Source organism: Ruegeria sp. BF10, from assembly GCF_056538725.1.
The window spans coordinates 1231581-1288132 of record NZ_JBQFTR010000001.1 but is presented as its reverse complement, the minus strand read 5'-3'; the positions used below and the strand labels follow the sequence as shown (position 1 = coordinate 1288132).

Sequence of the window (56552 nt, the reverse complement as noted above, 5' to 3'; positions counted from 1 at the left end):
GCCTGAGCCGTCTGGCGAAAGTCCTTGGCGGTGTAGGTGTAAGTCCCGATGAATGTGATTTCCTGCAAGGTCATCCGGCGAATATCCAGACCACCGGCATCCTCTCCCAACCCCACATGCGCGATCACGCCCCCCGGTTCGGCCATGGCCGAGGCAACCGACCGCGTCGCGGCATAGCCCACGGCATCTATGACCAACGGGTAAGTCCCCTTGGCTGAACCCACCAGCGCAAAGCTTTCGATTTTCGCCAGGTAAGTCCGACGCAGCTCATTTGGTTCCGCGATTGTCACGTCATCGACGCCCATTGCCCGCAAGGCCAAGGCCGCCGCAAGGCCGATGGCCCCGCCGCCGATCACCAGTGCGCGACGGTCCATCGCCGGATGCAGCGCCTCGATCCCCAACCGGACCGTATGCCAGCTTACCGCCAGCGGTTCCGCCAGCGCGGCTTTGGCAAACGATATATCTTCCGGAACTTCGACAAGATTGCTGGCAGGCATGGTGACGTATTGCGCGAACGCCCCTTCGCGCGGCGGCATCGAGATGATCTGGCGATCCGGGCACAGGTTTTCCCGGCCGGCAAGGCAGGCCGCGCATTGACCGCAGCTGACCAGCGGGTTGATCGTCACACGATCACCGGCGCGTTTCCCATCAACAATCACACCGGCCGCCTCGTGCCCAAGGATCAGCGGTGCCGGACGACGCGCATCGTGTCCCAGATAGGCGTGCATGTCCGATCCACAGATGCCGACCGCCTCGATCCGGATCAAATGTTCGGATGGACCGGCCTCGGCATCCGGCACCTCACCGAACACCATCTGTTCCACACCTTGGTAAACCAGCGCCTTCATTTGGCCGTGAACCCTCCATCAACCATAAGAACCTGCCCCGTGACATAGCCGGACGCGTTCGAGCACAAAAACAGGATCGGTCCATCGATGTCCTGCATCTGTCCATTGCGCCCAATGCAGGTTTGAGCGGCGTTCCGCTCTGCGCGCTCGGGGTCGTCGAACACGGCCTGCGTCAGTTCAGTGGGAAAGAACCCCGGACCGATCGCGTTGGCGGTAATGCCAAAGGGCGACCAGGCCTCGGCCATCGCGCGGGTCAGTTGCCCGATCCCGGCCTTGGTGGCCCCATAGGCAATGCCGCCCGGAAACGCGCGCGTTGTTTGCAGCGAGGCGAAATTGACGATACGCCCCCACCCCTTCCTTTTCATTTCGGGCACCATGGCCTGACTGAGGAAAAACGGCGCGCTGAGGTTCAGTGCAAGCGTGGTATCCCATCCTTCAGGAGTAACATCGTCGGCAGCCTCGCGTGTGTTGACCCCAGCCGCATGTACAATGATGTCCGGTGCTCCAAACTTCGAATTGATCGTCTGCACCAGCTCGCCCATTCCGTCACGATCCGAAACATCGGCGACCACCGCTTCTGCGTTGTTGCCGATTTCGGCCTGCATCTGCGCCAACGCGTCGCTGCGCCGGGCCACGCCGACAACACGCGCGCCGGCTGCGGCAAGTGTCCGCGCCACCTGCCGCCCCAGCCCCGAACTGGCGCCGGTGATGCAGGCCACCCGGCCCGTCAGGTCAAACAATGCGCGCGGGTCATCCATCGGCGGTCAGGTCGAACGTTTCATCCGGGAAATACTTGGCAAGACGCACATCCGCTGCACGGGCGTGACCCTCCATTCCTTCCAGTCGGGAAATCCGGGCGGTTGCTTCGGCGATCGATTTGGAACCTTCACGCGTGGCCCGCTGCCAGGTGACGATCTTCATGTATTTGTGAACACTCAAACCGCCGGTATAGCTGGCCGCACCGGACGTTGGCAGAACATGGTTCGTCCCGGTCGCCTTGTCTCCATAGGACACGGTGGTTTCCTCACCCAGGAACAGTGAGCCATAACACGTCAGCCGATCCAGCCACCAATCCAGATCCTCGGCCTGAACCGTCAGGTGCTCGGGTGCATATTCATCGGAACAGGCGGCCATCTCTTCGCGGTCTGAACAGACGATGACTTCGGCATAGTCGCGCCACGCGGCCGAGGCGTTTTCGCGGTTCAGCTCTGGCAGATCGTCGATCAAAACCGGAACCAGCTCCATCACTTTCTGCGCAAGGTCGCGATCATCCGTTACCAGCCAGACGGGCGAATTGTACCCGTGCTCTGCCTGACTGACCAGATCGGTTGCCACCACATGGGCGTCCGCGGAACTGTCGGCAAGGATCAGGCTGTCGGTCGGACCCGCGATCATGTCGATGCCAACCTTGCCGTACAGGATGCGCTTGGCTTCGGCCACGAACTGGTTGCCCGGCCCCACAAGGATATTGGCGCGCGGCAAACCGAACAAACCATAGGTCATGGCAGCCACGCCCTGTACACCGCCCATGGCCAGAATGCTGTCGGCTCCGCAGATATGCGCGGCATAGACAATCGCGGGCGCAACACCTTCGCCCGGTCGCGGAGGAGAACAGGCGGTGATATGACGGCACCCGGCGACCTTGGCCGTTGTCACCGTCATGATCGCGCTGGCGATATGGCTGTAGCGCCCACCGGGAACATAGCATCCTGCCGCATCCACCGGGATCGCCTTTTGCCCCGCAACGAAACCGGGAACGATCTCCATCTGTACGTCCGACACGGTAGCCTTCTGCGTCTCGGCAAAGCGTCGGACGTTGTCATGGGCAAAGCGTATATCGGCCTTCAGTTTTTCCGGCACCAGCGCGATGGCAGCATCAATCTCGTCCTGCGTCATCAGGACGTTTCCTTCGAACTTGTCGAACTTGACGGCGTATTCCAGCGCCTTGGCATCGCCACCGGCCTCGATATCGGCAAGGATGGTCTTGACCGTATCATGCACCTCTGAGGCATGTGATTGAGCGGTTAAAGTCGCCTTTTTCAAATATTCACGAGGCATGTTCAGCAGGTCCTATTGGTAGATTTCAGGAAGCAGTGTGGTCGACACAGCAGGCACGTAGGCGATCAGGATCACCACGATCAGCATGGTCAGTACGAAAGGAATGGCCCGAGCGGCAATCTTCAGAATGGACTCACCGGTAATGCCAGATACGACGAACAGGTTCAGACCCAGCGGCGGCGTGATGAAGCCCACACCCAGCGCGGTGATCATCATGATGCAGAACTGGATTTCATTCATGCCGATATTGTCGGCCAGCGGTTTCAGGATCGGCGCCAGGATCACGATGTTCGGCGTTGTCTCCATGACGCAGCCCGCTGCGATCAGGATGCCGATCATCAGCAAGATCAACAGATACGGATCATCGGTAAGCGACGTGACCGAGGCCACGAAGCCCTGTGGCACGCCCATGATCGCCAGTGCTTCGGCCAAGGGTGCCGAGAAGGCGATGATCGGCAGGATGACTCCGTTCACCTTGGCCGAACTGACCAGCATCGATGGAAAGTCCGCCAGCGTCAGTGTGCGCAGGATGAAGCCCATGATGATGGTGACGACCACGGCGGTTGCGCCGGCTTCGGTCGGGGTCAGGCGACCTGAGAAGATGCCGTAGAAAATGATCCCCGGCACGATGAACGCGTACCAGCCCGATTTCAGCGCCTTGCCCAGATTGGCCAGCCATTCACTCATGGTCATCATGCCGCCGCCCTCATAGGTGTAAAGACGGTTCATGATGATGTTGGTGATCAGGATCGACACCAGGATGGCCAGACCCGGGATCAAGGCTGCTAGAAACAGGGTCGAGGCGGAAATACCCAGCACGAGGCCGATGATGATATAGGCGATCGAAGGCGGGATCAGGATGCCGGTACAGGCACCAGCCGCAACCAGAGCACAGGCATAGGGACGCGGATATCCGCTTTCCACCAGCCGGTTGATGGTCATCCGACCAACCGCCGCCGCCCCGGCAGCATCCGACCCTGAAATCGCGGCAAACATACCGCAGACCAGAACCGTGGCCGACCCGAACCCGCCTTTGGCGAAGCAGGTCAGCGCCTCGGCTACGTCCAGGAATTTGCGCGACAGACCGGTCCGCACCAGAACGTCACCGGTCAGGATGAACAAGGGTACCGCGGTCAGGGCAAATGCGTCGATACCTGTGAACAGGCTTTCTCCGACCAGGCTGAGAGGTAGATCACCGGACATGATCAGCATCACGATCGCCGCTGTTCCTATGGCGGCCCAAACGGGCACGGCCAAGGCGATCAGGCCTACGAACAGGATCACCGGCAGGTAAAAATCCCAGCCCAGTTCAACGGTTTGATTGAGGGAATTCCAAAGCATCCGTATTCTCCTCAGTCAAACAGCTTGTCGCCTTCGAAGACGGGGGTGCCGTCACGAAGTGATTTCAGGTCACGCAGGAAGGATTGGATCAGCCGCCATATCATCAGGGCAAATCCAGTGGGCACGGCCATAAGGAACCAGACTTTCGAGACCCGAAGCCCATCCGTGACCGAGCCGAACTTGGCCGAAACATGAACCGCCTCATACGACCAGTAGAGCGCGATGATCGCCACGCCGAACATCACCAGATCGCCAAAAATATAAAGCACCGCCTTGGGGCGCGGCCCGATGTAGTGCATGATCACATCGATCCGTATATGCGCCCGCTCTTTCACCGCAGCCGCGGCACCAATCCAGGCAAGGTAGATGAAGGAATACCGGACAATTTCCTCGCCCCAGATCGACGAATAGGCAAAAATCTCGCGCCGCAGCACCTCGATGGCCATGGTAATCACCAGCATCACGTAGAACACCAGCAGCAACCAGCGCTCTGCGTTCCGGTCTATGTTTTGAAGAATGGTCATCTGATCCTCCGGCGCAGATACAGCCTGACCCACGCCTAGCTTGGCGGGATGTTGTCGGGCTGACTGAATGTAAAGTTCGTGGACGCCTGTCAGGCGTCCACGGCTTGGGCCTTAGGCGTCGTGGACGTAATATTTGCCTTGAGTACCGGCGGCTTCGACCAGCTTTTCGAAGTTTTCCATCGATCCGGCCAGTTCCATCTTGAACGGATCCCAATCGGCGTTCTGATACCCGCCTGCATCCTGCCATTCCGCCAGTTGATCGTCACTGAGCGAATGGAACTGCACCCCGGCCTTGTTCAGCTCGGCCATGGCATAGGCGCGGGCCGACGGAACCTTGGACAGGTTCTGGTGGCTGGTCATTTCCGATCCCCACATGATGCCTTCCTGTACATCGGCAGGCATCGAGTTGAACCATTCCAGGTTACAGGAATAAACTTGGCTGTCCGGCACCGCCTGCGTGAAGGTCACATGGCTGAGGATATCCTTGAAACCGAAGACATAGAGCGCGCCAACCGAAGGATCGAGCGCATCCGCAACGCCCTGCTTGATGGCCGACGGGGTCTCGCCCCAGGCTACCGGCGTCGGGTTGGCGCCGACCATCCGGTAGTATTGTTGCAGCATCTTCGATCCCGGCACGCGGAACTTGATCCCGCTCATGTCACCGGGGGTGAGCACGGCATTGCCGCCCTGACGAACCGCAACCACGCGCGGGTCGATGTTTACATAGAACAGGGCCTTGAATCCTGCGGCCTCGACCTTGGGGTGAACCTCATTTTTCCACGTGTCCGAATGGACAAGGTTGGTGAAACGCTGGTTCGAGCCGCACAGGTACGGCATGTTGATCAGGTCGACTGTCGACGCGAACGGCGCGAAATTCGACAGCGAATGCTGCGCGGCCTGAATGGTGCCGCCCTGCACCTTCTGGACCAGTGCGCCACCCGCACCAAGCTGACCGCCGGGGGCCAGTTTGACATAGACCTTGCCGTTTGTGGCGTTCTGAATGTTTTCTTTCAGGTCCAACTGCATGATCGGATAGCTGCGCGACGCGCCAAGCACATAGGCCGTGGCCACGGTCATTACGTGATCTGCGGCCTTTTCACGCTCGCTCTCTTCCTTCGCGGTCTGCGCGGCGGCCTCGGAAGACCACAAAACGCCCCCTGCCCCAGCCACCATTGCGGCCGTGAACGCGCCACTGGCGCTCAGTTTCAGAAAATTGCGGCGCTCGGCCGATGCCAGTTCGGTCTTGTCGGTTTTCATCAATTGCCCTCCCAAGCAAAAGTTCAGCTGCCGTCTTGTGCGTTCCGGTCAGCTTCCTTTTTCAGAATTGCGACAACGAACAGGATCGAAGCCGCGAACAGAACCAACATCTCTCCAACGTCGCCAAGAAACGCGCTGCTCGCAAAAGCACCCAAAGCGACATTTGCGAAATAGATCGCAAAAACGATGACTGATGCAGCGAGATACATTTCCGGGACTCCCTTCAGAATCGGCTCAAATACCTTTGTAAGCGCTTACATCATAAATGCAAGCGCTTACATAAACGCTTTCATCCTTGGAAGAATGCGACTAACTTAGGCGAACCGGAATTGAGAGTTCGAGAATGTCAAAACATCGGTCCGCACCGACGCTGGATGACGTTGCCAAGGCAGCAGGCGTTTCCACTGCCACCGTGTCACGGTGCCTGAACACCCCGCAACAGGTGGTCGAGGCAACGCGGAAACGTGTTCTGTCTGCCGTGGACTCCCTGGGATACACGCCGAACTTTGCAGCACGCGTGATGGCTGCACGGCGTTCTTTCACGATTGGCGCGATAATCCCGACGATGGAAAATGCAATCTTCGCAAGGGGGTTGCAGGCGTTCCAAGAGGAGATTCACAAACAGGGCTACACCTTGCTGGTCTCCAGCTCGGCCTATCAACCGGCCGCAGAAGAAGAACAGATCCGAACGCTGGTTGCGCGGGGCGCCGACGGGCTGTTGCTGATCGGGCATGACCGTGACGCGCAAATCTACGACTATCTCGAAAGGCGTAAAGTGCCGGCCCTGGTCGCGTGGTCCTTCCTGCCAAACGAACCAATACCGTCCGTCGGGTTTGACAACAGACGGGCGATGGAGGCTTTGACAAGCAAGATCATCGAATTAGGCCATACGCGGTTGGCAACGATTTCAGGCATCAGCAAGGGCAACGACCGTGCGCGCCTGCGGATCCAGGGGATAAAAGACGCGATGTCCCGACATGACCTTTCGCAAGACGATCTGGTCGTGATCGAAACCTCGTACGAGATTGAAAACGGTGCCGAGGCATTCAAGCATCTCATGTCGAATGACAACCCGCCGACCGCGGTTTTGTGCGGCAACGACGTTCTGGCAGTTGGTGCGGTGCGGCAAGCTCAGCAGATGGGACTTCGGGTACCCGAAGATGTATCGATCACCGGATTTGATGATATCGAGCTTGCGCGCATCGTCGCCCCTGCCCTGACAACTGTCCATGTTCCTCATCGTGACATGGGACGCAAGGCTGCTTTGGCGTTGATACAGATGATCGAATCCAACGCACCGGGCAAATCTGTCGAACTGCCGACCCGCATCGTAGGCAGAGAGTCTCTGCTTGGCCTCAACAGGTAGCGCCGGCTTTATCAACCCGTTGAGCAGATCCACGGAAACATGCGCCGGTTAGATCCGTAAAGGTGGTGGAAAGCCACGCGGCGTCATCTTTTTGATTGATTAACAGCACTTTACAGATCGTTGCTGGAGCGGGTAGCGGGAATCGAACCCGCGCGTTCAGCTTGGGAAGCTGACAGGCTACCATTACATCATACCCGCCCTGTAAGATGAAATAGCACCAGAACAACCAGACGTTCAACCCGGATCGCAACCAACTTTTTTCGGTTTCTTACTCGGTTCGGGCCCGCAGGCTGTCGATCAGGGACTGGTCGACATCCAAGGCGGCGCCTGCTGCCTCCAAAGTTCGGCGATCGAGATGCTGGGGGTTCAGATCCACCCCTTTTGAAAACGCGTCAACAATGGCCTTCATGGCTGTGATCCGCGCATATTTCTTGTTGTTGGACGGGATCACGTGCCAAGGCGCAACTTCCGTCGACGTCCGTGCCAGCATTTCATCCACGGCCACTTCAGCGACATCCCATTTTTTGCGGTTTCTGAAATCTTCGTAAGTCAACTTCCAGCGTTTCATCGGATTGGTCAGACGCTCGGTAAAACGGCGCATCTGCTCTTCCTGTGAAATGTGGAAAAACAGTTTCACGATTCGAGTCCCGTCATCGACCAGCATTCGTTCGAAATCATTGATTTCCTGATAAGCGGCCCGCCAGCGTGTTTCCGGGGTCAGTTTTTCGATCCGCTCCACCAGAACCCGACCATACCAGCTGCGGTCGAAAGCGGAAATCGCTCCCGAAGGCGGCAGGCGTTCCCAGAACCGCAGCAGATAATGCCGGTTGAGATAGTAGTTCCGAGGCGCGCCGATGGGCCAGACCTTGAAGCTGCGCGGGTCCAGGGCCTGACTGATCCTGCGAATGGTTCCGCCTTTTCCGGCAGCGTCCCAACCTTCGAACACCAACACACCTTTGAGCCCATGAAACAGATAGGCTTGCTGAATTCTGGCCAATCTTGTCTGCAATTCGACCAACTGACCAAAGTAGGCTTTTTTGTCCAGTTTCCTGGTCAGATCCGCATCCGAGAGTTTTGGGGGGTGATGTTTACTCATGCTGCCACCTGATCGATGCATCCTGGATCAGGATATCCTGAAGCCTTCTGCAAATTCGACATTGATCAGGGTCAAATGAAAAGGCCGGGCGCTGTGCCCGGCCTTTGCTGTCCGTGTCCTTCAGATCAGGCGCGGCGGCGACGGCCACCACCGCGACGGCCACCGGCGGCACCGGCGGCGCCCGCCTCGTCCGGTGCTTTGTTGAACCGGATCCACTCACCGCCATGCGGGTCGTTGTTGGTCAGCAGGTTGGCGGCGCGAATGGCCTCCATTTCCTTACCGGCGCGCGGCTTGGTCGAGCCAAGACCGAACAGCTGGCAGAAGGTTTCATCATCCATGTCCGCAGGCAGAATGACACCCTTGGCTTCAATCTCGGCCTTTTTCTCTGCGATCTTCTTGGGCCCTACAGGCAACGCAACAGGGTTCATGATTGCCGAGGTCATGCCCGCACCCATCGCCATTGGAAGGAAAGCGTTGTTGATGCCGTGGCGATTTGGCAGGCCGAACGACACGTTGGACGCACCACAGGTGGTGTTTACGCCCAGCTCTTCGCGCAAGCGACGGACCAGAGCGAATACCTGCAGACCAGCAGTTGCCATCGCACCGATGGGCATGACCAGCGGGTCGACCACGATGTCATGCGCGGGAATGCCGAAATCAGCCGCGCGCTCGACAATCTTCTTGGCCACTTCGAAACGCACATCGGGATCTTCCGAAATACCCGTGTCGTCATTCGAGATCGCTACAACCGGCACGTTGTACTTCTTGACCAGCGGCAGAACCAGCTCCAGACGCTCTTCTTCGCCGGTGACCGAGTTCAGCAGAGGACGCCCTTCAGCCGCCTCAAGACCGGCCTCCAACGCACCCGGCACCGACGAGTCGATGCACAGCGGCACGTCAACCAGACCCTGAACCAGTTCGACGATCTGGCGCATCAGCGGCGGCTCGGTCTCGTTCGGGTTGGGATTCGAGTTGTAGACAACGCCCGCATTGATATCCAGTACGGTCGCGCCAGCTGCCACCTGAGCCAAGGCGTCCTTTTCAACGGTCGAAAAATCGCCCGCTTCCAGCTCGGCGGCCAGTTTCTTGCGGCCTGTCGGGTTGATCCGCTCACCGATCACGCAGAACGGTTCGTCAAAGCCCAGGACGGCTGTTTTTGTTTTTGATTCTACGACTGTTCGGGTCATGTCCGTTCCTTAGGAGTTTACAGGCTTTGCCGAAGCGCCGCCGTTATTGATCGCCCAGTTGGCGTTGGTCTTGATCCCGCCCAGCGGGAAGAAGTGTACGTTGGTGATGTTGAAATCCGGGTTGGCCGCCTTGTGGTTGGCCAGTTCGGTCACGACATCGGTCGGCTCGTAGGGCAGCAACAGCTTGGAGACATCCATGGCGCGCTTTTGCAGAACCTTCAGCGACGGGCCAACGCCACACGCGATGGCGAATTTGATCAGAGTTTGCAGCTTGGCCGGACCCGCGATTCCGATATGGATCGGCAGATCGATACCCGCTTCTTTCAGGCTGTCGGCCCAGGCGATGATCGGCTTGGCGTCAAAGGCGAACTGGGTTGCCAGCGCCATTTCGGCATCCGTGGTCTCGTTGAACTTCTGCTTCCAGCGCAACGCGTCATCGACATTCTTGGTCGAACCGTCCGGGTCGATGTCCTTGTTGCCTTCGGGGTGGCCCGCCACGTGCAGGCGCTTGAAGCCCGCCTTGTCGAACAGACCGGTTTCAAGCAGCTGCATCGAGCTGTCGAAATCGCCGTGCGGGTTGGCGACACCGCCGGCCAGCAACAACGCCTGTTCAACGCCTGCTTCGCCCTGGTACATGGCGATCCAGTTTTCCAACGTCGCCGCATCCTTGATGATCCGAGCCGGGAAGTGCGGCATGACAGGGTAACCTTCCGCCGCGATCCGCTTGGCGGTCTTGACCATGTCTTCGATCGGCGTGCCCTCGATATGGGCGATGTAAACGCGTGTCCCCTCGGGCAACAGCGCGCGGAAGTCATCGACCTTTTCGGCGGTACGCGGCATGACCTCGATCGAATAGCCTTGCAAAAAGGCTTCGACGGTCGGATTTACTGGGCCGTTTTCGACCGCATCACGTTTCTTGAAGTTCAGCAAAGCCATTTCGGCCTCCCATAAAGTCTGGGGCTCATGCCCAACCGTCATTGGCGATCAGCGCTTTGACGCGGTCCTGATCGTATTCCGTTTCCAGACGCACAGCTTCGGCTTCGGCAATCTCGGCAGGATCGCCTTCGACCGCGAAAGGTTCGGCTTTGCGCCATTCGGCCAGATAGGCATCACTGTCCTTGGCGTTCACCTTCATCGCGGCACGGTCGATGGCTTGTTCAAACCGTTCCTCCAACTGCCGCTTTGCGCCACGACGGCCTTTGCCGACGATGACCTGAGCGGGAATGTCGCGCCAATACACGATGGTGACGTCAGGCATTGCTGTGATTCCTCCTAACCCGATGGGCCGGTTCTAAACTTCAATGTAGGCCTGGGTCGGTCGGTTTTCGACACACGGCGCTTTTCCAGCGACGTTTTTGCCCACGGTGGTGTATCGGGCTTGTAACCAGTTTTCCGGCAAACGCGCATATCATAATTCTCATCGTCACTATGAAAGCGCTGCATGAAAAAGAAAAACCCCGGACGGGAAAAACCGCCCGAGGCAAGAAGTGATGGGTCAAATGGCCTTAGCCGACCAGACCGCCATCTTCGCGGGTAATGGCGACAATGGCCGAACGCGGCACCGAGTCACCGCCTTCAGGCCAGTGGCTGTTGCCTTTTTCGCCCGGGTGCTGAATGCCGACGAACATCGTACGACGGTCCGGCGACCAGCTGAGACCGGTGACCTCGCATCCATTCGGTCCAACCAGAAAGCGGCGGATTTCACCGGTGACAGGGTCACCTGCCAGCATCTGGTTGTTGCCCTGACCGGCAAAGTCACCTTCGTTGCCGTAATTGCCATCGGTCTGGATCCACAACAAGCCATTGCTGTCGAACTTCAAACCGTCGGGCGAGTTGAACATGTTGTCGGCGTTCACGTTCTCGGATCCGGCATAGGCGTCTTCGTGGACCGTGGGATTGCCTGCCAGCACGTACAGATCCCAGCCGAAGCCAGCCGCAGCATGATCGCCGCCATCCGGACGCCAGCGTAGGATCTGACCGTAATGGTTCTTGTCCCGCGGGTTCGGGCCGTTGGTCGAGGTATCGTCGCCCCCTGCATTCGGCTTGACGCCACGGTTCTTGTTGTTGGTCAGGCAACAGTAAACCTCGGGCGCGTTTGGATTGGCCGCGACCCACTCGGGACGATCCATGGTGGTTGCTCCAACCGCCGAACCAGCCTGACGGGTGTGGATGCAAACCTCGGCCTGCGATGCAAGCCCGGTGGTTTCAGGTGTCAGATCGAGCCACTCACCGGTTCCGTCGTCGTTGAACTTGGCAACCGAAAGTGTGCCTTTCTCCAACAGCGCGTTGGTATCCACACCAGCGGCATAAACCCCTTCCGAGACAAAGCGGTAAAGAAACTCGCCGCGTTCATCATCGCCCATGTAAACGATGACACGACCGTCGTTGTTCACTATGACTTCGGCGTTTTCGTGCTTGAAGCGTCCCAGTGCTGTCAGCTTGCGCGGTGTCGATGCCGGATCGGTCGGATCGATCTCGACGACATAACCGGCACGGTTCGGTTCGTTTGGGTTTTTCGAGACGTCGAAACGGTCGTCGATCTTGGCCCAGCCATAGCCCCAATCGCTGGCCGATACGCCATAGCGTTTCAGTTCCGGGCTTGTCTCGTGGTTTTCATCCTCAGCCGAGAAGTAACCATTGAAGTTCTCTTCACAGGCCAGATACGTGCCCCACGGTGTCATGCCGTTTCCGCAATTGTTCCATGTTCCCTTGCACGTCGTGCCGGACGGATCGGCGGCGGTTTTCATCAAGTCATGACCGGCGGCCGGACCCGTGATGGTCATTTCGGTCTGCGGTGTAACGCGGCGGTTATACGGGCTGTCCTTTACGATGCCCCACTTGCCATCGGTGTTCGCAATTTCCACGATCGTGACACCATGCGCCATCATGCCCTTTGCGATGTCGTCATCGGATGCTGGCTTGGCGTCCGGATTGTTGCCCCAAAGAATGCCGCGGTTGGTATATTCGTTGTTCACCACCAGCAGAACATGGCCGTCGTGGAAAAACACATCCTGGCCATCCGTGTTGTCACCAAATGCGCGTTCCTGACTGGCCGCCGTGCCTCGGGTGTCATGATCGAATTCCGGAACGTCCGACCACAGCGGATCACCCCAGCGCACCATGACCTCGGCCTTGTAGCCCGAAGGCACAGTCACTTCGTCCGCCGTCGAAACCGGAATCGCCTCGAACGAGAAACGGTCCGCCGCCGCGCGGGCACCTGTCGGCAGAACCGAGCCGCCAACGGCAGCGAAACTGCCCATCGCCAGAACGCCTCCCATAAACCCGCGACGCGACAACGCACGCTCGACAACGCGGTCAAAGTCACATTCTTCGGGTCGTGGGCTTATGATTTCATCGTATTCATCAAAAGAAAGGGTGTGATCGTCTTTCATGGCAATCTCCATACCTGGCTGTAAGCTCGTAAAGAATCCCGCTGAGGGTTCCGTGGATGCCCATCGCACCCCAGTATGAACGGCATGTGACACGCGCGTTAATTTCAAACTTGAAATCACTTGCACGTCGGCGATCCCCCGCCTAGGGTCGGGGTAACTCGAAAATCGGAGGGCGTAACGATGGCGCCCAAGCGTCCCAAAGGTGCGGGCGCGTTCCCGAAAGCGGTCGAAAGCCCCGCGCCGGCAAGACCCGATCCGGATGCTCTTTATGCGGCACTGGATCTGGGGACAAATAGTTGCCGCATGTTGATAGCCCAGCCCAAGGGAAGTGGGTTTCATGTGGTCGACAGCTTCTCCAAATCCGTGCAGTTGGGCGCGGGTCTGGAACGCACCGGACGACTGTCGCGGGCGTCGATGTCGCGCACCGTTCAGGCATTGCGAATCTGTCAGCAAAAGCTGAAACGCAACAAGGTCAAACGGATGCGTCTGATCGCAACCGAGGCGTGCCGCCGCGCCAAGAACTCGCGCGAATTCATCCGGCAGGTGAAGCGCGAAACCGGGCTCACGCTTGAGATCATTCAGCCCGAGGAAGAAGCCCGTCTGGCGGTGATTTCCTGTGCCCCGCTGGTTTCGACCAAGACCGAGCAGTTGTTGGTCGTCGACATTGGAGGCGGTTCGACCGAATTGGTCTGGATCGACATCTCGTCCGTTCCACGCCGCGACCGACCCGCGGCCATCATGCGGCTGCATCACGGGTTTCACACTGTCGACAGCCCTTTTCCCGCGGCCAAGGTCGTTGACTGGATCAGCGTACCGCTGGGCGTCGCCACGCTGCGGGACCAGTTCAATGATGTCGAGGATGACGCCGCCCGTTTCGCGTTGATGAGTTGGTTTTTCGAGGAGAACCTTGCCGATTTTGCGCCCTACAAGGACGAACAGACGCGCGAAGGGTTTCAGATCGTCGGCACCAGCGGCACGGTCACCACTGTGGCGGCCTCGCATCTGGGCCTCAAGCGGTATGACCGGACCAAAGTGGACGGGCTGCGCATGACCAGCGATCAGATTGACAAAGTCATACGCGGGTATTTAGAACTCGGCCCTCATGGGCGGCGCCGGGACCCTCGCATCGGTGAAGACCGGCAAGCCCTGATCATGTCCGGTTCGGCCATATTGCAGGCTTTGCTTCGTTGCTGGCCCACTGACCGCCTTTCGGTGGCGGACCGGGGGCTGCGCGAAGGTCTGCTTTATGCACAGATGAGCGCGGACGGTGTATTGGAAGACGGACCGTTCTGATGGCGAAGACACCAAGTGGAAAAAACAATTCAGGCCGCGGACAGCGCGACCTGAAGGTCAAGGTCAAGACAGCGCGCGGGCGCAAGCTCAGTTCGACCCGCTGGCTCGAGCGGCAGTTGAACGATCCTTATGTAAAACGCGCTCAGGCCGATGGATATCGTGGGCGAGCGGCATATAAAATTCTGGAACTGGACGACAAATTCCGCTTTCTGGTGCCCGGCGCGCGCGTGGTGGATCTGGGTTGCGCGCCCGGAGGCTGGTGTCAGGTCGCCGTCAAGCGGGTGAACGCGCTGGGCGAGAAATCAGGCAAACGGATCGGATCGGTGCTGGGCATTGACCTGCAAGAGGTCGAACCGGTCGCCGGCGCCGAGATCCATGTGCTGGACTTCATGGAAGATGACGCCGACCAGAAGGTCAAAGACTGGCTGGACGGCAAGGCAGACGTCGTGATGTCGGATATGGCCGCGGCATCATCTGGTCACAAGCAGACCGATCACCTGCGAATCATGGCGCTGTGCGAAGCCGCAGCTTATTTCGCGTTTGACGTTCTGGAAGAAGGCGGAACCTTCGTCGCCAAAGTTCTGGCCGGTGGTGCTGAAGGCGATCTGCAAAAACTGCTGAAGCAGAAGTTTCAGAAAGTTGCCAACGTCAAACCGCCTGCGTCACGCTCGGACAGTTCGGAAAAATTCGTTGTGGCAACAGGGTTTCGCGGCGATTCTTAATCATCCAACCGAATGCGATTTCCGCTCAGGCGTTGTTCGCGCAACGACGTGGCCGCCATGCCCTGCAACATCAATGTGTCACCATGGGTCAGGTATTCAGGTTCGCGGCTGCGCAACTCTTCAATACGTTGCGCCAACGAAATAGATCGTACACCCGTTGGTCTCTGCTTTGACACTTCAATGGACATCCTTCACCTCTGAACAGCACACCTGAAATGTTGTTAGCGGGGAATTTAGCCGCGAACATGGAGCAAATCGGGCACGTATATGCCGGTTCAGGGGCTGAGTTGTTGCGACAATTGCAGCAGGTTCGGATCATCCGGCAGCCTGTCCAGCGCCTCTTGCATCACTATGCGCGCAGCTTCCGGGCCACGATTGATCTGCGCCAGTTGTACCAGCATCGGCCACGCCTCGGCCCGCTGCGGGTCCAGCGTCACAACTTCGCGAAAGGCCTGTTCAGCCGCAGGAGCGTTGCGAAGCGTCAATGCCATGCCCCCCAGTACAAGGTGGGTTTCCGGGGCATCCAGCCTATTCGAAATCGACTGCTGCCATTCCGACATGCCCTGCCCAAGCTTGGTCCGTTGCTCGGCCGTCAAACCCTGCGGCGGTATGCTCAGGAACTCTTTGGCGGCAGCGATGCGCACGTTTCGCAGAGGATCAGACAGCAACGGCTCGAGCCTGCGCACCTGATCTGCCGGGCTGGCCTGACGTTGCAGCGCCGCTGCATTCGCTCGTATCAGCGGGTCATCTTCCTGCAAAAGCGACGCTGTGACAGCGGCTATCTCTGGCGAGCCAAACGGCTGCATAAGATATGCGGCGGTTGCTCTTACGATCCCGGGCTGCGACGCATCCATTGCGACGGCAAGCAAACCCTCGGGCGTGTCGAGCTGCCCTTCGGCCGCAGCTTTGAAAACTGTCCCGTAATGCGGGCGTCGATTTGGCGATTCCGGAAACCAGCCTTCAATCTGGCTTGCAGCCCAGGCCTGGTCCTGGTCTTGATGGCAGTCCGTGCAGGCATCAACGCCCAGCCCAAGATCCGGTCGGGGTATGCGAAAGCTGTGATCGCGTCGACCGTCGACACCCATGTAGGTCCGCTGGATCATATGGCAGCTTTTGCATTGGGCCCCTTCCCCGCCTTCCAGGTGATTGTGATGCGCAGGCGTGTCATAGTCCTTTGCGGCAAGGGTGGCGAATTCCGGATTTCCGGCAGGCGAATGGCACTGTGTGCAAACCCCGTTTCCTTCGGCTTTCAATTCTGCGCTGTGCGGCTCGTGGCAGTTCATGCATCCGACGCCCTGCGCGTACATCTTGGATTGCAGGAACGAGCCGTAGACGTAAACCTCATCCAGTATCTGCCCGTCGGGATGATAGGTCCCGGGGCGCAGCACAGCCAGATTATACGCATCATGGTACGGAGTTCCCGGAACCGGGTTTCCGTTGCCATGCGCTTCGCGCCGGGAATGACATCCGGCGCATTGCTGTATTTCTTCTTCGGTCCGCCCCTTGCCCCAACTCAACAGAAAGCCGGCATTGCCCAGGCCATCTGAAGACCCCTGTTCCCGGACCCAATCGATATGAGCGGACCCCGGCCCGTGGCAGGCCTCGCACCCGACCCCGATTTCGACCTGCTGAGACGTGTAGGATCTGGTTTGAGGATTGTAGTTCTTCTCAAAACCCGTGGCATGACATTCAGCGCAGCGCGCGTTCCAGTTCTTGTAAGGGCCTGTCCAATGCAACCCGTCATCAGGCGGCAGGTCCTGATCAGGGTACAGGTGATACCAGCGCTTTTGCTCTGTGTCCCAAACCACGTCGAAGCTTTGCAAACGGCCCGGTTCGGTCTCGAAAAGGTATTGCTGCAAGGGTACGATTCCAACGACGGAATGCACGTCATATTCCGTCGTCGCACCGTCTTTTTCCGCTACGCGGGCCGAGTACCTGCCTGCCTCACGTTTGAACTGGACGGACATACCGTCATGATCGAACCGAGTTCCGTCAAAATCGGCCGCAAGAGCGCCGTCAGTGGTATCTGTCCACGCCAGCGCATGATGTGACCCAGCCCAGGCTTCGGCTTCTTGCTGATGACAGTCGGTACACTGATCTGAGCCCACATATTCTGGGGTCTGCGCCTGAACTTCGCCAGCGATTGCAAGGCAGGCCAGTATCAGGGCAAATCTCATGCCGTATCTCCTTCTGAGGCATTTTGCAGATCAATCAATGCACCATTGTATTCGGCCCCCAGAATCAGGATCGCGGAATAGAGATACAGGAAAATCAATGCCGCCATGGCCCCCGCCAATCCTGCATAGGTGGCGCTGTAGGTGGCGAACTGACTGATATAAATTGAAAACGCCCATCCACCGGCCGCCCACAAGGCCAAAGTCAGCAGGACGCCGGGCAGAATTTGCATCAGGCTGTGCCTGCGGGTCGGCAGCACGAGATGTGCCAGAAGAACGGTGCCCGCAGGAACCGCCACCGTGAACGTCCAGCGCAGGCGATCCACGGAAAACCAGTTGGCCACGGCAACTTCTGTGTGTTCGGCCACCAGTTTCGTATAGACCGGCAAAACCACCTCGACGGCGGCGATGATCAGAATGGCCGACCCACCCAGAATGACCAGCACCAGGCAGAGCAGCCGGGTTTTCCAGAATGGCCAACTGTCTTCGTCATGGTAGGCCTGGTTCATGGCTGCACGTACGGCGGCAACGCCGTTGGAAGCAAAATAGATCGCCAGCAAACCACCCAAGGTGATGACACCCGAACCGGATCCGGCCAGAACGGCCCGCAGTTCGGCCACGATGGGATCTGCGACATCCTTGGGCCACGCTCCGAAAATCAGGTCAATCAACTCATCCGTGACATAGCCTTGCGACAACGCCCCTGCCAGCGCCACGGTGAACAGCACAAAAGGAAACAGCGCCATCATCAGCGACATGGCCACATGGCTGCTCATGACAAAGCCGTTCTTTCTGCTGAACCGACGGATCGACAGCCAAAGCGCCTGAACAGGTCGGCCAAACAGGGGATTCGCGGCAGTGGTCATGCGGCAACCCTAACCCGCCGAAATGGAACACAGAACCCGTCATGAATATCTATTTGGGGAATGAGGGCCAACAAACGCCTGAACGCATTGCATAAACAAGACCTCGCGTGCAGGATTGGGTCGCGCAGGACGGGAAATGCGCCAGACACAGGATACCGAATGACCCCGGATCAAAAAGACATTACGGTTAGTCCCAGGCTTCGACTGTCTGTTGTCCGGGATACATGCATCATCGCGACGCTGATCGTGCTGGGCCTCTATGCCGGGGCAAACTTCCTGATCCCGCTTGCCATGGCGCTGCTGGTCAATGTTCTGATCATCGCGCTGAGCGATCGCGTCGTCGCCCTGACCCGCGCTCCGGTCTGGCTGGCCAATATTGCCGGTGTGACCGTCGTTCTGGCGGGTTTGTTCATGATCATGTACGTGCTGGGCAGTCAGGCGACGCAGTTTGCACGCTCGATCAGCACCTATGAAAACCAGTTTGATGGTGCCGTCGAGCGAATAACGGGGCTGGTCGGCAACGACGTGACCACCTTCATTCGTGACAATCTGGTCAGTATCGACATGTCCTATGTCGCACGCGTATTGCTGGGCAGCGCCACCTCATTGTTGAACCAGTTCTTCCTGATCAGCCTTTATGTCGCCTTTCTGATGGCCGAACGACTGGCGTTTCGGAAAAAGATCCAACTGGCCGCCGGAGATCCTGTCGCCGCAGCCGAGTTTTCCGCCATGCTCGATGCGATTTCGGTCAGCTTGCAACGCTATGTCGGCGTCAAAACCCTGATCAGCCTGATAACGGCAACCATCAGCTATACGGTTTTCCGCTCGCTTGGTCTGGAATACGCGGAAACATGGGCCGTATTGACCTTTGCCCTGAACTTCATCCCCTCGATCGGTTCGATCATAGCGGTGTTTTTCCCGGCCATGATCGCGCTTGTTCAATTCGAAACGATCATCCCCTTCCTGGTCATCGTGCTGGGATGTGGAACGATCCAATTCCTGATCGGCAATTTCCTTGATCCGGCCATGCTTGGCCGATCCCTGAACATGTCGACCTTTCTTGTCATTCTGGCCCTGACCTTCTGGACAACGGTCTGGGGCCTGATCGGAGCGTTTCTGAGTGTGCCTCTGACCGTATGCATCCTGATCGTTTTCAGCCACATCCCGGCCCTTCGGCCGGTCGCCATACTGATGTCTCTGGATGGCAGATTGGGCGAGGACAACAGTCAGGCCGCAGCAAGCTAGGTCATGAAGCGTCCCCTGTTCATCGGATCCGATATCTACCGCAACTCGACCTACGGTTCAAAACACCCGCTGGCCATCCCGCGGGTTTCAACTGTCATCGATCTGTGTCGCGAACTGGGATGGTTGACCTCCGAGAGCTACCGCGTCAGCCCCTGCGCAAAGCCAAGTGTATTGGAAAGGTTTCATACGCCGGACTATATCGCCGCCCTGCAAAAGGCGGAAGCGGACCAGCATGTCACGGACGAAACACGGGATAAATACGGTTTGGGGACTCTGTCGAACCCGATCTTCGCCGAGATGTATCGCCGGCCGGCAACCGCCGCCGGTGGTTCCATGCTGGCCGCCGAACTGATCCGGGATGGAGGGATCGTTTTCAACCCTGCGGGCGGTACGCATCACGGCCTTGCGGACCGGGCGAACGGGTTTTGCTATCTGAACGATCCGGTTCTGGCGATACAGACCCTTTTGAACACTGGCTTGGATCGCGTGGTCTATGTCGACATCGACGCCCATCATTGCGATGGGGTTGAACTTGCGTTTCGCGGGTCGGACAGAGTCCGGATGATCTCGGTGCATGAAACGCGGCGGTGGCCGTTCACGGGCCAACTTGAGGAAGACGCCGGTGGCGCGGCCTTCAACCTGCCGGTTCCAAGGCATCTGAATGACGACGAGTTCACCGCCATTCTGGATCAATTGATCCTGCCAGCCACCGAAGCGTTCAAACCGCAAGCGATTGTCCTGCAATGCGGGGCCGACGCCGTGGCCGAAGACCCGCTTTCGCGTTTGACCCTGTCCAACAACGCACATTGGCGAACGGTCGCGGCGCTGAAACAGCTTTCGGCACGTTTTCTGGTTCTTGGCGGCGGAGGGTACAACCCCTGGTCCGTAGGGCGATTGTGGAGCGGCGTCTGGGCCACCCTGAATGACTTTGAAGTTCCTGACACACTTGACGACGCTCCACAGAAAATCCTGCGGGATCTGACCTGGAGCAGGGCCGCAGGACAGGCGCCTCAACCCCACTGGCTGAACAGTTTGCGAGACGCGCCAAACCCCGGCCCCATACGACAGGAAGTGAAGAACGATTTACGTCGCCTCACCGCCAGACATTGACAGTAGATCGGCCTTTCAAAGCCTGCTAACATTCCGACATTTCGGGATATTCCTGACCGACCCAACCCCTGTTCCGTCATCAATTCATTTCTTTCAGTTTGGCACCGATTGGACCACCACCTATGAATGCACTTAATCAGATACTTGATCTCAAGGCCCGCATGAGCCAGTCCATCATAGGGCAAACCGAGGTCATCGACCGACTGCTGATCGGGATGCTGGCCAACGGAAACCTTCTGATCGAAGGTCTGCCCGGATTGGCCAAAACACGTGCAGTCAAGGTGATGGCACGCAATCTGGACGCAGAGTTCAGCAGGATCCAGTTCACGCCTGATCTGCTGCCTTCAGACGTGACGGGAACCGAGGTGTTTCAACAAACTGATGAGGGCGGCACCTTTCGCTTTGAACCCGGGCCGATCTTTGCCAACATCGTCCTCGCTGACGAGATCAACAGGGCACCGGCAAAGGTGCAGGCCGCTTTGCTGGAAGCGATGGAAGAACGGCAGGTCACGGTTTCCGGAACCACCCACAAGATGGAACCATTGTTCATCGTGATGGCAACCCAGAACCCCATTGAACAAGAAGGCACCTATCCCCTGCCCGAAGCGCAGATGGACCGGTTCCTGATGCATGTTCAGATCACCTATCCGCCGGTCGAAGACGAGGTTGAAGTGATCCGGCTGGTACGGGGCGAAGAGATCGCCGCCGGGAAAGGCGCGTCAAGCGAGCCACCACCGACGATCCCGCAGGACGCCGTTTTTGTAGCGCGTTCGGAAATCGGGCAGATCCATGTTTCGGATGCTATGGACCGCTATATGGCCGATCTGGTTCAGGCGACCCGGACGCCTGCGGCGCTCAGCGCAGAACTGGCCAGCTGGATCGAAATCGGCGCCAGCCCGCGTGCCTCATTGGCATTGGACAAATGCGGTCGGGCGCATGCGTGGATGAACCAGCGTGATTATGTGGACCCTGCGGATATTCGAGCCATAGCACATGACGTGTTCCGTCACCGCATCACGCTGAGCTTCGAGGCGCAGGGGAACGCCAAAACGGCAGATGACGTGATCGCGGAAATCCTGCGTCTCGTCGCGCTGCCCTGACGGTTCGGGTTGGCCGGGTGCATCAATCCTCAGCATATCCCGATGATCCCCGCATTCACGTCACTGCGGATCACCTGTTGCGTCTGGAACTGCATTCCCGTGCCCTGAGCTTTTTGCCACGTCAGCCTGCCCGGTCGATCCTGAATGGAACACACGCATCACGCCTGCGCGGACGCGGCCTGAACTTCGAAGAATTGCGCAACTACCAACCGGGCGACGACATCCGCACCATTGACTGGAAAGTCACGGCGCGAACCGGTGAGCCCCATGTCAGGGTCTATACCGAGGAAAAAGACCGCCCTGCCCTGTTGCTGGTCGATCAACGCGTTTCGATGTTTTTCGGAACGGAGGTCTACATGAAATCGGTCATCGCCGCCGAAGCTGCCGCAATCACCGCGCATCGCGTTCTTGGCCAGGGCGATCGTGTCGGTGGTCTGGTCTTCAACGACACGAGCGTTGCGGAACACAGGCCGCAGCGCCGCGCTGCTGCGCTCATGCGGTTTCTGTCATCCATCGGGGCTGCCAATTCGGCCTTGCATGCTGCCTTGAACCCGCAACCAACCGTGGCTTTGAATGACATGTTGTCGGAAGCCGCGCGTATGTCCCAAACCAACGGGCTGGTTTGCCTGTTTTCCGATTGTGACGGGCTTAACGAAAGATCGGAATCCTTGCTGCGCCGCATTGCGGTCTCAAACGATCTGATCGTGTTCAATATTGCTGACAAAACAGCAAAGGGACTGACACCCAATCTGAAACTCACGGTCTCGGACGGCAGCGACCAGATCGAAATCGACAGCTCCGACCCCGAATTGTCCGGGAAAATTCGCAAGTCCATGGAGGACAGGTTGAACCACCTGCATTCATGGTCCCGGCGATACGGTTTTCCCGTTGTTCCTTTGACAACGACGGAACCCGCCCTGGATCAGTTGCTGTATCTGTTCGGGCATCGCAGGGGGCAGAAATGAGCATCGACACGACAGGGAAATCTCTGGTTGATCTGCTGAATATGCTCGAGCCGGCACCGGAACCCACGCCTATTTCGATGGTTCCACAGACATGGGGATGGTTGGCGCTGGCCGTCATACTGCTTGGGTTTGTTGGACTGGTCTGTGTTCTTTTCGTCCGGCGAAGGCGGGCGAACGCGTATCGACACCAAGCGCTGGCCGAGCTGGCAAACCCGGATATCACGTCGGCAAAGGTTGCCGAAATCCTTCGCCGCACCGCGTTGGTCGCATATCCGCGCAAGCAGGTTGCAGGGATTCACGGGGAAGATTGGTTGAGCTTCCTTTCGCAAACATCTGATGATTCCACATTTTTATCGAACACAGGACAATCACTGATCGAAGCGCCGTACAAGGACCTGCCGCCAAACCGCGCCTTGACACAACTTGCTCGGCATTGGGTCAAGTCCCATAAACCGCATCGGGGACCGTGATGTTTTCCTTCTCTGCGCCTTGGGTGTTTTTGCTCCTGCCGCTGCCGCTGCTGGTCTACGCCATTGCTCCGCCCCGGCGGGAATCAACCGCGTCCATTCGCATTCCGTTTTTCCGCCGCGTGGCCCAGGCGGCCGGTGTCGAGCCGCAATCCGGGTCAATGATCCGAACCCGAGCCCGGCTGCAAACAGCAAGCGCCACATTGATCTGGATTCTGTTGGTTCTGGCGCTGGCGCGTCCGGAGCGTCTGGGCGATCCCGTCGTGATGGAAAAGTCAGCCCGCGATGTGGTTTTGGCACTGGATATCTCCGGCTCGATGGATCAGCGCGACTTTCAGACCGGATCCGGTGCCCCGATGCAAAGGCTGGACGCGGTCAAAGAGGTTCTGAAGCAATTCATCTCTGAAAGAGATGGTGACAGGATGGCGCTGATCATCTTTGGAACACGCGCATTCATTCAAGCGCCTTTCACGGAAGATCTGAACAGTTTGAATGGGTTCCTGGACCAAACTCAAGTTGGCATGGCGGGTCCGAACACCGCTTTGGGCGATGCCATAGGACTTGGCATTCGAACCTTTGAATCCAGCGAGGTTGACCAGCGCCTGATGATTGTCCTCAGCGATGGCGCCGATACGTCCAGTCGCATGACTCCGGTCAACGCTTCGGCCATTGCTGCGGAAAAGAACGTGGTTGTCTATACGATTGGTGTCGGAGACCCGAATGCCACGGGCGAAGACCGCGTCGATCTTCAGGCATTGAAGGACATAGCCGATCGCACAGGCGGAGAGTATTTCTTTGCCGACGATGCAACGGCCCTTGAACAGACCTATGAACGCATTGATTCACTGAACCCCAGAATTGTGGAAACGCAAAGCTATCGCCCCAAACAAAGCCTTGCCCATATTCCGTTGCTATTCGCGCTGATCGTCATTTTGGTCAGCATGGCCGGGTTTCATTTCTCACAGCGACACCAGGGGGCCGTCTGACGATGGATCTGGCTGATTTCCATTTTATCCGAGGCTATTACCTGCTGCTTCTCATCCCCATCTTTGCGTTGTGGTGGCGGATCAGACCCAGACCGATGGCAGAAACCAAACGGCCGTCAGGGATCGCCCCGCATCTTGCCGAGGCCTTGCTGCTGGGCAAGGAAGAAAACCGGCGCGTCCAGCCCATTGACGTTGCGATGATCATTGCGGCGCTTGTCACATTGGCGGCCTCGGGCCCGACATGGTCGCGTGCGCCCAACCCGCTGATCGCGGATACGGCTCCGTTGGTGATCGCTCTCAAAGTCACCGACAGCATGGAAAGCTCGGACCTTGCGCCATCCCGGCTGGATCGGGCACGGTTCAAGATTTCCGACCTGATCAACGAACGCGCCGGTGCTCGAACCGCCCTGATCGCCTATGCAGGAACCCCGCATCGCGTTGCCCCTTTGACCGAAGATGCGAACATACTTCGTCCGTTGCTTGAGGGGTTGACGCCCGAGGTGATGCCGAAGGACGGCGATGCCGCAGCCGATGCGCTTGCGTTGGCTCTGTCCATTCTGGATGACAGCGACGGCCCGGGGGCTGTGTTGTTCGTGCTGGATGACCTCGATCCATCTCAGGTATCTGGGTTAAGCGCTTCGAATACTGATATTTTCTTTCTCACCATGCTGCCTGACGGTGGTCGTATTGCTCAGTTGGACAACCTCCAGAATGCATCAGTGGTGGCGTTTTCGAACGACGACCGGGACGTCACTCAACTGACGCGCCGTATCCAATCAGCCTATACTGCCGCCCTGGATGACGATGACCGCCTGGACTGGCAGGACAAAGGCTGGATTCTGGCCTGGCCTGCTGCACTGCTGTCCCTGCTATGGTTCCGGAAAGGCTGGGTGGTCCGATGGGCAATTCTGGCTTTGATTGTGTTGCCCACATCCGGAGCGCGCGCAGAAGGATGGAGAGACTGGTTTTTCACCCCTGACCAACAGGGCCAGATTGCGATGAACCAAAAACGGTTTGGCGACGCGGCCGAGATGTTCGAAGACCCATATCACAAGGGATATGCCTATCTCAGGGATGGTCAATACGAAAAGGCGTCGTCCGTGTTTTCCACGCTGGACACGCCGGAAGCTGCGTTTGCCGAAGGAATGGCCCGCATAAGGAACCGCGAGTATCGCCCAGCCATATCGGCGTTCGAAACCGCCTTGGAACGTCGCCCCGACTGGTCCGAAGCCCAGCATAATCTCGACGTATCCAAAGCCATCCTGGACTATGTCGAAACGACGCGCGAACAGTCCGATACCGGCGAAGAAGCTGGCATCGGTGCAGATGATACGGTGTTTGACAACGACGCAGCACGCGGCAGTGACACCACGGTTCAAGCCGCTGAGGACGGGCCGCAGTCACTGTCCGCCGACCAGTGGATCAGTATGATCGACACCGATATGCAGGATTTTCTGAAAAACCGTTTCCTGTTGGAAAATCAGGAGCAAACAGAATGAGATACCTTGTTGTCTTCATTCTGCTGATGCCGGTTTCCTTGTCCGCACAGGACAGTTCATCCTACCAACCGCAGGTTTCAGTAGACATCCCGAACCAGGCCGTCATCGTCGGCCAGCCCGCCATCGTCCGCATCAAGGTTCTGATTCCGACCTTCATGCCGCAACCGCCCGTATTCCCATCATTGGAGCAACAAAACATCCTGGTTCGCCTGCCTGAAAGGGCTTCTGGTCCGGTAAGCGAAACGGTGGACGGAGAGACGTGGTCGGGGGTGCAGCGCAGTTATCGCCTGTATCCGCTGGCACCAGGGCCGGTCGCGTATGACGCGCAAGAGGTTGTCGTGACATTTGCCGATCCGCAGTCCAATGACCCGGTCCAGGTTTCGATGGCGCTTCCCCCCATACAGCTCAATGCAGAAATCCCGGATGGCGCTCAGGGTCTTGACCCGCTGATCATCGCAAGCGGTTTCTCTCTTGATCAGAAGCTGGACGGTCCGACCGATATGCAGGCCGGCGATTCCATCACGCGCGAGATAAGCGCGCAGATCTCTGGCACCACGGCCCTGACAATCCCGGCGCTGACGCCGCAGGATCAAAGCCAACTGCTTCGCGCCTATCCCAAGGAACCCCGCTTTTCAGAAACAGAGGACCGGGGCATCCTGTCCGGGCAACGGGTCGAAGAAACCGTGTACATCGCCCAAGATGGTGGCGACACACAATTGTCGGCCGTTTCGATCGACTGGTTCAATCTGGACACCGGTCAGATCGAAACGGCATCACTTCCCGCGACCACGCTTTCACTGACACCCCCCAAGCGACAGCCACCAGACGCGCAATCCATCATCAAATCAGTTCTTTTCCTTGTCATTGCTGTATTCGAATTGTGGACATTGGGAAGGTTTCTGCGCCCGCGCTATGCAACCTGGAAAACGGAACGGCGCCGCAGGTATCTGGCTTCGGAGAGATATGCCGTCGATGCCTTGCGATCCGCTTTGCAATCACGGGATCTGCCCGCGGCTTATCAGGCATTGGATCTTTGGAAATCACGCAGCGCGCATCCCGAGCGTTCTTTGGATCTTGAGAACAGCCTGATGAAGATCGGTGCTGCGCGGTATTCAGCGACGGCTGGCAACAGCCCGGAAGATTGGCAAGCAGCCATGCAAAACCTGGGTGCACTGAAAAGCGCAACAGAACGCAAGGACGGGTCCTTGCCCCCGCTCAATCCTTAGATTTCAACTTTGACAGTTGCTGATCAGCTTGCTCCGATCGATCAACCGTAGCCGGCCATAGCCCAATTCCACGAGGCCCAGATCCGCCAGGTGGTGCAGATGCCGGTGCAACGTCGGCTGAGATACCGCAACCATTTCAGCAAGCTCTTCCTGAGACACGACAATCCACCCATCAGATTTCAAGGTGCCTTCATCAAGATGCAACAGGCGCAGCACCAGACGCTTTTCAGACCCCGTAACCGCAAGGTTGGCCATGATGCGCAGTGCGGTCTTCATGTTTTCATGCGTCAACGCATAGAAATCACGGATGTATTCCGGGTTTTTCCGAACCAATCTTGCCACGCGGGAACCGGGAAAAAACAACGTGCGGGTCTTTTGCGTTGTCACGACGCTGACCAGCCGTTTCGCCCCGGAGAAAAGCGCAAGATCCCCGATCCAGAAACCCGATCCATCCTGATGCAAGACGAATTCCTGTCCGTCATCGGCAGGTGCGGTGATCTGAAGCGCGCCTGAAAGCACCGCGAAAATACCATTGGCCTGATCGCCGTGGTGGTAAAGGGTTTCTCCGGAATCGAAGGTTCTGTGAACGGCGACGGTCATTAGATCATTCTGAAACCTTGAATCGCGCGCGCCAAACCATTCGGTTTGGGTCAGAATCCGCATATCCTCATCAGAATCAAACATTTGTATCTTTCAAAATAATCATATGATAAGTTTTCGATACGTTTCATCGCTTAAAATAACTGTGTTCACTGCTCGAACAAGTATCTGTTTTTTGTGCGGGCAATCAACAACTTGCTTGCAGCTTCAAAGTATAGGCTCGCGGCTTCAATTATATTTTCTTTTCCGGGTCGTTAAGACCCGACTGATCAGGAGCACTTCATGTCATCTCCACGAATGATTGCAGACAATTGGCGCAGAACACTGCGCCGGTTCGCCGTGGCGACCGTTACTGTCGCCCTTGCCGTGCCCGCCTGGGCGCAGGATCAAAAACCCAATATTCTTGTGATATGGGGCGACGACATCGGTCAATCCAACATCTCTGCCTACACCATGGGCCTGATGGGATATCAAACCCCCAATATCGACAGGGTTGCCAAGGAAGGCATGATCTTTACCGACTACTACGGTGAACAATCCTGTACGGCTGGTCGGTCCTCGTTCATCATGGGCCAGTCTGTGTTCCGCACCGGATTGTCCAAAGTTGGTTTGCCGGGCGCAAAAGAGGGCATGCAAGTTGAAGATCCAACGATTGCCGGCCTACTAAAAGCTCAAGGCTATGCAACCGGTCAGTTTGGAAAGAACCACTTGGGCGATCGGGACGAAATGTTGCCGACCAATCATGGGTTTGATGAGTTTTTTGGAAATCTCTACCACCTGAACGCCGAGGAAGAGCCTGAAAACGAAGACTACCCGCAAAGCCCGGAATTCCGCGAACGGTTTGGTCCGCGCGGGGTCATAAAATCCAGTGCTGACGGAATGATCGAAGACACCGGCCCACTGACCAAAAAGCGTATGGAAACGGTGGATGACGAAACGGTTGCGGCCGCGCTCGACTTCATCACGCGCAAAACGGAAGAAGGTGTTCCGTGGTTTGTTTGGTGGTCCGGCACCAGAATGCACTTCCGTACTCATGTCAAAGACGAAATGCGCACGAAAGCCGACGAAATCGCCGGCAAGCATATGGATGAATACCAAGCAGGGATGATCGAGCATGACATGCATGTCGGCCAATTCCTTGCCCTGCTGGATGAACTGGGGATCGCGGACAACACGATCGTTCATTATTCCACCGACAACGGCCCGCACATGAACACCTGGCCGGATGCGGCGATGACACCGTTCCGAGGGGAAAAGAACACAAACTACGAAGGTGGTTGGCGTGTTCCGTCAATGGTACGCTGGCCCGGCAAAATCGACGCCGGCTCGGTCAGCAACGAGATCATGCATCACATGGACTGGTTGCCGACCTATTTGGCGGTTGCAGGTAATCCGAACATCAAGGAACAGCTGCTTGAAGGGATCACCGTGGCCGAAGTTGGCGGCGGACGCGACTACAAAGTGCATTTGGATGGATACAACTTCCTGCCGTACCTGACGGGTGAAACAGATGAAGGCCCACGTCACGAGATTTTCTACTTCTCCGACGATGGTGATCTGACTGCGTTGCGTTACGATGACTGGAAAGCAGTGTTTCTTGAGCACCGCTATCCGCAGACTTTGCGTGCTTGGGCAGAGCCCTGGACCGAACTGCGTATTCCGTTGCTCTTCAACCTGCGCCGCGATCCGTACGAACGGTCCAATGTCACTTCCAACACCTATTGGGATTGGTATATCGACCGTGTTTACCTACTGCTGCCTGCGGCAGAATATGTGGGCCAGTTCCTGGAAACATTCGAAAAGTTCCCGCCGCGTCAGAAGCCGGGCAGCTTTACGATTGGCGACGCCAAGGACAAGATCTTCAGTCAGGTCGGCTCCAAGTAAAATCGCGACACCTGAACCCGCAGCACCTGATCGGCGCTGCGGGTTTTTTGTTTTATCCACGGTATTTCTTACCGAAACATGCGTCGAAGGAATTAGGCCATGACAAGAGAGCCCCTAGCCTTGGCTGTTGCAGTTGTACTGAGCGGACTTGCGAGCTTCACGGCATCCGCAGATCCGCTGCCCTCATGGGCGGACACGGCATCGCGGGACCATATCGTTGACTTTGTCGAGGCGGTGACAGACCCTGAAAACAAAAGCTACGTAACCCCAGCAGCCCGGATCGCGGTATTTGACAATGACGGTACGCTCTGGGCTGAACAGCCGGTGTATTTCCAGTTCATTTTCGCCATGGATCGGCTTTCTGAACTGGCCGAACAAGATCCTTCGATCCTGTCCACACCTGCTTTGAAAGCCGCTGCCGAAGGTGATCTTGCGACGGTTCTTCAAGGCGGTCACGATGCGTTGATCGAAGTTGTCAACGCGTCACATTCCGGGACGACTGTCGAGGCGTTTCAGGCCGCAGTCGCGGAATGGCTGGCCGAAGCGCGACACCCGGACACCGGATTGCCTTATGACCAGATGACCTATCAGCCCATGGTCGAGCTGTTGCGCTATCTGCGGGACGAAGGGTTCAAGACCTATATTGTCTCGGGTGGCGGTATTCACTTCATGCGGGTCTTTGCGGAACAAGCCTATGGCATTCCGCCGGAACAGATTCTGGGCACCTATGGAAACTCGACTTTCGAAGATGTCGATGGCGTTCCGACCGTAATCAAGGCCCCCGGGATTGCCTTCATCGACGACAAGGAAGGCAAACCCATCAACATCGAACGCACAATCGGCAAACGCCCCATTCTGGCCGCCGGAAACTCAGACGGCGATTTCGCCATGCTGGATTGGACAACCTCGGGCAATGGGCCACGGCTGGGTGTTCTGATCCACCATACCGATGCCGAGCGGGAATGGGCCTATGATCGGGAAAGTCCGATCGGACGGTTGGTTGACGGTCTGGATCAGGGGCCGGACAAAGGCTGGGTCATCGTCGATATGGCGAAAGACTGGTCGCGGGTCTACACTGGAGGAAACTGAACGACCCGAAAGACTTGCCGCCCATGTGGACATTGCTGGTTTCCACCTTTGTTTTTTTGCTATATGCAATTGCGATTGTGTTTTCGGTGCGCGCTGCACAAACCGCGCGCACGCCGCAAGGAGCCGTTGGCTGGGTGGTCTTTTTGGTATCGGCACCGGTTTTTGCGGTGCCGATGTACCTGTTTCTGGGGCACCACAGGTTTCGCGGCTATCGCATCGCGCGCCAGCAAAGCGAACGGGTCGTCGAAGGAATCAAGACCTTTGCCGACTATTCCCGACCTGATCCGACCACGATGTCGATCAATCCACGACCATTCGAGTTTCTGGCTCACCTTCCGGTCTCCAGTGGCAATGGTGCTCAGCTTCTGATTGATGGTCAGGCAACGTTTGATGCCATTTTCGAGGCGTTGGACGAGGCCAGAAACTATATCCTGATCCAGTTCTACATCGTCCGAGACGACGCGCTGGGCCGCAAGCTTCAGACCAAGCTGATCGAGGCCGCGAAACGTGGGGTGCATGTCCGTTTCATGATCGATGCTGTCGGCAGTTATGGGTTGCCAAGCACCTACCTGGACACGATGCGCGATGCGGGAATTGACGTGGCCGACCCTCGCCGTCAACGCGGCCCGAATTTCCGGTTTCAGCTGAATTACCGAAACCACCGAAAGACTGTCGTTATCGACGGTGAAACAGGCTTTATCGGCGGTCACAACGTGGGCGTTGAATATCTGGGAGAAGACCCGCATTTCGGCCATTGGCGTGACACGCATATCAAGATGACCGGACACATCGTCCGGCAATTGCAGCTCATCTTCACCGAAGACTGGCACTGGGCCCGCGATGAAGACCTGATTGATGATCTCGACTGGGCAGGCAGCGTGGCCGAGCAAGACATGAATGCCCTATTGGTGGCGACCGGACCCGGAGACGAAACCGAAACCGGCGCCATGATGTTCTTTTCGGCAATCGCCGAGGCGAAAGAAAGACTGTGGATCGCATCGCCCTATTTCGTGCCCGACATCGACGTCATGACCGCCCTGCAACATGCAGCGATGCGCGGGGTGGACGTGCGCATCCTTGTCCCGGATGTGATCGACCATCGGCTACCCTGGCTGGCCGCTTTTGCCTATTTCGACGAAATCCGCGACTGCGGCGTGCGAGTGTTCCGATATACGGATGGATTCATGCACCAGAAGGTGCTGGTGGTTGACGACACGCTGGCCGCGGTCGGCACGACCAATCTGGACAACCGGTCCTTCCGGCTGAACTTCGAGGCGATGGCCCTGTTTTTCGATGCCCGCGCAGCCTTGGCTGTTGATCAGATGCTGCGCGCGGATTTCGAGGCGAGCTATGAGTTGACGCGCCGTCTGGCCCAGCAACCCGCGCATATCCGGTTTGGCGCCCCCTTGGCGCGGCTGTTTGCGCCTATCCTCTAGGAAAAGAATTTCTCTTGAAAGACGCGCGTCATCATCGCCACCAGATAAGCGGTCGACAGACCAAAGGCCAGCAGACCGGCAACCGCGGCAAAAGACCCGAAGATACGCAATCCTTCGCCCAAAACGATATCGCCGTATCCCAGAGTCGTGAACGTCACCAGTGAGAAATAGATGGCCGAGTTCCAATCCGGCAGAACCTCAAGCAACACCCATACGATGGCCCAGATCCAGACCTGAATCGTATGCGTGGCGACGATAAACGCCAAAGATACCGCGATTGGTGTTGCCGTTCCAAAGAACACCCCCTTGGCGGACCATCTTTCATCCCACTTGATGATCGCAACGGTACACCAGGTTAACAAAAGAATCTCGACCAAGAAGCAGAGCGCCAGAAATGTACTGCCCCATATGATCTGATGCAGCAACGTCATGTTTTTCATCCTGATTTACGACAGTGGACCGTCCGGGCAGAATGGCCCTTTGAGGTGCGGGGCACAACCCCGGCGATCGTGCCAAAAGCCTGCGGCGAATGGAACCGGGTACCGGTCCGCACTGGACAGTTTGGAATTCCGTCGCACATCCTTGGAAGAAAAAAGGCCAGATCATGCTGTTGACCATCGACCGTGTTCAGAAAACCTATCCCGGCGGGCGCCCGGTTCTGCGCGACGTGTCGCTGACCCTTGATCACGGGCAAACTCTGACCCTGACCGGAGAAAGCGGCAGTGGCAAAAGCACTCTGCTGAACCTTGCCGCTGCGCTCGATTGTTTTGACGGCGGTGAAATCACTCTGAACGGTACGCCTCTGTCCCCTTTGGACGATGCCGGGCGGGCCGAGTTGCGGCGCAGGCAGGTCTCGCTGGTGTTTCAGCAGTTCAATCTGATCCCTTCGCTGACCGTTGCGCAGAACCTTTCCTTTCACGCCCGCCTTGCCGGCGTCGAGGATGCCGGTTGGACCGCACATCTGACCGAACGCTTGGGCCTGTCCGATCTTTTGGACCGATATCCCGAAAACCTGTCCGGCGGGCAACAGCAGCGGGTCGCGATTGGCCGTGCGATGGCTGCGCGCCCGAAACTGCTGCTGGCGGATGAGCCCACGGGCAATCTGGATGAAACCGCCAGTGCAACAGTACTGGATCTGATGCTGGCACTTGTGGCCGATACCGGCGCAGCGCTTCTGTTGGTCACGCATTCCCAACAGATCGCGGCCCGACTGGATCGAAGCCTCCAGCTCTGCGGTGGTCGTATCCAATGACAGCTGCCGTCATTCAGGCTTTGATGTCACATTGGCGGGTGCACTGGTTGCAGCTTGCAACGCTTTTGACAGGCATCGCGTTGGCCACGGGTCTCTGGTCCGCGGTTCAGGCCATCAATGCCGAAGCACGTGCCAGCTATGCCCGGGCCAACGCGCAACTCACCCTTGGGCAGTTCGACGAGTTGCGCGATCCATCCGGTCTGATCCCGGTCTCGCGTTACGTCGATCTGCGTCGTGCTGGCTGGCAGGTGGCGGCCGTTCTGGAGGGCCCCTATCGGATCGCAGGCCGCACTTTGCGTCTGATGGGTGTGGACATGGTCGCCTACCCGGCCCTGCCAGCCGTTACCGAAGCCGACCAAAGCACCGCACCGCCCGATCCCGCCGACATGCTGACCGCCCCGGGGCGGCTTCTGATCGCGGCAGAACTCGCGCCGCTGTTGCGCGACCAGGACAACCTTCCGCCGTTTTCACTCACCACGGCGCTGCCACCAGACGTTATCCTGACGGATATCGGCACAGCCGAAGCCCTGCTGAACCAAACCGGTTTCATCTCGCGCCTCATTGTTTTGCCGGATCAGCCGCGTGATCGCCCCCCCCTGGCCGAAATCGCGCCCGAACTGGAGCGCGCCAGCCCATCCTCGCAAGTCGATACTGCACGGCTGACTGACAGTTTTCACCTGAATCTGTCGGCTTTTGGCCTGTTGTCCTTTGCCGTTGGCCTGTTCATCGTGAACGGCACTGTCGGGCTGGCTTTTGCCCAACGCCGAGGCATGATCCGTACCCTGCGAGCGCTGGGTGTTTCGATGCGGCGGCTGGTCTTTCTGATCCTGACCGAACTGACGGGGCTGGCCCTGATCGGTGGAACCATGGGTCTGCTTCTTGGGTTCTTTCTGGCCGGAGCGTTGTTGCCCGATGTCGCAGCAACCCTTCGCGGCCTGTATGGTGCACCCGTGACCGGACAGCTGACATTGCACCCCCATTGGGTGTTTGCCGGGATGGCGATGGCTGTCTGCGGTACCTTGTTTGCCAGTGGCCATGCGCTGTGGCGATTGTCTCGTATGCCTCTGCTGGCGGGGCCCGGAGTGCAAGCCTGGCAGGGCAATGCTCGGACACGCCTTGTGACCGGTTTGCTCGGCTTGGCCCTGATCTTCGGCGGTACCATCGCCTATCTCGGCATCGGTGGGCTGGTTGCCGGTTTCGTGCTGTTGGCCGGATTGCTGACCGGTGCCGCGCTTTTGTTGCCGGCGCTTCTGACCTTTGCGCTTTCCGTCTTTGGCAACAGGTCCCGCAGCGCTGTCGCGCAGTGGGTCTGGGCCGACATGCGCGCCCAATTGCCCGGGCTGTCGCTTGCCCTGATGGCCCTGTTGCTTGCGCTTGCGGCAAATATCGGTGTGGGCACGATGGTTTCAAGTTTCCGGCTGACCTTTGTCGGCTGGCTGGACCAACGCCTGACTTCAGAGCTCTATCTGACCGTCCGTGACGAAGAACAGGGGCGCGAGATCACGGATTGGCTGCGGCCACAGGTCAAGGCCATCCTTCCAATTCGCAACATGGAACTGCCACATGAAACGGGCCCCCTGTTTCTGTACGGGGTCATTGACGATCCGGTCTATCGGCAACACTGGCCGTTGATATCGGCAACCGCGACCGTATGGGACGACGTCATGGCCGGAGACGCGATTCTGATCAACGAACAACTGGCACGGCGCGCGAACCTCTGGCCCGGAGATACGCTGACACTGTCCCCGGATCATGCGTTGGCCATAGCCGGGGTGTATTCGGATTACGGAAACCCGACCGGGCAAGCCATTGTCTCGATGGCCCAGCTTGACCGCATCGCGCCGGGGGCAGAGACCCGACGGTTTGGCATCCGTTTGAACCCCGAACAGGCGACTGAAATGGCGCAAACCTTGCGCGAGCGGTTCGCCCTGCCGCGTCAGGCCGTGGTTCAGCAGGCCGCCATGAAGGCGCAATCATTGGCAATCTTCGAAAAGACCTTTGTCGTGACCTCGGCACTCAATGTTCTGACCCTCGGCGTGGCGGGATTTGCCATACTTACCAGCCTGCTGACCCTGTGGACCCAGCGCTTGCCTCAGATTGCTCCGGTTTGGGCACTGGGGCTGAACCGGGCGCAACTGGCGCGGCTGGAACTGCTGCGCAGCGTGCTGCTCGCGGCTCTGACCGCGTGTCTGGCGTTGCCGCTTGGTCTGATCCTCGCCTGGGTTCTGTTGGCAGTGATCAATGTACAGGCCTTTGGCTGGCGATTGCCGATGTTCGTGTTTCCCTGGGATTGGTTGTGGCTGTTCCTGTTGACCCTGCTGGCCGCCCTGGTTGCCGCGGCCCTGCCCGCGCTGCGCATGGTGCGTCTGCCCCCTGCCGATTTGCTGAAGGTGTTCGCCAATGAACGTTAAAGCCCTTTTGGCCGTTCTCGTGTTTTTGTGCCCATCGCCGCTTTGGGCGCAGGGCTATGCTGGCCTTGGAGGATCAGCCGAAGGATTCGAGATTCCGCAGTCGGGGATCGCGTTCGACTTTCCCAAAGACCACGGGCCACATCCCGCCTATCGGATCGAATGGTGGTATCTGACGGCCAACCTCAAAGGCGAGGACGGGCGTGACTATGGTATACAATGGACCCTTTTCCGGTCGGCCCTGAAGCCATTTGAAACAGATGGATGGCAAAGCCCGCAGATCTGGATGGGCCATGCGGCTACCACCACGCCTGACACCCACTATTTTGCCGAACGCCTGTCGCGTGGGGGGATCGGACAGGCAGGTGTTGCGGCGCAACCGTTCGAAGCCTGGATCGACGAATGGCGCATGGCCGGACCGGACATGGACACCCTGACCCTGACGGCAAACGGGGCTGATTTCGGGTATGATCTTGCGCTGACGGCACAAGGCCCGTTGGTGTTTCATGGCCAAGCGGGCTATTCCGTCAAATCCGCCGACGGGCAAGCCAGCTATTACTATTCGCAACCCTTCTATTCAGTTGAAGGCATACTGCACCTGCCGGACGGCGATATGCGCGTCACTGGTCAGGGCTGGCTGGACCGGGAATGGTCATCGCAACCCCTGGCCGAGGATCAAACCGGCTGGGACTGGTTTTCGCTCAGCTTCGAAGGCGGAGACAAACTGATGGCCTTTCGCTTGCGCGGTGGTCGCGGCGATTTCACGTCGGCCACATGGATCAATTCAGACGGCAGCACCGATGCCATCCCCGACGGATCCGTCAGGCTAGAGCCGCTTGCGACCGATCAGGTGGCAGGCCGCGACGTCCCGACGCAATGGCGCGTCGTGCTTGCGGACCGAGGCATCGACGTCAAGGTATCCGCCCTGACGCCAGATGCCTGGATGGGGACGCGTTTCGAATACTGGGAAGGCCCGGTTACAGTCACTGGCAGCCACGAAGGCGTTGGTTATCTGGAAATGACAGGCTACTGAAACAGCTGCCGCACAAATGCTTCCTGAATGATCCGACGGCAGCGGACTGCCGTCGGCGTTTCAACACATTTGCGTACTGGATCTGCTTTTCGCGTCAGCGCACCACGTAGACCGAGACGTTGGAATGTCGCACCACACGTGCCGCATTCGGGCCCAGCAGGTAATCCTTCAAATCCGGCTTGTGGGCTCCGATTACGATCAAATCAGAGCCGGCACTTTCGGCCGTCTTCAAAATCTCCTGATAAGCTGTTCCTGTCGCAACCACATGGCGGATGGTTTCATTGCGCTCGGCCCCCAGGGTCGATACGCACAGCGCCGTCAGCTTGGCCTGCGCTTCCTCCAACGCCTTGTCGTGAAAACCGGATTCAAAAAACCCCGACACCCAGCTTTCCCCGAAATCGGGCAGCACCGTCACCACGTCAAGTTGCGCCCCTTCCATATCCGCCAGCGCGGCTGCTTTTTTCAGAACCGGTGCATCAATCTCGCCGTTGCTGATATCAACGGCACACAGAACAGAGCGTGTCATGCGGGCACTCCTTGTCTTGCGGCACGACCGCGTTGCAGGAAAGCGATAAGGCCGAGAAGGATCATCGCCGGGATATAGACCAGTTGCTTCGGAGGCTGGCTGGACGGCAGGCTGACCGAGCTCAGGCGCACAGCCTCGTCACCGTAATAGTCAAAGTTGGCCAGATCATCGGCAACCGGTGAACCAAACATCGGCTCATCTAGTTTCACAAGACCATCCTCTTCGAGCAACAGCAGCCCCATGGCATCGACGCGCGCGTCACCGCCCTCTTCTGATCCGACTGGCACGACAACCGTGGTGTCCACCATCTTACCGGTGTCAAAATCCGGCCCGCTGATCACCATGCGAACCTCGGTTCCGGGTGGAGTCTGGCCGATGGTTTCGACAAACGCCGCAGGCTCGACCGAAGTGTATGGAGGTGCGATGCGATCCATGAAGAAATCCGGCCTGAACAGCGCGAATGCCACGGCGATCAGCGCGATGCTTTCATAGATCCGGCTGCGGGTCAGGAAATACCCCATGGTGCCTGCCGTGAAGACAAGGATCGCTATGGTCGCGAAAATCGCCACTGTGATCCCTTCGACCCATGTCACATCGATCAGCAGAAGATCGGTGTTAAAAATGAAGACGAAGGGCAGCGCCACGGTGCGCAGGCTGTAGAAGAAGGCCGTGAAACCGGTTTTGATCGCATCACCGCCCGACACAGCCGCGGCGGCAAAGCTGGCAAGCCCGACCGGAGGTGTCACGTCGGCCATGATCCCGAAGTAGAAAACGAACAGATGGACGGCGATCAGGGGAACGATCAGCCCGCTTTGCGCACCCAGTTCAACAACCACCCCGGCCATCAACGAGCTGACAACGATATAGTTCGCGGTTGTCGGCAAGCCCATGCCCAGGATCAGGCTGAGCAGCCCGACCATGACCAGCATCAGGATCAGATTGCCGCCCGACAGGAACTCGACCAGATCGGCCATCACCTGACCAACACCCGTCAACGTGACGGTTCCCACGATCACGCCCGCGGTTGCCGTGGCAAGCGCGATGCCGATCATGTTGCGTGCCCCGTCGATCAGCCCTTGCCACAGGTCGGCAACACCATCGATGAAAGTGTTGTAGAGGTTGCTCTGCCCCCGGAACATCGCCTTCAGCGGCTTCTGCGTCAGCAGGATGACAAACAGCAGCGATGTCGCCCAGAACGCGGACAGGCCCGGTGACTTCTGTTCAATCATCAGGAAATAGACCAGAACGATGATCGGCAGCAGGTAATGCAGACCTGCCTTGTAGATATCGGCGATGACCGGCAGCGTAACCTCTTTTGCGTTCGGGTCATCCGGTTCCAAATCAGGCACCTGGGCCGCCAAATACAGCAGGGCAACATATACCGCGCAGATAATCAGGCTCAGCACCAGACCGGCCGCCGACGGCACCCAGCTTGTCACGGCATCCACCGGGAATTGCGACCCATAGCAAAGACCTGCAAACACCAGGAAGAATGCAAGCATCCCCACCACGGTCCGCGCCAGATGCACATCGCGGTCGCCCAGCGTGGGCATGTTCCGCTTCACCGCCTCAAGGTGCACGATATAGACCAGCGCGATGTAGGAAATCGCAGCTGGCAGGAAGGCATGGGTGATCACCTCGACATATGAGATGCCCACATATTCCACCATCAGGAAGGCAGCGGCCCCCATCACCGGCGGCATGATCTGCCCGTTCACGGAACTGGCGACCTCGACCGAGCCGGCTTGTTCGCTGCTGAATCCGACGCGTTTCATCAGTGGGATGGTGAATGTACCCGTGGTGACAACGTTGGCAATCGACGAGCCCGAGATCAGGCCGGTCGCAGCCGAGCCCACGACAGCCGCCTTGGCCGGACCACCGCGCAGGTGGCCAAGCGCCCCAAAGGCCATCTTGATGAAATAGTTCCCTGCCCCGGCTTTATCCAGCAATGCGCCGAACAGCACGAACAGGAAGACGAATTTCGTGGAAACACCCAGTGCGATACCAAACACGCCTTCTGACGTGATCCACATGTGGCTCATCGCCTTTTTCAGGCTCGCGCCCTTCCAGCGGATAACTTCAGGCACCCACTCTGAAGCACCGAAGAAGACATAGGCCAAAAATATCGTCGCAATGATTGCCATGGCCGGGCCAAGCGCACGGCGCGCGGCCTCGAACAGCAGGATCAAGCCAAGCAACGCAACCCATTTGTCGGTGTCGTCGGCCAAACCGCCCGCATTGACGATCTTGTCATAGAAGAAATAGCCGTACAGCGCGACAAACGCACCCACCAATCCCATGATCCAATCCTGAACCGGGATGAAATCCCGCGGGCTGGATTTCAGCGCGGGATAGGCTGCAAAAGCCAGAAACAGGGCAAAAGCCAGGTGGAATTGCCGTGCATTGTTCACGACGCTTCCGGGCAAGACATAATTCGCCAGGGGCGAAGCCAGAACAACTTGAAATATCGACCAGATCGCGGCCACGACCGCCAGGAAAACGCCCACGTTCCCGACCGGATTGCGCCCTCCTGCGTCAGAAGACGCAACCAGATCCTGAAGCTCTTCTTCGGAAAGCGGACGATTGGATTGAGTGTCGGAATTCATCAAATGTCTCCCCGTCGCGGCCATTTTTCGGCCATCTGAACCCCGTTTCTTACGGGTTTTGTGCAGGGCGCCCTTGGGCACCCTGCGTCAGGTCTGGTTTACTGAATCCAGCCTTTTTCTTTGTAGTACTTCTCGGCACCCGGATGCAGCGGAGCCGACAGGCCGTCCGCAATCATCTCTTCCGGCTTCAGGTTTGCAAATGCCGGGTGCAGCTTTTTGAAATCATCGAAGTTTTCAAAGACCGAGCTGACGACCGCGTAAACCGCATCTTCCGATACATCGGCCGAGGTCACGAAGGTCGCGCCCACACCAAAGGTCGCGGTGTCTTCGTCGGATCCACGGTACATGCCACCGGGAATGGTTGCCTTGCGGTAGAACGAGTTTTCGTTGACCAGCTTGTCCACGGCCTCACCGCTGACGTTCACCAGAACCGAGTCACATGCGGTAGTGGCTTCCTGAATCGAACCCGAGGGGTGGCCAACGGTGTATACCATCGCGTCGATCTGGTTGTCGCACAAGGCTGCTGACTGTTCAGCCGCTTTCAGCTCGGTTGCCAGTTCGAAATCGTCGGTGGTCCAGCCCATTTCGCCCAGCAGGACTTCCATGGTGCCGCGCTGACCGGAACCGGGGTTGCCGATGTTGACGCGCTTGCCCTTCAGGTCTTCAAAGTTGGTGATGCCGGAATCGGCGCGGGCCACGACGGTGAAGGGTTCGGGGTGCACCGAGAACACGGCGCGCAGGCCTTCGAACGGGCCCGCTTCTTCGAATTTCGAGGTGCCGTTATAGGCGTGGTACTGCCAGTCGGACTGGGCCACACCAAACTCAAGTTCGCCTTCGCGGATGGTGTTGATGTTGTAAACCGAACCACCGGTCGATTCGACCGAGCAGCGCACGCCGTGCTCTTTCCGGCCTTTGTTGACCAGACGACAGATCGCGCCGCCGGTCGGATAGTAAACGCCGGTGACACCGCCGGTACCGATTGTAATGAACTCTTCGGCATATGCCGCCGGAGCCAGAAGGGCTGCGGTGACGAAGGCGCCGACGCTCAGTTTGCTGCTGTTTTTCATCTGTTAACTCCCACTTTTTTTGTCTGGCAGTTGGAAATCAAGTTTGATCACCTGCTCAGGGAAGCGTGCCGATAATACAAACCGGCCCGCATCGCAACGGCTACAAATCTTTGAATTTCCCAATTTCTCCCAACCCTTTCGAGGTTTCATTCAGATACCCACAATGTCAAGGCCGGCACCGGTCGGACCTGCGCCAATTCGCATATATGAGCATAAATCCAGAACTTTCCCCATCAGTTCACAGCGAACAGTCTGGGGTCACACGATCAATCGAAGCCCAAAACTCGGTTTCATCGTCGATGCAATGAACCGGCACGAGTCGGCGCGAAAAAGAGCGATCCGCGTTTTCGAACATGGACGCAGGGCATGTCACGTTTTTGCGTTCGGGCGAATCTGACAAAAGCCCCGCAATACCAACCCGGTTCACGATTCACACCGCCGGGGACCTGATGACCTGACTGCTGATGCAGGCCCGGAACGTTGTGGCATTTGCGGCCCGCTACAGAAGGCCTCTAACAAGACATAAAGACCAAGGTTGCGGGTCAGCACCTTGATCACGGCACCAGCACGGGACCCCGCCATAAGGACGGACGGAATTCTGAATTCGTCGGGAATGTGGTGCCCAAGGAGAGACTCGAACTCTCACGCCCGTGAAGGCGGGGGATTTTGAATCCCCTGCGTCTACCATTCCGCCACTTGGGCCACGAACACTGGATTAGCGCCCATCCGAGCGAAGGTCCAGAGGCAAAAACCATCCAATATTCCATTTGTTTCGCCCTCGACTGTTGACGGTCCGTCAGGCGCATGGTTTGGCTGGGCTTCAGACCGAAAACGGGATTTGAGTGCTTTATGTTACGATCGCTTTATGACTGGACTATTCGTCTGGCCGAACACCCTCACGCGCTGTGGGCGCTGGCCATCGTGGCTTTCATCGAAAGTTCGTTCTTCCCGATTCCGCCAGATGTGTTGATGATTCCGATGATTCTGGCCCGCCCGTCCCGGGCATGGCTGATCGCAACCGTGGCACTGGTGGCTTCTGTTCTGGGGGGCATGCTGGGCTATGCGATTGGTGCGTTTTTCTATGAAAGCATCGGGCAGCCCATTCTGGAATCCATGGGGAAAGCCCATGCCATGGAAGAATTCAATACCCGTTTCAACGACTTCGGGTTCTGGGCCGTTCTGGCCGCTGGTGTGACCCCCTTCCCTTACAAGGTCATCACCATTATGTCCGGCTGGACCGGCATGCCGCTTGGAACTTTCATCGCGACCTCGATTCTGGCTCGCGCCTTGAGGTTCTTCCTGGTGGCAGGTCTGCTCTGGGGATTCGGTGAGCCGATCCGCGACTTCATCGAAAAGCGCCTGGGGCTAATGTTCACTTTGTTCATCATCCTACTGTTTGGCGGTTTCCTGGTGGTGAAATACTTATGACGAGACGTTCGCAACTTGTCGCGGTGGCAAGTCTAGGATCACTGGCCCTTCTTCTGGCCGCTTTTGGCTTTCAGCATCTCGGCGGGCTTGCGCCATGCAAGATGTGCATCTGGCAGCGCTATCCTCATGCAGTGGCCATCGCGATCGGCGCCGTGGCGCTGGCATTGCCAAGGCTGACCTTTCTTCCTTTGCTGGGCGCAGCGGCGGCCGCGACAACTTCGGCGGTGGGTGCATTTCACGCCGGCGTTGAACAAGGCTGGTGGGAAGGCCCAAGCAGCTGCACATCCGGCAGCATCAGCGGTCTGTCCGCAGACGATCTGTTCGATCAAATCATGTCCGCGCCTTTGGTGCGGTGCGATGATATCCCCTGGGAGATGTTTGGCATCTCGATGGCTGGCTGGAACGCTATTGCTTCTGCTGTGCTGGTCCTGATCTGGCTGGCCGCGTGGAAAACCCGCGCGGCTTAAAACTCGTCCAGCTCTGCATCCCAGTACAGGAAATCGATCCAGCTTTCATGCAGGTGGTTCGGTGGGAATTTCCGTCCGATATTGCGCAACGCTTCGGCATCGGGCTGACGAGGCGGCTTGCGCAAGGTCATCCGAGCCTGGCGCAGCGATTTCGACCCTTTGCGCAGATTGCACGGGCTGCACGCCGCCACCACGTTCTGCCAACTGGTCACACCACCGGCGGCCCGTGGCACCACATGGTCAAAGGTCAGGTTGTCACGGCTGCCGCAGTACTGGCAGCGGAATTCATCCCGCAAAAATAAATTAAAGCGCGTGAAGGCCACGCGCTTTATGGGTTTTACATAGTCTTTCAAAACAACGACCGAGGGTATTCGGATCTCGGTGCTCGGGCTGCGGACGACCTCGTCATATTCAGCCACGATATCGACCCGATCCAACCAGGCCGCTTTGATCGCTTCTTGCCAAGGCCACAGTGACAGCGGGTAATAGGACAAGGGGCGATAATCGGCGTTCAAAACCAGGGCCGGGTGTTGTTTGAGCGCACCCGGCTCCCTTACAAATTCGGTCCTGAAGTCTCCGTCCATCACAGAATCGCTCCTCGCTCTCAGCTGCCCGTTTGTGACACCAGAGCGGGGAGCACCCGCCCCGGTCTTTTTATAACTATATATCGTGTTAAAACTCTGACAAGCCCTGATTTTCCACAATATGTCGCAGACGGGTTAACGCGAATCCGTAACAGGCACATGACAGTTATCCACAGCTTGCACGGGGGGTAATCTTCAGGCTATGCGCAGATCATGTCCTGGTTCATTCGCTTCAACAAACCTTATGATGTTCTGCCGCAGTTCACCGACCGCGCCAATACGGACAGCCCGCGCAGAACGCTGTCCGATTTCATCGATCTGCCGGGCGTCTATCCCGCGGGCAGGCTGGACCGTGACAGTGAAGGTTTGATGCTGCTGACGGATCAAGGGAAGTTGCAGTCCCAGATCTCTGACCCAAAGCACAAGATGGCCAAAACCTATTGGGTCCAAGTTGAAGGCACCCCCGACGAGGCTGCCCTGAAAACGCTTCGCAACGGGGTGGAATTGAAGGATGGTTTGACCCGTCCTGCCAAGGCCCGCCAAATCGACGAGCCCGAGGCGCTCTGGCCGCGCACCCCGCCGATCCGCGAACGCAAGACCGTTCCGGACAGCTGGCTTGAACTGACCATACGTGAAGGCAAAAACCGACAGGTGCGCCGGATGACAGCGGCAGTTGGTCTGCCGACGCTGCGCCTGATCCGTTACCGCATCGGAGACTGGACCCTGGATGATCTTGAGCCCGGGCACTGGGACAGTCTGCCAATGCCGACACTGAACGCGGCCCCCCAACGCAAGCGCGACCGTCGCCCACGCCGGTGACAGACCCTGCCCCGATCTGCTAAACTGGGGTCATGAAGAAAACGCCTTACATCCCGGCCCCTTCGGCCATTCTGGAAGCGGCGCTCTATGTTGATGATCTGGACGCGGCAGAACAGTTTTACGGCGAAGTTCTTGGGCTCGAACGCATACAACGTGTCGCCGACCGCCATCTTTTCTATCGCATCGGCGGATCGGTCCTGCTGATATTCAATCCCGACCAGACCGAACAACCGCCGCTTGACCCCGGTATGCCGGTTCCGCCCCACGGCGCGCGCGGCCCCGGACATGTGTGTCTTGTGCTGTCACGAGAGGAAATCGCAGTGATGCGCAAACACCTTCTGGACTGGAATATTCCGGTAGATGCCGAGTTTGACTGGCCCGGCGGCGTACGGTCCCTGTATGTGCGCGACCCGGCCGGAAACTCGGTCGAGTTCGCCGAAGCGCACCTTTGGACTTGATCCGGTGCGGAACGCATGGGCGCTCCGCTGATCAGGTTCCAAAGACTAAAGGCTCAGCTTGTCGCGCATGAAGGCCAGCGCAACGCTCAGCCCATCCGGCGCGATACCGTGCCCGGTACCTTTCATGACATGGGCATAGACCTCTTTGAAACCCGCAGCCTGCAAGGCTTCGGCCGCTTCCGGCAGGGACTGTGGGGGAACGACGTCATCAGCGTCGCCATGCACCAGCAAGACAGGCATCCGGCTAACAGTTTCATCCACCAGCAGATCGGGTTCCAGCAAACGGCCTGAAAAGGCTACGATCCCGGCCACGGGATCTTCCCGCCGCGGCGCAACGTGTAGGCTCATCATGGTGCCTTGGCTGAAGCCAAACAATACAACCTGTTCGGGCAGAACATCTTCGTCCACCATCAGCGCGTCCAGAAAGGCGTTGAAGTCCTCGACCGCCATTTCCATGCCCCGGCGGGCCTCTTCCTCGGAAGACCCGTCGATCCACGGAATCGGGAACCACTGATACCCATTGGGCATTCCGGGGATCTGCTCGGGGGCGTCGGGGGCCACGAACAACGTATCAGGCAGGTGTTCGCCCAGCGGATCGGCCAATCCCAGCAGATCGGCACCGTTTGCGCCGTAGCCATGCACGAACACTACGACCGAGCGCGTGTCGCCCGAAACAGGCTCTTTCCGGAGCGCATTCAAAACCCGTGTCATCTGATCCCTTCTCTTTGTTTTGCAACCCGGTAATAGGCCCACAGCACCCGTGCCGCAACCGAACGCCAGGGCGACCAGGCCTCGGCCATTTTGCGCAATTCCTTGTCCGTTGGACGTTCAGGCAAGTCATAGAGGATGCGCGCCGCCTCTTGCAGGGCGAGATCACCGGGTGCGATGACATCTGCGCGACCCAGTGAGAACATCGCATAGATTTCGGCTGTCCATACACCGATACCCGGAACTTGCGTCAAAGTAGCGACGACATCTGCGTCAGTTGCATCGCGCAGTGCCTTGTAGTCGATACGTGCCTCGGCCAGTGCCCGCGCATATCGGATCTTCTGTCGGCTCAGCCCAACTGCCCGCAGATCATCATCCGTTGCCCACAGGATCTTGCGCGGGCCGGTCAACCTTGCATCCTGAAGCCGTTTCCAGATCGCATTGGCCGAAGCCACGCTGACTTGCTGACTGACAATTGCACTCAATAATTGCGCAAACCCATCGGGGCGGCGGCGCAGCGGCAAGGGGCCGGTCTGATCCATCGCATACGCCATGCGCGGACAGGTTTTGGCCAGCCACTCGGCCCCTTCGGCCACACAGTCCGATGTTTCGATGATGCGGCCTGCGGACATGCGGCCTCCCTGCTCTGCTATCTCGGGCACGTTAGGCGCATGTGACGCAGATGCAACCCGGTTGTGCCTCAAACACTTAGCCGATAACCATTCGCCCATGACCATGATTTCAACCCTTCCGGACGACCGACGGGCCAAACGCAATGTGGCCGTGCTGGTGGCTGCCCAAGCCATACTGGGCGCGCAGATGCCGATGATGTTCATCGTTGGCGGGCTTGCAGGTCAGTCGCTGGCCTCGAACCCCTGTTTGGCGACCCTGCCGATATCCCTGATCGTTCTGGGATCGATGCTGGCGGCCACGCCGATCTCGGCCATCATGCAAAAATGGGGCCGCCGCGTGGGGTTTCTTGTCGGGGCAACCGCCGGCGCATTGGGCGGATTGATAGGAGCTTATGGCCTGTTCCTTGGTTCCTTCCCCATCTTTCTGGTCGGCAGCCTGCTGACCGGCATCTATATGAGCGCACACGGGTTCTATCGCTTTGCAGCAGCAGACACCGCTTCAGACGATTTCCGCCCCAAGGCGATTTCATATGTCATGGCGGGCGGATTGGCGGCCGCCATCATTGGGCCTCAGATCGTGAAGCTGACGTCTGAAGCTTACGTCATCCCTTTTCTGGGTACATATATGGCCGTAATCGGCATCAACGTTCTGGGTTCGGTGCTGTTCTTCTTTCTCGACATTCCGACGCCTGCGAAACCTGCGGCTGATGAACCCAAGGGGCGGTCACGGATCGAGCTGTTGAAAACGCCCCGCATTGCCGTCGCGATCATCTGTGCCATGGTGTCTTATGCGCTGATGAATCTTGTCATGACCTCGACACCGCTTGCGGTTGTCGGATGTGGGTTTTCGGCCAATGACGCGGCGGATATCGTGACAAGTCACGTGCTGGCAATGTATGTTCCCAGCTTCTTCACCGGGCACCTGATCGCCCGGTTTGGCGTTGAAAAGATCGTCGCTCTGGGCCTGGCCATACTTGCCGCATCAGGAGTGGTTGCGCTGCAAGGCGTTGAACTGGGGAACTTTTTTGTTGCCCTCGTCCTTCTGGGCATTGGTTGGAATTTCGGCTTCATCGGCGCGACCACGATGCTGGCCGCATCTCATGAACCGCAAGAGCGTGGTCGGATGCAGGGCCTAAATGACCTGTTGGTGTTTGGCGGTGTGACACTTGCATCGCTGGCCTCGGGTGGGTTGATGAACTGCTCGGGCGGATCCGCGATCGAGGGGTGGAATGCTGTTAACCTTGCCATGATCCCCTTGCTGACACTGGCAGGTGGCGCATTGCTGTGGCTGGTTCTGCGCCCGGCCGATCCCGAAAGCGTCTGATCACCAGCGCCCGCTGCCGACGGTCCACATCAGGGACAGGCGCTGACGCATTTCGCCTGGTTCAAGCGTTCCTGCCGCCACCCGCTGGGGCTGGGCGATGGCCTGCTTCAGAACCCGTTCCGCCAGCCAGCCCGCATACAGCGCGGGACGCGCCTCAGGCGCTATCTCGCCTCGGTTTGATCGTGCATTGCGCAATCGATCCAAGGCGGTTTGTGCCAATTGCTGAACGCCACCCGTCGTGCCATCAAGCAAAGGTACACGACCCCGCTTTTCCAGTTCGGGAATGGCGCGGAACCAATTTGCCACACCGACTCCGTACCCGAAGTCGCGCAGCACGCTTTCCTCCGCCGCACCCAGCGCCTGCGCTGAGGCCACGAAAAGTGACCCGGAACTGTGTTGGATATAGGCGTCAAAATGCTCCTGATCCTCAAACGGGTCCTTATATATATCCCAACGCCTTACGGCGACAAATTCATCCAGAATACCTGCCAGATGAGGCGACAGGACCCGAGACAGAGGCGTCACCACCTCATGCCGCCGCACAGGGGCGCCTTCTGCAATCTCCTGCAACGCGTCGCGCCACCATTGCAGCCGCATTTCGGCGATCATGGGCTCTTGCGTCACCCACGGAGCGCGGGCGACTTCAACATTCAGCGCATAGACCGGAAACAACACCGACCGGGCCGACACCGGAGCCGCCATCGTCGCGCGGAACCGGTCAGGATCAGCCCGCTGCACCAGCGCGGCGCAGGCTTTGACATCGTCATCAAAAACCACGCTCACTCGGCCGCTGCCTTTTGCGGATCACAATCACGGACCAGTTTCCACTGGATCGCATCCAGCAGCGCCTCAAAGGACGCATCAACTATGTTCGCGCTCACGCCAACGGTCGACCAGCGCCGCCCCTGACCGTCTTCGCTGTCGATGATGACGCGGGTCACCGCCTCGGTCCCGCCCTGGGTGATACGGACCTTGAAATCGACAAGGCGCATGTCTGACAGGACCTGCGAGTATTGACCCAGATCCTTCGCCAACGCTTTGGCCAGCGCGTTCACAGGCCCCCTGTCGTTGCCGGACTCGTCCATGGATTCGCTGACCGACAGTTTCTTTTCACCGTCCACTTTCACCACGACGACAGCCTCGGACAGGCTGACCATCTTGTTGTATTTGTTCTTCCGACGCTCAACAGTGACCTTGTAGCGCTTGACCTCGAAGAATTCTGGCAGTTGCCCCAGTTCATCCCGCGCCAACAGTTCGAAACTGGCCTGTGCGGTGTCATAGGAATACCCTTCAGCTTCACGGAGCTTGATCCGTTCAAGGATGCGGCCCAATGCGGGATCGCCGGATTCAACGCTCAGCCCTGCTTCGGTCAGACGTTTGCGCAGGTTCGACTGGCCAGCCTGGTTCGACATCGGAATGATGCGTTCATTGCCAACGCTCGCCGGGTCCACGTGTTCATAAGTCGACGGGTCCTTGAGGATCGCGCTGGCGTGCAAACCAGCCTTATGCGCGAAGGCCGATGCGCCTACATAAGCCGCCTGCTTGCTGGGCACCCGGTTCAGAACATCATCCAACATGCGGCTGGTTCGGGTCAGCCCGGCCAACGCATCAAGGCTGACGCCTGTTGCAAACTGCGAGGCGTAGGGTTCTTTCAGCAGCAATGTCGGGATCAGCGCCGTCAGGTTTGCGTTGCCACAACGTTCACCCAGACCATTCAGCGTTCCCTGAATTTGCCGCGCACCTGCTTCGACAGCCGCCAGAGAACAAGCCACTGCGTTCTCGGTGTCGTTATGGGTGTGGATACCCAACCGTTCACCCGGCAGGCCTGCCGCGATCACTTCGGACACGATCCGCCCGACCTCGGACGGCAACGCGCCACCGTTGGTATCGCATAGCACAACCCATCTCGCACCCGCCTCCAGTGCCGCACGGCAAACTTCGGTCGCGTATTCCGGGTTGTCCTTGTACCCGTCAAAGAAATGTTCCGCATCGAACAGCGCCTCGCGCCCTTGCGCAACGATATGTGCCACCGAAGCACGAACGTTTTCCGTGTTCTCTTCAAGCGAAATACCAAGCGCATCGGTCACGTGATAATCATGAGACTTGCCAACCAGACAAACGGCCTGCGTTCCCGCATTCATCACCGCAGCCAGCACATCGTCATTCTCGGCCGAGCGCCCCGCCCGCTTGGTCATGCCAAAGGCCGTCAACCGGGCCGTGGTCTTTGGGGCGGCGTCAAAGAACGCGCTGTCGGTGGGGTTGGCGCCGGGCCAACCGCCTTCGATGTAATCCACCCCCAATGCGTCCAGCGCCTGTGCGATCTGCACCTTTTCAGCGGTCGAGAACTGCACGCCCTGGGTTTGCTGCCCGTCACGCAGGGTGGTGTCATAGAGGTAGAGGCGTTCCCTGGTCATCAAACCTCCTCCAGCTTGGCGGCATCAAAGCCCGCGCCCGGCACCAGTTCGACACCTTCCTTGCTCATTCGAACCTCAAGCCCTGCCGCTACATACGCAGCCTTGAGTCGATCGACCTCCGAGAAATCCTTGTTTTGCATTGCAGCTACGCGCGCCTTCGCCAAGCGATCTGCATGGGCGCTCAGGTCTATGGACGCGGTGTCCGCCCACCCTCCCATCTGGGGCAGCAGCAAACCCAGCAGTTGCGCGCTTGCCAGCAATCCCGCAGCGTCTCCATCTGACGCCAGGCGGTAAAGCTCGGCCATGGCACCTGCCGTGTTCAGGTCGTCGCTCAGCGCCGCGATCACCTCAGGTGCCGCGCTGGCGGCGGGCTCGATGCCCGCTGTCAGCGCCCGCCACTTGCGCAGCGTCGCCTCTGCCTCACGGGCCTTCTTCTCGGTCCAGTCCATCGGCTTGCGATAATGCGTCTGCAAGAAGACAAAGCGGATCACTTCGCCCGGAACGCCCTGTTCCAGCAGATCATGCACGGTAAAGAAATTGCCCAGCGATTTGGACATCTTCTTGCCTTCGACCTGCAACATCTCGTTATGCAGCCAGACCCGCGCGAATTCACCCTGCGGGTGCGCGCATTTGCTCTGGGCAATCTCGTTCTCGTGGTGCGGGAACATCAGGTCGTTGCCGCCACCGTGGATATCAAAACTCTCACCCAGCAATTCATAGCTCATAGCCGAGCATTCGATGTGCCAGCCCGGACGTCCCCGCCCCCATGGGCTGTCCCAGCCCGGCAGTTCATCGGTTGAAGGCTTCCACAAGACGAAATCCATCGGGTTCTTCTTGTAGGGCGCCACCTCGACCCTCGCGCCCGCGATCATGTCATCGACCGAGCGCCTCGACAGCTTGCCGTAGCTCTGTTTCCAGCTGTCCACCGCAAACAGAACATGGCCTTCGGCGGAATAGGCATGGCCCTTGGCGATCAGATCCTCGATCATTGCGATCATCTGAGCAATATACTGAGTCGCACGCGGCATCTCGTTGGGCTCCAACGTGCCCAAAGCACCCATATCATGAAGATACCAGCCGATGGTTTCATCCGACCGTTCCTGCACCAATTGTTCCAGCGTACCTTCCGCACCCGCCTGTTTGCGGGCCAGCGCCGTGGCGTTGATCTTGTCGTCTACGTCGGTGAAGTTGCGCACATAGGTCACGTGCTCTGCGCCATAGACATGGCGCAACAGACGATACAGCACATCGAACACCACCACCGGCCGTGCGTTGCCCAGATGCGCGCGGTCATAGACCGTCGGACCACAGACATACATCCGCACGTTATCAGGGTCGATCGGTACGAAATCTTCCTTCGTCCGCGTCCGCGTGTTGTGCAGCTTGATCGTCGTCATCGGTCGGGCTCCTAGAAAACAGCAAAGGCTTGCGCGTTGGCGCGGGCTTAGCAACTTGTCTCAGGGATGAAAACGAAAGAAACCGGCCCGCTTGATAAATCAGCAGGTAATGCAGCAGATAATGATGCAGGTCACCGGGTTCATGCCTCTCGGTTAGCACGGGAACCCCGCCAAGCCAAGCGTTGAGTTTGCTCACCCGGTCCGGCAGAGTGCCAGTCATGGATCGAGACTTCATCAATTCCATCTGCAAGGAATTTCCCGGAGCCGAGCTGTCAGACCCGTGGGGCGGCGGTCATGACGCGTGGAAGGTTGGCGGCAAGATGTTTGCCTGTATCGGAACTGCAAATGACGGCGTGTCGGTCAAAACACCCGACGTGGAAACGGCTCAGATGCTGATTGATGCCGGTGTCGCGGTGAAAGCCCCCTATTTTCACCGCAGCTGGGTCCGCCTGCCGTTTGATGCCGAGACCGAGGAGCTGCGCCATCGTTTGACGGTTTCCTATGATCTCGTTCGCGCTTCGTTGACTAAAAAGCTTCAGGCGAAGCTGCCACCGCGAAGCTGATTGACAAACGGCCACTGCTCTGCCCCATTCAGCGCAAGGCAAGCAGGGGCGATGGGATGAAACTGTCTGAACGCATCACGCAGATCACCGGCGGCGGCAGCGATGGCTGGGACGTGTTTTATCGCGCCCGCCGGATGCAGAGCGAAGGACAAGCCGTAATAGAACTGACGATCGGTGAACATGACACCCGAACCGACCCTTCGATTCTTCAGGCGATGGAGCTGTCGGCCCGCAACGGCCACACAGGTTACGCGATGGTGCCCGGCACGGACCTGCTGCGCGACACGGTCGCCGCTCGGGTTCAGACCCGCACTGGCGTTCCGACCTCTCGGAACAACGTTCTGATCACCCCCGGCGGGCAAGCCGCCCTGTTCGCGGCACATATGGCCGTGTGCGATCCCGGTGATGTCGGATTGTATCTCGACCCCTACTACGCCACCTATCCCGGCACGATTCGGGGCGTTGGCGCCGTGGCCCGCGCGGTTCAAACCACCGCTGAAGGCGCTTTCCAGCCCAAAGCCGAGCGGATCGATGCCGCCGCTGAAGGCGCGGTTTCGTTGTTGATCAACACGCCGAACAATCCGACCGGCGTGGTCTATTCCCGTCAATCGCTCGAGGCGGTCGCTGACGTGTGCAAACGGCGCGATCTTTGGCTGATTTCGGATGAGGTATACGACACCCAGGTCTGGGACGGCGAGCACATTTCGCCGCGTGCGCTGCCCGACATGGCAGAGCGAACGCTTGTGGTTGGATCCATGTCCAAGTCCCATGCCATGACCGGGTCTCGGTGTGGATGGGTCGTCGGCCCCGAGGATGTCATCGCCCATCTGATCAATCTGGCGACCCACACCACCTACGGCGTTCCCGGGTTCGTACAGGACGCCTCCAGCTTTGCGCTGACCGCGGGTGTTGAACTGGAAGAAAAAATCGCCGCCCCGTTCCGCCGCCGGCGTGCCCTGGCAATGGATATTCTGGCCTCGCAAAACACCGTAGGCCTCGTCCCCGCGCAGGGTGCCATGTATCTGATGCTGGATATCCGCGCGACCGGGTTGTCGGGGGACGCGTTTGCCAACGCGCTGCTGGACGCACACAGAATTGCCGTCATGCCCGGCGAAAGCTTCGGCAAGGCCGCTGCCGGGCACGTACGGGTGGCCATGACCGTGGCGGATGAACGCTTTGCGGATGCGCTGAAAACGCTGTGCAAATTCGCGTCGCAACTTGCGAGGAAGCACGCAGCTGAATAAGCCTGTTGTCAGAAACGGAACGTTGTACGCAGGTTGAAGACGTTGGATTCCAGACCACCGGTGGATCGGGTCACATCATCGAAGTCTTGCCGCAGCGCTTCACCGCTGATGACAAAATTCTCGCCAATCGGATAAGCGATGCCGATTCCGTAAACGGCGGCGGTATCGCTGTCGACGGATGTTTCGGCCCGTGCCGCGCCAACGACGACATACCCCAGCGCACTGCCGAAATCGTACCCGCCACGCAGTTTCAAACGCGTCATGCTGTCCAAGCTTCCCTGAGATTGGCTGAGGTTCAGGGACAGGCGGTTGTATTCAAGTTCACCGCCCAGAACGAAAGCCCCGAAATCCTGGTCATAGCCTACATGCGCACCAAAGGCGGTGTCGTCCCCGCTTGATCCACCCGGTCCATCCGCATCCGCGTACCCAAAGCTGAGCCCAACGTAACCTCCTGTCCAATCCTCTGCCATAACCGGGCTGGCGCTGGCCGTCAGAGCCACGACAATCAGGACAGAAAAAAGTTCAAAAGTCTGTTTCAACGCGATTTCACTCGGGATTCAGATCATGTCTAGCTTTGAATTCAACTGGGATCGCTTTTGTCAGAGTTCAATTCCTTGCACGCAAAGCTCAAGAGTAAGTGAATGCAGTATAACAGATTTCTGTCACCGCGGGAGAAAATCTGCCTCAGAATTCCGTCAGTGGACCGTTGGGCAGATATTTGCTGAAGTTAATTCCGTTGAGGTCGCAAACAGAACAGATTGCGTCGCCGTGTTTTGGAACTCTTGCGCCAAACGTTGAGAGGCGGAATGACTGACCACGACTGGAAAATCAGCCTGATCAGCCGCACCATTGGTGCGGACCGGGGGCGTGCAGCGAGAGGGCGGCCGTAAGCGGCCATTTGCCAGTTCCCCAAACATCTCTCACAGATCGGAAAAAGAAATGAACGACCAATCCCGCAACACATCGCGCAGCGGCGGTCGCGCTGCGCGTCGCGCTGCCCGTGCAACCGCATTGCCTGAACATCTGCGCCCCGTGCGCCCTGGTATGGAAGGCGGTGTCCTGAATGTCCTGACCCAGGCACAGATCGAACGTATCCACGAGGCCGCCCTGACCGCATTGGAAACTATTGGTCTGGCGGACGCGCCGCAAAGCGGGATCGACTATCTGGTCGGTGCAGGCTGCATACTGGGCGACGATGGCCGCATCCGCTTTCCCCGTGCCCTTGTCGAAGACACGATCGCAAAAGCGAACCGCAAGGTCACATTGTACAGCCGCGATGGAAAAACCGATCTGGACCTGACCGGTACAAAAGTACATTACGGCACGGCTGGTGCCGCCGTTTCCATGGTCGACGTGCATGGTCGCGAGTATCGTGATTCAACCGTTCAGGATTTGCACGATGCCGCACGCATCTGCCAACAGCTTGACAATATTCACTTTGTTCAACGCCCCATGGTCTGTCGCGATATCGCCGACAACCTGGAAATGGACCTGAACACGATCTACGCAAGTTGTTCGGGAACGTTCAAACATATCGGCACGTCCTTCACGGAACCCAGCCACGTCGCCCCCGCGATGGAGATGATCTACATGATCGCGGGCGGCGAGGACAAATATCGCGAGCGACCTTTCGTGTCGAACTCGAACTGCTTCGTCGTCCCTCCGATGAAATTCGCCACTGAAAGCTGCGAAGTGATGGAGGAGTGCATCAAGGCCGGGATGCCGGTGCTGTTGCTGTCAGCCGGTATGGCCGGTGCCACCGCGCCATCGACAATCGCCGGAGCAATCACCCAAGCCACGGCGGAATGCCTTGCGGGATTGGTTTATGTAAACGCCGTAAGCCCCGGCGCACCCGCAGTTTTCGGCACCTGGCCCTTTGGTCTTGATCTGCGGACCGGCGCAATGTCCATCGGTTCCGGAGAACAAGCCCTGCTGACGGCAGGCTGCGCCCAGATGCACCGTTTCTACGACTTGCCTGGGGGTGCGGCGGCCGGTGCATCAGATTCGAAGCTGCCCGACATGCAGGCCGGGTGGGAACAGATGTGCTCGAACGTGATGGCGGGGCTGTCCGGGTTGAACATGGTTTATGAAGCCGCTGGCATGCACGCCTCGCTGCTGGGTTTCTGCTTTGAAAGCCTCATTCTCAGCGACGACCTGATCGGTCAGGCACTGCGCTGTGTGCGCGGGATCGAAGTGACCGATGAAACCCTGGCATTGGATCAGATCGCATCCGTATGCATGGGCGGCCCCGGTCATTATCTGGGCACCGATGCGACCCTCAGCCGGATGCAGGCCGACTATGTCTATCCGACCTTTGGTGACCGCTCGTCCCCCAAGGAGTGGGTGGAGGTTGGCAAACCGGATCTGGTTGAAAAGGCAGTGGCCCGAAAGAATGAAATCCTGTCCACCCCGTCGGCGGCCCGGTTCGACCCGCTTCTGGATGCTGAAATTCGGGAAAAATTCAACATTCACTTGCCGTTATAGCATCTGAAAAAGCGGCCCGATGAGTGTCGGGCCGCCCTTTCTTGTTTACCCGTTGCTGGGTGGAAGCAAACCTGCCTCTTGCGCAACGGCCACTTCATCAGCATCCAGCGCCCCGTCGCCGTTTGCGTCCATCGCCGAGAAAGTGTCGGCGTCGACGTCGGGCAACACGGCCTGGATTTCTTCGATGGTCAGAACGCCATCGCCATTGGCATCGGTTGAGGACTGCGCCGAGAGCACTCCCGGCAGGGTCAGAGCAGCGATGGAAATCCCAATCAAGTACTGCGGTTTCATTTTGGTGCCTCCTGGATAGGTTGATTATGTCTTCGTCCGGACAGGCCCCAGAAACACCGCAACAGCCGCAGGCGTCACCCGTTTTGCGCGATCGGGAGGAAATCGCGCCATTCCTTGCGTGTTTGACCGAGTCGGAGTCGCGAAGCGCCGCCGGGCAAAACCTTGCCAGACCCATTTCGGCGGGACATGCCCGAAAGGCATTGTCTGATCCGGCAAGACTGCGCTTATCCGATAAACCACGCGAAAAAAGAAAGGGGGCCGAAGCCCCCTGTCAGTTTCGCCATCCAGGCTCATTTCGTTGACCGCCCGGTGTTTTTTTGCCTGCGGCCTGGACGTCGCATGGAACGAGCGCACCCGTTCCGTGAAAGAGTGGGAGGGAGCAAATATTCCGCCCCACCCTGTTCCCGGCCAACACGGGCATGTCGGCCGAGTGAAGAAAGGACATCCGGTAAGTCTTGTGTCCTTTCTTCGTATTCGTCGGGGTCGGTTACCTAGGGCAGCGTCCGACCCCTACGCCCCGGGGTGCCGGGGCGCTTTCCTTAGCTACACCCGCTTGTCGCACCGCAGGTGTTGCATTTCATGCAGGTGCCGTTGCGCACCAGCGTGTAGTTTCCGCATTCGCCGCAGGGATCGCCCTCGTACCCCTGCATCTTGGCCTTCGTGCGGGCGTCCATGCCGGTGGCCACCGCCGTTTCGGCTGCCGGTGCTTCGAAGGAAGCTGCCGGTTCAGCCATGCCGTTCACCTCGACCTGACCGGCGTTGAACACCGCCAGATCTTGCGGCAAGCGCTTGCGCAGATAACCGGTGGAGCTGATTTGTTTCAGCACTTCCAACGACCTGGACGCGGCTGTTTCGCTGATTTCCGAAACGTTCGAGACACCCTCGTCTTCGCCCCGGCCCAGATCATCGAAGGTTGCGCCTTCGGGTTTCACATGGGCCAGATCGGTACGATCCAGATAAGACACGGCCAATTCGCGGAAGATGTAATCCAGGATCGACGTCGCGTTCTTGATCGAGTCGTTGCCCTGCACCATCCCCGCGGGTTCGAACTTGGTGAAGGTGAAGGCGTCCACGAATTCTTCCAGCGGCACGCCGTATTGCAGACCAACCGACACG

54 protein-coding genes and 2 tRNA genes (2 of these 56 cut by a window edge) are annotated in these 56552 nt (G+C 58.3%); 25 read left to right on the top strand and 31 right to left on the bottom strand.

Translation table 11 applies throughout. From position 1 onward, the window contains the following. The 7 genes from ACR0DJ_RS06510 to ACR0DJ_RS06480 all read right to left on the bottom strand — a co-directional run. Positions 1 to 848: the 5' portion of a zinc-dependent alcohol dehydrogenase gene (locus tag ACR0DJ_RS06510; protein WP_170344213.1), read on the bottom strand. 133 nt of this gene lie to the left of the window's left edge; 848 of the gene's 981 nt are visible here — the first part of the coding sequence; its start codon is at positions 846 to 848; its stop codon lies beyond the left edge, outside the window. Next, a complete protein-coding gene (locus ACR0DJ_RS06505; protein WP_480684291.1) occupies positions 845 to 1606 on the bottom strand; it encodes an SDR family NAD(P)-dependent oxidoreductase in 762 nt (253 codons plus the stop codon). The genes ACR0DJ_RS06510 and ACR0DJ_RS06505 overlap by 4 nt, the downstream gene beginning before the upstream one ends. After that, complete coding sequence (hisD, locus tag ACR0DJ_RS06500) at positions 1599 to 2906, bottom strand: histidinol dehydrogenase (RefSeq protein WP_170344211.1); 1308 nt, start codon at positions 2904 to 2906, stop codon at positions 1599 to 1601. The genes ACR0DJ_RS06505 and hisD overlap by 8 nt, the downstream gene beginning before the upstream one ends. Positions 2907 to 2918: 12 nt before the next feature. Further along, positions 2919 to 4247 carry a TRAP transporter large permease gene (locus ACR0DJ_RS06495; protein ID WP_480684289.1) on the bottom strand — a complete coding sequence of 443 codons (1329 nt, stop codon included), beginning with the start codon at positions 4245 to 4247 and terminating at the stop codon, positions 2919 to 2921. An 11-nt stretch (positions 4248 to 4258) separates the two neighbouring features. Beyond that, complete coding sequence (locus tag ACR0DJ_RS06490) at positions 4259 to 4771, bottom strand: TRAP transporter small permease (protein WP_170344207.1); 513 nt, start codon at positions 4769 to 4771, stop codon at positions 4259 to 4261. Between the two features lie 111 nt (positions 4772 to 4882). Further along, positions 4883 to 6028, bottom strand: coding sequence for a TRAP transporter substrate-binding protein (locus tag ACR0DJ_RS06485; RefSeq protein WP_171362834.1), 1146 nt, complete (start codon positions 6026 to 6028; stop codon positions 4883 to 4885). Positions 6029 to 6051: 23 nt separating this feature from the next. Next, entirely contained in the window at positions 6052 to 6237 is a 186-nt protein-coding gene (locus ACR0DJ_RS06480; protein WP_170344203.1) for a hypothetical protein, read from the bottom strand. A 134-nt stretch (positions 6238 to 6371) separates the two neighbouring features. Here ACR0DJ_RS06480 and ACR0DJ_RS06475 point away from each other — a divergent pair, with 134 nt between their 5' ends. Further along, complete coding sequence (locus ACR0DJ_RS06475; RefSeq protein ID WP_257600764.1) at positions 6372 to 7394, top strand: LacI family DNA-binding transcriptional regulator; 1023 nt, start codon at positions 6372 to 6374, stop codon at positions 7392 to 7394. A 124-nt stretch (positions 7395 to 7518) separates the two neighbouring features. On the opposite strand, the gene ACR0DJ_RS06470 is transcribed toward ACR0DJ_RS06475, so the two are convergent. The 6 genes from ACR0DJ_RS06470 to ACR0DJ_RS06445 form a co-directional block, all read right to left on the bottom strand. After that, positions 7519 to 7592, bottom strand: a tRNA-Gly gene (locus ACR0DJ_RS06470). A gap of 70 nt (positions 7593 to 7662) precedes the next feature. After that, positions 7663 to 8490, bottom strand: a complete 828-nt coding sequence (locus ACR0DJ_RS06465; protein ID WP_257600765.1) for a polyphosphate kinase 2 family protein — start codon at positions 8488 to 8490, stop codon at positions 7663 to 7665. A 125-nt stretch (positions 8491 to 8615) separates the two neighbouring features. Further along, positions 8616 to 9677 (bottom strand): methyltetrahydrofolate cobalamin methyltransferase, encoded by a 1062-nt coding sequence (locus tag ACR0DJ_RS06460; RefSeq protein WP_170344199.1) that lies wholly within the window; start codon positions 9675 to 9677, stop codon positions 8616 to 8618. Positions 9678 to 9686: 9 nt separating this feature from the next. Further along, positions 9687 to 10613 carry a methylenetetrahydrofolate reductase gene (locus tag ACR0DJ_RS06455; RefSeq protein WP_257600766.1) on the bottom strand — a complete coding sequence of 309 codons (927 nt, stop codon included), beginning with the start codon at positions 10611 to 10613 and terminating at the stop codon, positions 9687 to 9689. Between the two features lie 25 nt (positions 10614 to 10638). Continuing rightward, positions 10639 to 10935 carry a virulence factor gene (locus tag ACR0DJ_RS06450; RefSeq protein WP_117868895.1) on the bottom strand — a complete coding sequence of 99 codons (297 nt, stop codon included), beginning with the start codon at positions 10933 to 10935 and terminating at the stop codon, positions 10639 to 10641. A 247-nt stretch (positions 10936 to 11182) separates the two neighbouring features. Then, on the bottom strand, positions 11183 to 13069 hold the full coding sequence (locus ACR0DJ_RS06445; RefSeq protein WP_480684284.1) for a PhoX family protein: 1887 nt from the start codon (positions 13067 to 13069) through the stop codon (positions 11183 to 11185). 180 nt (positions 13070 to 13249) lie between these two features. Here ACR0DJ_RS06445 and ACR0DJ_RS06440 point away from each other — a divergent pair, with 180 nt between their 5' ends. Both ACR0DJ_RS06440 and ACR0DJ_RS06435 read left to right on the top strand, forming a co-directional pair. After that, the gene (locus ACR0DJ_RS06440) at positions 13250 to 14362 is read left to right on the top strand and encodes a Ppx/GppA phosphatase family protein (RefSeq protein ID WP_170344196.1); all 1113 of its coding nucleotides are present in this window, start codon (positions 13250 to 13252) and stop codon (positions 14360 to 14362) included. Continuing rightward, positions 14362 to 15084: an RlmE family RNA methyltransferase gene (locus tag ACR0DJ_RS06435; protein WP_170344195.1), complete on the top strand. Its 723-nt coding sequence runs from the start codon at positions 14362 to 14364 to the stop codon at positions 15082 to 15084. The genes ACR0DJ_RS06440 and ACR0DJ_RS06435 overlap by 1 nt, the downstream gene beginning before the upstream one ends. Here ACR0DJ_RS06435 and ACR0DJ_RS06430 read toward each other — a convergent pair. The 3 genes from ACR0DJ_RS06430 to ACR0DJ_RS06420 form a co-directional block, all read right to left on the bottom strand. After that, positions 15081 to 15221, bottom strand: coding sequence for a hypothetical protein (locus ACR0DJ_RS06430; RefSeq protein ID WP_170344194.1), 141 nt, complete (start codon positions 15219 to 15221; stop codon positions 15081 to 15083). The genes ACR0DJ_RS06435 and ACR0DJ_RS06430 overlap by 4 nt on opposite strands. A gap of 138 nt (positions 15222 to 15359) precedes the next feature. Then, positions 15360 to 17261, bottom strand: a complete 1902-nt coding sequence (locus ACR0DJ_RS06425; RefSeq protein ID WP_480684281.1) for a cytochrome c3 family protein — start codon at positions 17259 to 17261, stop codon at positions 15360 to 15362. Continuing rightward, a complete protein-coding gene (locus tag ACR0DJ_RS06420; RefSeq protein ID WP_170344192.1) occupies positions 17258 to 18124 on the bottom strand; it encodes a YihY/virulence factor BrkB family protein in 867 nt (288 codons plus the stop codon). Before ACR0DJ_RS06420 ends, ACR0DJ_RS06425 begins: the two co-directional genes overlap by 4 nt. Positions 18125 to 18283: 159 nt before the next feature. On the opposite strand from ACR0DJ_RS06420, the gene ACR0DJ_RS06415 reads away from it, so the two are divergent. The 8 genes from ACR0DJ_RS06415 to ACR0DJ_RS06380 all read left to right on the top strand — a co-directional run bounded on the left by ACR0DJ_RS06415 (position 18284) and on the right by ACR0DJ_RS06380 (position 26722). Beyond that, positions 18284 to 19369, top strand: a complete 1086-nt coding sequence (locus ACR0DJ_RS06415; protein ID WP_170344191.1) for an AI-2E family transporter — start codon at positions 18284 to 18286, stop codon at positions 19367 to 19369. Between the two features lie 3 nt (positions 19370 to 19372). Beyond that, the gene (locus ACR0DJ_RS06410) at positions 19373 to 20479 is read left to right on the top strand and encodes an acetoin utilization protein AcuC (protein ID WP_480684278.1); all 1107 of its coding nucleotides are present in this window, start codon (positions 19373 to 19375) and stop codon (positions 20477 to 20479) included. A 122-nt stretch (positions 20480 to 20601) separates the two neighbouring features. Next, positions 20602 to 21579 (top strand): AAA family ATPase, encoded by a 978-nt coding sequence (locus tag ACR0DJ_RS06405; RefSeq protein ID WP_480684276.1) that lies wholly within the window; start codon positions 20602 to 20604, stop codon positions 21577 to 21579. A 17-nt stretch (positions 21580 to 21596) separates the two neighbouring features. Continuing rightward, positions 21597 to 22544 carry a DUF58 domain-containing protein gene (locus ACR0DJ_RS06400; RefSeq protein WP_480684274.1) on the top strand — a complete coding sequence of 316 codons (948 nt, stop codon included), beginning with the start codon at positions 21597 to 21599 and terminating at the stop codon, positions 22542 to 22544. Next, positions 22541 to 23014 carry a DUF4381 domain-containing protein gene (locus tag ACR0DJ_RS06395; protein WP_170344187.1) on the top strand — a complete coding sequence of 158 codons (474 nt, stop codon included), beginning with the start codon at positions 22541 to 22543 and terminating at the stop codon, positions 23012 to 23014. The genes ACR0DJ_RS06400 and ACR0DJ_RS06395 overlap by 4 nt, the downstream gene beginning before the upstream one ends. Then, positions 23014 to 23997, top strand: a complete 984-nt coding sequence (locus ACR0DJ_RS06390; protein WP_480684272.1) for a VWA domain-containing protein — start codon at positions 23014 to 23016, stop codon at positions 23995 to 23997. The genes ACR0DJ_RS06395 and ACR0DJ_RS06390 overlap by 1 nt, the downstream gene beginning before the upstream one ends. A 2-nt stretch (positions 23998 to 23999) precedes the next feature. Next, positions 24000 to 25496 (top strand): VWA domain-containing protein, encoded by a 1497-nt coding sequence (locus ACR0DJ_RS06385; RefSeq protein ID WP_480684269.1) that lies wholly within the window; start codon positions 24000 to 24002, stop codon positions 25494 to 25496. Next, the gene (locus ACR0DJ_RS06380; protein ID WP_480684267.1) at positions 25493 to 26722 is read left to right on the top strand and encodes a hypothetical protein; all 1230 of its coding nucleotides are present in this window, start codon (positions 25493 to 25495) and stop codon (positions 26720 to 26722) included. The genes ACR0DJ_RS06385 and ACR0DJ_RS06380 overlap by 4 nt, the downstream gene beginning before the upstream one ends. Positions 26723 to 26725: 3 nt before the next feature. Here the strand turns inward: ACR0DJ_RS06380 and ACR0DJ_RS06375 are convergent, their stop codons facing one another. Next, the gene (locus ACR0DJ_RS06375; protein ID WP_480686234.1) at positions 26726 to 27385 is read right to left on the bottom strand and encodes a Crp/Fnr family transcriptional regulator; all 660 of its coding nucleotides are present in this window, start codon (positions 27383 to 27385) and stop codon (positions 26726 to 26728) included. A 219-nt stretch (positions 27386 to 27604) separates the two neighbouring features. On the opposite strand from ACR0DJ_RS06375, the gene ACR0DJ_RS06370 reads away from it, so the two are divergent. The 3 genes from ACR0DJ_RS06370 (at position 27605) to cls (ending at position 31731) form a co-directional block, all read left to right on the top strand. Further along, positions 27605 to 29206, top strand: coding sequence for an arylsulfatase (locus ACR0DJ_RS06370; RefSeq protein ID WP_480684263.1), 1602 nt, complete (start codon positions 27605 to 27607; stop codon positions 29204 to 29206). A gap of 99 nt (positions 29207 to 29305) precedes the next feature. Then, on the top strand, positions 29306 to 30295 hold the full coding sequence (locus tag ACR0DJ_RS06365; protein ID WP_480684261.1) for an HAD family hydrolase: 990 nt from the start codon (positions 29306 to 29308) through the stop codon (positions 30293 to 30295). 23 nt (positions 30296 to 30318) lie between these two features. After that, a complete protein-coding gene (cls, locus tag ACR0DJ_RS06360; RefSeq protein ID WP_480684259.1) occupies positions 30319 to 31731 on the top strand; it encodes a cardiolipin synthase in 1413 nt (470 codons plus the stop codon). Here the strand turns inward: cls and ACR0DJ_RS06355 are convergent. Then, positions 31728 to 32162, bottom strand: coding sequence for an ion channel (locus ACR0DJ_RS06355; RefSeq protein WP_257600783.1), 435 nt, complete (start codon positions 32160 to 32162; stop codon positions 31728 to 31730). The two genes, cls and ACR0DJ_RS06355, sit on opposite strands and share 4 nt — an antisense overlap. Positions 32163 to 32335: 173 nt before the next feature. On the opposite strand from ACR0DJ_RS06355, the gene ACR0DJ_RS06350 reads away from it, so the two are divergent. The 3 genes from ACR0DJ_RS06350 to ACR0DJ_RS06340 are packed head-to-tail and all read left to right on the top strand — an operon-like array spanning position 32336 to position 36424. Then, positions 32336 to 32983 (top strand): ABC transporter ATP-binding protein, encoded by a 648-nt coding sequence (locus ACR0DJ_RS06350; protein ID WP_480684257.1) that lies wholly within the window; start codon positions 32336 to 32338, stop codon positions 32981 to 32983. Then, positions 32980 to 35394, top strand: a complete 2415-nt coding sequence (locus ACR0DJ_RS06345; protein ID WP_425078309.1) for an ABC transporter permease — start codon at positions 32980 to 32982, stop codon at positions 35392 to 35394. Before ACR0DJ_RS06350 ends, ACR0DJ_RS06345 begins: the two co-directional genes overlap by 4 nt. Continuing rightward, positions 35384 to 36424 carry a lipocalin-like domain-containing protein gene (locus ACR0DJ_RS06340; protein WP_480684254.1) on the top strand — a complete coding sequence of 347 codons (1041 nt, stop codon included), beginning with the start codon at positions 35384 to 35386 and terminating at the stop codon, positions 36422 to 36424. The genes ACR0DJ_RS06345 and ACR0DJ_RS06340 overlap by 11 nt, the downstream gene beginning before the upstream one ends. A 94-nt stretch (positions 36425 to 36518) precedes the next feature. On the opposite strand, the gene ACR0DJ_RS06335 is transcribed toward ACR0DJ_RS06340, so the two are convergent. From ACR0DJ_RS06335 to ACR0DJ_RS06320, 4 genes are all read right to left on the bottom strand, one after another. Beyond that, positions 36519 to 36950, bottom strand: coding sequence for a universal stress protein (locus ACR0DJ_RS06335; protein ID WP_170344175.1), 432 nt, complete (start codon positions 36948 to 36950; stop codon positions 36519 to 36521). Beyond that, positions 36947 to 39556: a TRAP transporter permease gene (locus ACR0DJ_RS06330; RefSeq protein ID WP_170344174.1), complete on the bottom strand. Its 2610-nt coding sequence runs from the start codon at positions 39554 to 39556 to the stop codon at positions 36947 to 36949. The genes ACR0DJ_RS06335 and ACR0DJ_RS06330 overlap by 4 nt, the downstream gene beginning before the upstream one ends. A 98-nt stretch (positions 39557 to 39654) precedes the next feature. Next, positions 39655 to 40623, bottom strand: a complete 969-nt coding sequence (locus tag ACR0DJ_RS06325; protein WP_170344173.1) for a TAXI family TRAP transporter solute-binding subunit — start codon at positions 40621 to 40623, stop codon at positions 39655 to 39657. Between the two features lie 616 nt (positions 40624 to 41239). Continuing rightward, a tRNA-Leu gene (locus ACR0DJ_RS06320) sits at positions 41240 to 41325 on the bottom strand. A 147-nt stretch (positions 41326 to 41472) separates the two neighbouring features. Here ACR0DJ_RS06320 and ACR0DJ_RS06315 point away from each other — a divergent pair. After that, positions 41473 to 42051 (top strand): YqaA family protein, encoded by a 579-nt coding sequence (locus ACR0DJ_RS06315; RefSeq protein ID WP_152458071.1) that lies wholly within the window; start codon positions 41473 to 41475, stop codon positions 42049 to 42051. Next, positions 42048 to 42518, top strand: coding sequence for a disulfide bond formation protein B (locus ACR0DJ_RS06310; RefSeq protein ID WP_171639446.1), 471 nt, complete (start codon positions 42048 to 42050; stop codon positions 42516 to 42518). The genes ACR0DJ_RS06315 and ACR0DJ_RS06310 overlap by 4 nt, the downstream gene beginning before the upstream one ends. Here the strand turns inward: ACR0DJ_RS06310 and ACR0DJ_RS06305 are convergent. Continuing rightward, on the bottom strand, positions 42515 to 43102 hold the full coding sequence (locus ACR0DJ_RS06305; RefSeq protein ID WP_480684250.1) for an HNH endonuclease: 588 nt from the start codon (positions 43100 to 43102) through the stop codon (positions 42515 to 42517). The genes ACR0DJ_RS06310 and ACR0DJ_RS06305 overlap by 4 nt on opposite strands. A 213-nt stretch (positions 43103 to 43315) precedes the next feature. Here ACR0DJ_RS06305 and ACR0DJ_RS06300 point away from each other — a divergent pair, with 213 nt between their 5' ends. Next, positions 43316 to 43921, top strand: coding sequence for an rRNA large subunit pseudouridine synthase E (locus tag ACR0DJ_RS06300; RefSeq protein ID WP_480684248.1), 606 nt, complete (start codon positions 43316 to 43318; stop codon positions 43919 to 43921). Positions 43922 to 43953: 32 nt separating this feature from the next. Beyond that, positions 43954 to 44379: a VOC family protein gene (locus tag ACR0DJ_RS06295; RefSeq protein WP_480684246.1), complete on the top strand. Its 426-nt coding sequence runs from the start codon at positions 43954 to 43956 to the stop codon at positions 44377 to 44379. Between the two features lie 45 nt (positions 44380 to 44424). On the opposite strand, the gene ACR0DJ_RS06290 is transcribed toward ACR0DJ_RS06295, so the two are convergent. Then, positions 44425 to 45090 (bottom strand): alpha/beta hydrolase, encoded by a 666-nt coding sequence (locus ACR0DJ_RS06290; protein ID WP_152458076.1) that lies wholly within the window; start codon positions 45088 to 45090, stop codon positions 44425 to 44427. After that, complete coding sequence (locus ACR0DJ_RS06285) at positions 45087 to 45719, bottom strand: DNA-3-methyladenine glycosylase family protein (protein ID WP_480684244.1); 633 nt, start codon at positions 45717 to 45719, stop codon at positions 45087 to 45089. The genes ACR0DJ_RS06290 and ACR0DJ_RS06285 overlap by 4 nt, the downstream gene beginning before the upstream one ends. Before the next feature lie 97 nt (positions 45720 to 45816). Here ACR0DJ_RS06285 and ACR0DJ_RS06280 point away from each other — a divergent pair, with 97 nt between their 5' ends. Beyond that, a complete protein-coding gene (locus ACR0DJ_RS06280) occupies positions 45817 to 47043 on the top strand; it encodes an MFS transporter (RefSeq protein ID WP_480684242.1) in 1227 nt (408 codons plus the stop codon). Here the strand turns inward: ACR0DJ_RS06280 and ACR0DJ_RS06275 are convergent, their stop codons facing one another. Genes ACR0DJ_RS06275 through cysS form a run of 3 tightly spaced genes read right to left on the bottom strand, consistent with a single transcriptional unit; the run spans position 47044 to position 50854 of the window. After that, complete coding sequence (locus ACR0DJ_RS06275; protein ID WP_170344735.1) at positions 47044 to 47820, bottom strand: phytoene/squalene synthase family protein; 777 nt, start codon at positions 47818 to 47820, stop codon at positions 47044 to 47046. It lies immediately after the preceding gene. Between the two features lie 2 nt (positions 47821 to 47822). Continuing rightward, positions 47823 to 49457 (bottom strand): citramalate synthase, encoded by a 1635-nt coding sequence (cimA, locus tag ACR0DJ_RS06270; RefSeq protein WP_480684240.1) that lies wholly within the window; start codon positions 49455 to 49457, stop codon positions 47823 to 47825. After that, positions 49457 to 50854 (bottom strand): cysteine--tRNA ligase, encoded by a 1398-nt coding sequence (gene cysS / locus ACR0DJ_RS06265; RefSeq protein WP_480684238.1) that lies wholly within the window; start codon positions 50852 to 50854, stop codon positions 49457 to 49459. The genes cimA and cysS overlap by 1 nt, the downstream gene beginning before the upstream one ends. Before the next feature lie 218 nt (positions 50855 to 51072). Here cysS and ACR0DJ_RS06260 point away from each other — a divergent pair, with 218 nt between their 5' ends. Together ACR0DJ_RS06260 and ACR0DJ_RS06255 are read left to right on the top strand one after the other, a co-directional pair. After that, positions 51073 to 51417, top strand: a complete 345-nt coding sequence (locus tag ACR0DJ_RS06260; protein ID WP_480684236.1) for an MmcQ/YjbR family DNA-binding protein — start codon at positions 51073 to 51075, stop codon at positions 51415 to 51417. Between the two features lie 56 nt (positions 51418 to 51473). Continuing rightward, a complete protein-coding gene (locus ACR0DJ_RS06255) occupies positions 51474 to 52661 on the top strand; it encodes a pyridoxal phosphate-dependent aminotransferase (protein ID WP_425078315.1) in 1188 nt (395 codons plus the stop codon). A gap of 8 nt (positions 52662 to 52669) precedes the next feature. Here ACR0DJ_RS06255 and ACR0DJ_RS06250 read toward each other — a convergent pair whose 3' ends face one another. Beyond that, positions 52670 to 53200 (bottom strand): outer membrane protein, encoded by a 531-nt coding sequence (locus ACR0DJ_RS06250; RefSeq protein ID WP_257600797.1) that lies wholly within the window; start codon positions 53198 to 53200, stop codon positions 52670 to 52672. Positions 53201 to 53600: 400 nt separating this feature from the next. On the opposite strand from ACR0DJ_RS06250, the gene ACR0DJ_RS06245 reads away from it, so the two are divergent. Next, a complete protein-coding gene (locus ACR0DJ_RS06245) occupies positions 53601 to 55145 on the top strand; it encodes a trimethylamine methyltransferase family protein (RefSeq protein WP_480684234.1) in 1545 nt (514 codons plus the stop codon). A 45-nt stretch (positions 55146 to 55190) separates the two neighbouring features. Here the strand turns inward: ACR0DJ_RS06245 and ACR0DJ_RS06240 are convergent, their stop codons facing one another. Together ACR0DJ_RS06240 and ACR0DJ_RS06235 are read right to left on the bottom strand one after the other, a co-directional pair. Further along, positions 55191 to 55436 carry an EF-hand domain-containing protein gene (locus ACR0DJ_RS06240; protein WP_117868858.1) on the bottom strand — a complete coding sequence of 82 codons (246 nt, stop codon included), beginning with the start codon at positions 55434 to 55436 and terminating at the stop codon, positions 55191 to 55193. 539 nt (positions 55437 to 55975) lie between these two features. Further along, on the bottom strand, positions 55976 to 56552 hold the end of the coding sequence (locus ACR0DJ_RS06235; RefSeq protein WP_480684232.1) for a vitamin B12-dependent ribonucleotide reductase. The gene runs 3044 nt beyond the window's last position; only the last 577 of its 3621 coding nucleotides appear in the window; its start codon lies beyond the right edge, outside the window — the gene reads right to left on this strand; the stop codon is at positions 55976 to 55978.

Bases quoted from the DNA above. Each gene is read 5' to 3' on its own strand.
- ACR0DJ_RS06285 (WP_480684244.1), bottom strand. From the start codon at position 45,719: ATGTCCGCAGGCCGCATCATCGAAACATCGGACTGTGTGGCCGAAGGG.
- ACR0DJ_RS06240 (WP_117868858.1), bottom strand. From the start codon at position 55,436: ATGAAACCGCAGTACTTGATTGGGATTTCCATCGCTGCTCTGACCCTG.
- ACR0DJ_RS06405 (WP_480684276.1), top strand. From the start codon at position 20,602: ATGAATGCACTTAATCAGATACTTGATCTCAAGGCCCGCATGAGCCAG.
- ACR0DJ_RS06290 (WP_152458076.1), bottom strand. From the start codon at position 45,090: ATGACACGGGTTTTGAATGCGCTCCGGAAAGAGCCTGTTTCGGGCGAC.
- ACR0DJ_RS06450 (WP_117868895.1), bottom strand. From the start codon at position 10,935: ATGCCTGACGTCACCATCGTGTATTGGCGCGACATTCCCGCTCAGGTC.
- ACR0DJ_RS06460 (WP_170344199.1), bottom strand. From the start codon at position 9,677: ATGACCCGAACAGTCGTAGAATCAAAAACAAAAACAGCCGTCCTGGGC.
- ACR0DJ_RS06445 (WP_480684284.1), bottom strand. From the start codon at position 13,069: ATGAAAGACGATCACACCCTTTCTTTTGATGAATACGATGAAATCATA.
- ACR0DJ_RS06340 (WP_480684254.1), top strand. From the start codon at position 35,384: ATGAACGTTAAAGCCCTTTTGGCCGTTCTCGTGTTTTTGTGCCCATCG.
- ACR0DJ_RS06365 (WP_480684261.1), top strand. From the start codon at position 29,306: ATGACAAGAGAGCCCCTAGCCTTGGCTGTTGCAGTTGTACTGAGCGGA.
- ACR0DJ_RS06390 (WP_480684272.1), top strand. From the start codon at position 23,014: ATGTTTTCCTTCTCTGCGCCTTGGGTGTTTTTGCTCCTGCCGCTGCCG.
- ACR0DJ_RS06410 (WP_480684278.1), top strand. From the start codon at position 19,373: ATGAAGCGTCCCCTGTTCATCGGATCCGATATCTACCGCAACTCGACC.
- ACR0DJ_RS06305 (WP_480684250.1), bottom strand. From the start codon at position 43,102: ATGGACGGAGACTTCAGGACCGAATTTGTAAGGGAGCCGGGTGCGCTC.
- ACR0DJ_RS06380 (WP_480684267.1), top strand. From the start codon at position 25,493: ATGAGATACCTTGTTGTCTTCATTCTGCTGATGCCGGTTTCCTTGTCC.
- ACR0DJ_RS06315 (WP_152458071.1), top strand. From the start codon at position 41,473: ATGTTACGATCGCTTTATGACTGGACTATTCGTCTGGCCGAACACCCT.
- ACR0DJ_RS06260 (WP_480684236.1), top strand. From the start codon at position 51,073: ATGGATCGAGACTTCATCAATTCCATCTGCAAGGAATTTCCCGGAGCC.
- ACR0DJ_RS06330 (WP_170344174.1), bottom strand. From the start codon at position 39,556: ATGAATTCCGACACTCAATCCAATCGTCCGCTTTCCGAAGAAGAGCTT.
- ACR0DJ_RS06255 (WP_425078315.1), top strand. From the start codon at position 51,474: ATGAAACTGTCTGAACGCATCACGCAGATCACCGGCGGCGGCAGCGAT.
- ACR0DJ_RS06425 (WP_480684281.1), bottom strand. From the start codon at position 17,261: ATGAGATTTGCCCTGATACTGGCCTGCCTTGCAATCGCTGGCGAAGTT.
- cysS (WP_480684238.1), bottom strand. From the start codon at position 50,854: ATGACGACGATCAAGCTGCACAACACGCGGACGCGGACGAAGGAAGAT.
- ACR0DJ_RS06280 (WP_480684242.1), top strand. From the start codon at position 45,817: ATGACCATGATTTCAACCCTTCCGGACGACCGACGGGCCAAACGCAAT.
- ACR0DJ_RS06415 (WP_170344191.1), top strand. From the start codon at position 18,284: ATGACCCCGGATCAAAAAGACATTACGGTTAGTCCCAGGCTTCGACTG.
- cls (WP_480684259.1), top strand. From the start codon at position 30,319: ATGTGGACATTGCTGGTTTCCACCTTTGTTTTTTTGCTATATGCAATT.
- ACR0DJ_RS06455 (WP_257600766.1), bottom strand. From the start codon at position 10,613: ATGGCTTTGCTGAACTTCAAGAAACGTGATGCGGTCGAAAACGGCCCA.
- ACR0DJ_RS06300 (WP_480684248.1), top strand. From the start codon at position 43,316: ATGTCCTGGTTCATTCGCTTCAACAAACCTTATGATGTTCTGCCGCAG.
- ACR0DJ_RS06395 (WP_170344187.1), top strand. From the start codon at position 22,541: ATGAGCATCGACACGACAGGGAAATCTCTGGTTGATCTGCTGAATATG.
- ACR0DJ_RS06435 (WP_170344195.1), top strand. From the start codon at position 14,362: ATGGCGAAGACACCAAGTGGAAAAAACAATTCAGGCCGCGGACAGCGC.
- ACR0DJ_RS06490 (WP_170344207.1), bottom strand. From the start codon at position 4,771: ATGACCATTCTTCAAAACATAGACCGGAACGCAGAGCGCTGGTTGCTG.
- ACR0DJ_RS06505 (WP_480684291.1), bottom strand. From the start codon at position 1,606: ATGGATGACCCGCGCGCATTGTTTGACCTGACGGGCCGGGTGGCCTGC.
- ACR0DJ_RS06440 (WP_170344196.1), top strand. From the start codon at position 13,250: ATGGCGCCCAAGCGTCCCAAAGGTGCGGGCGCGTTCCCGAAAGCGGTC.
- ACR0DJ_RS06475 (WP_257600764.1), top strand. From the start codon at position 6,372: ATGTCAAAACATCGGTCCGCACCGACGCTGGATGACGTTGCCAAGGCA.
- ACR0DJ_RS06335 (WP_170344175.1), bottom strand. From the start codon at position 36,950: ATGACACGCTCTGTTCTGTGTGCCGTTGATATCAGCAACGGCGAGATT.
- ACR0DJ_RS06325 (WP_170344173.1), bottom strand. From the start codon at position 40,623: ATGAAAAACAGCAGCAAACTGAGCGTCGGCGCCTTCGTCACCGCAGCC.
- ACR0DJ_RS06385 (WP_480684269.1), top strand. From the start codon at position 24,000: ATGGATCTGGCTGATTTCCATTTTATCCGAGGCTATTACCTGCTGCTT.
- ACR0DJ_RS06345 (WP_425078309.1), top strand. From the start codon at position 32,980: ATGACAGCTGCCGTCATTCAGGCTTTGATGTCACATTGGCGGGTGCAC.
- ACR0DJ_RS06350 (WP_480684257.1), top strand. From the start codon at position 32,336: ATGCTGTTGACCATCGACCGTGTTCAGAAAACCTATCCCGGCGGGCGC.
- ACR0DJ_RS06465 (WP_257600765.1), bottom strand. From the start codon at position 8,490: ATGAGTAAACATCACCCCCCAAAACTCTCGGATGCGGATCTGACCAGG.
- cimA (WP_480684240.1), bottom strand. From the start codon at position 49,457: ATGACCAGGGAACGCCTCTACCTCTATGACACCACCCTGCGTGACGGG.
- ACR0DJ_RS06495 (WP_480684289.1), bottom strand. From the start codon at position 4,247: ATGCTTTGGAATTCCCTCAATCAAACCGTTGAACTGGGCTGGGATTTT.
- hisD (WP_170344211.1), bottom strand. From the start codon at position 2,906: ATGCCTCGTGAATATTTGAAAAAGGCGACTTTAACCGCTCAATCACAT.
- ACR0DJ_RS06245 (WP_480684234.1), top strand. From the start codon at position 53,601: ATGAACGACCAATCCCGCAACACATCGCGCAGCGGCGGTCGCGCTGCG.
- ACR0DJ_RS06480 (WP_170344203.1), bottom strand. From the start codon at position 6,237: ATGTATCTCGCTGCATCAGTCATCGTTTTTGCGATCTATTTCGCAAAT.
- ACR0DJ_RS06375 (WP_480686234.1), bottom strand. From the start codon at position 27,385: ATGCGGATTCTGACCCAAACCGAATGGTTTGGCGCGCGCGATTCAAGG.
- ACR0DJ_RS06420 (WP_170344192.1), bottom strand. From the start codon at position 18,124: ATGACCACTGCCGCGAATCCCCTGTTTGGCCGACCTGTTCAGGCGCTT.
- ACR0DJ_RS06295 (WP_480684246.1), top strand. From the start codon at position 43,954: ATGAAGAAAACGCCTTACATCCCGGCCCCTTCGGCCATTCTGGAAGCG.
- ACR0DJ_RS06485 (WP_171362834.1), bottom strand. From the start codon at position 6,028: ATGAAAACCGACAAGACCGAACTGGCATCGGCCGAGCGCCGCAATTTT.
- ACR0DJ_RS06310 (WP_171639446.1), top strand. From the start codon at position 42,048: ATGACGAGACGTTCGCAACTTGTCGCGGTGGCAAGTCTAGGATCACTG.
- ACR0DJ_RS06370 (WP_480684263.1), top strand. From the start codon at position 27,605: ATGTCATCTCCACGAATGATTGCAGACAATTGGCGCAGAACACTGCGC.
- ACR0DJ_RS06355 (WP_257600783.1), bottom strand. From the start codon at position 32,162: ATGACGTTGCTGCATCAGATCATATGGGGCAGTACATTTCTGGCGCTC.